A 56,993-nucleotide genomic window follows, 5' to 3' on the forward strand; every position below is an offset into this window, starting at 1 on the left:
GAGGCCGCTCCTCGCGCAGAAGACCCGCTAGCACTTCAGGCTGCGATAGACGTTTTGCAACACCAAAATAACTGCTTATCCTGCCGCAGCGAATTACGCCGTTTAATTTGGCCGTTGCTCAGCACGCCTCCTGCCAGCGTAACGCGCCGCCCCGCGCCAAGCGCGCAAGGTCTGCGCTATTTAGACGCCCTGCAGCGGGAGAAAACGCCATGAACCAGCCGCAGCTCCTCACGCTTGGCATTCTCATACTGGCCACAGTCTTCGGCTTGCTGCGCTGCATCTTGCGTCAACGCCGTGCGCCAATGTCGAAGCTTCGATTCGCGTTTTTACTGATCGCGCAGCCTGCACTGGCTGCGTTGCTCTATCTTGGGCTATACCCACCGCCCACGGCCGTTACTGCAGACACACTAACCGTCTTCACCGCAGAAGCGCCTGTTTCAACACCTGCGAAAGGATTACGCATTGCGCTTCCAGAAGCACCGCCAGCCGTACAAGCACAGCGCTTTCCAGACCTTGCCAGCGCACTGCGCCGCTTCCCAAACATAAGCCGGCTGCACATCGTTGGCCAAGGGCTTGAACTCCGCGACCTAGAAGCCGCCAAACACCGTCCTCTAACATTTAGCCCAAGCGCAAAACCGACCGGGCTGATCCAGCTTTCAGCTCCGCGCCAAGTGGCTATTGGCAATCCCTTTCAAGTATCTGGACGCGTACAAGGTATTGCACAGGGGCGTGTTGAACTACTCACGCCCGCCCAGCAACGTGCTGCGGAAACACGGTTGACCGGAAACGGTGCATTCACACTTAGCGGCGGCGTTAAAACGGCTGGGCTGGCCGTATTCCAGCTGCGCCTATTCGATGCTCATAACACGCTGCGCGAAACCTTTCCCATTACACTTGAAGTTCAAGCACCGCCGCCGCTTCGCATCCTCGTGCTGGCGGGTGCGCCCACGCCAGAGCTTAAATATCTGCGCCGCTGGGCACTGGATGCCGGGGCCACACTGCACACCCGTATCAGCGCCGGTGACGGCTTAATACTCGGTGATGCGCCCCTCACACTCAACATCGAAACGCTCAACCGGTTTGACGCAGCCCTGCTCGACCAACGCAGCCTTGGCACGCTTTCCAGCAATGAGCTACGCAACCTGAAACAAAGCGTAGAAACCGGTTTAGGGCTGCTTATTCGCACCGAATCCCCTCTTACAGCAGGCGAGCGCACGCGCCTACGCGCGTTGGGGCTAGCGCAGCCAAGCGGCACTTGGCAGGCGGTTGGACGCGGGCGTATCACCACCGTGCAGGCCAGCGATACCTACAAGCAGGTGCTGGCTGGAAAATCTTCCCAGCATGCACAGTTTTGGAGCCACGCTTTTACCGCCATCGCCCGCCCAGGCACGCAGCCCGAAGCGCCCAGTATTCCGGCGTTTATTTGGCCAAACGTCGCAGCCCAACTGTGCGGCCTAGCAACAAATGCAGGCGTCATTGCCCCAAACAACACGCAAGTTCCGCTTGCAATTGACCCCGCCACTGGCAGCCGCCGCTGCGCCGCGTTCTGGCCCACCCAGCCCGGTTGGCATCAACTAAAATCAGGCCGCACAAGCACCGGCTTTGCTGTTTTGAATAACGAGACAGGCGTAGCACTGCGCGCCCAACAGCGGCTTGACGCCACCCAAGCACTTGTCAGCGCGTCTTTCCCTGTTCAAGCAAAGCGGCTCACCCAGCAAAACGGCTCCCCATGGCCTTGGCTAGCGCTGTGGCTGACGCTTGCCAGTGCTGTGTGGTGGCTAGAAAGACGCTCTTAGCGCTTTTTACGCACGTACAGCACTAGCGCATGGTCGTGAATCTCATAACCATGCTCTGCGGCAATTTTGTGCTGCAGCACTTCAATTTCATCGCTATGAAACTCAATTACCTTGCCGGTTTCCACGTCCACCATATGGTCGTGGTGTTCACCGCGATCTAGCTCGTAAATGGCCGTACCGCCTTCAAAATTATGCTTTAGCACCAGCCCGGCCGACTCAAACTGGGTGAGCACGCGGTAAATGGTGGCCAGCCCAATTTCTTCGCCTTCAGCCAAAAGTTGGCGATAAATGTCTTCTGCGCTCATATGGCGCGGGCGCGCGTGTTCTAACAGCTCCAAGATACGCAGCCGAGGATGGGTGACTTTCAAACCGGCTTTGCGTAAATCCTGCGACATCGGGAGTGCTCCTAGTAACCGACATGAGAGTGTATCATCGACGTTTCCGTCACTGCTTCACTACTTGCCCATGCGAAAACTGCTTCCCCTCGTTCTTGCAACCCTTTTGGTGAGCGGCTGCGGCCTGCTGTACAAACAGCCGGTCTTTCAAGGCAACCTCCTTGAAAAAACGTCGGTAGATCAACTGCAGCCCGGCATGGACCGGCAGCAAGTGATGATGCTCTTGGGCACCCCGTCCATTCGCGATCCCTTCCATCAAAACCGCTGGGACTACGTGGCCAGCCAGCGCATTGGCCGCCGCAGCAAAACCGATATTAAAACCCTCACCGTCTTTTTTGAAAACGGCCAGCTAAAAACGTGGGAAGGCGAATACTTCCCAGAACAAGACTCCGAACTCGCCAAAAATGCCATTCGCTACTTTGGCCCGAACCTCGCCAAAGATAAAAAGAAGCGCCGCTAAGCCCTTAGCCGCGGCGGAAGCCTTCTGCCCGCTTTCTGCGCGCCTGCTTTGGGTCTAACCGAAGTGGGCGCAGCAGCTCAATACGATCCCCTTCGTGCAGCACCGTCTGCGGCGTTGCGCTGATCGAATACACTGAAAGCGCCACAAATTCCGCATCCAGCGCCCAGCCCGCCGCCTGCATGGCTGCATCCACCGTTGCGAAGGCCGGAACCTCTACAAACACCTGCTCGCAGCGATGCGGCCAAGCCCGCACCAGCTCAACCCGCATGGCTGGCCTCCTGCTCCGCTTCGCGCACAAAATCATTCACCATACGGTCGGCAAGGCTTTGCATGCCCAAGGCCAGCGCCGGAGAAAGCAACCTGCTTTGCGGCTCAAAATCCAACTGCAGCACCACTTTGCACGCAGTTTCAGCCAGCGCGTGGAACTCCCAACGCCCCACTAACCGCTGAAACGGCCCGTCGTGCAGCACCATATCAATTTGATGCGGCGGGCTAAGCGTATTTTCGGTGGTAAACCATGTATGGAAACCAGAAATTCCAAGGTCGAGGCGCGCCAGAACGCGCAGTTCGTCCGATTCCAGTACCTGCGCCTGTCTGCACCAATTGAAACGGCGCGGATACGCCGCCACATCATTTACCAATGCAAACATGCAGGAAGCCGAATGTTCAACCAAAGCACTGCGCGTAATTACGGGCATGAAACCATCCAAACAGGGCAAACTCACCGAAACGCGATCAGATCGGCGAAAATAGCCCCATGAGCAAAAAGAAAGACAAGGATAAAGCAAACAGCGGCACGATCGCGCTCAACAAGCGCGCGCGTCACGACTATAGCTTTGAAGAAAAATTTGAAGCCGGGCTTGCACTGCAAGGTTGGGAGCTTAAATCCATCCGTGCCGGGCGCGCCAATATTGGCGACGCCTATGCCGTGCCGCTGCAGGGTGAAATGTTCCTGATCGGCTCGCAGATCACCCCGCTGATCCAAGCCTCCACCCACGTTGTCGCCAACGACCGCCGCACCCGCAAGTTGTTGCTGCACCGGCGCGAGATCGACACCCTTATTGGCCGCATCCAGCGCGACGGCTACACCGTTATCCCCACCGCGCTGTACTGGAAAGGCAACAAGGTGAAACTGGAACTGGCGCTGGCACGCGGCAAAAAGCTGCATGACAAGCGCGAAGCCGATAAACAGCGCGACTGGAACCGCGAAAAACAGCGCGTAATGCGCCGCCACAACAAAGACGCATAATCAGCCTATGGAATACAAAACCCTCCCTGTTGCGCTGGTGCAAGAGCGCCACCACGGCAGCGCCGAAGCTAATTTGGCGGTAATCGAAACCCGCGTGGCCGAAGCCGCCAAGGCAGGGGCCAAACTTGTGCTGCTGCAAGAACTGCACAACGGCGCCTATTTTTGCCAGCACGAATCGGTGGGCGAATTTGACCAAGCCGAACCCATCCCCGGCCCCAGCACCGAGCGTTTGAGCCAGCTCGCCAAACAGCATGGCGTGGTGCTGGTTAGCTCGCTGTTCGAAAAACGCGCCACTGGCCTGTATCACAACACAGCCGTAGTCTTCGATGCCGACGGCAGCACTGCGGGCAAATACCGCAAGATGCACATCCCAGACGATCCTGGTTTTTACGAAAAATTCTATTTCACCCCAGGCGATCTTGGCTTTACCCCCATCGACACCAGCGTTGGCCGCCTTGGCGTACTGGTGTGCTGGGACCAGTGGTATCCCGAAGCCGCGCGCCTCATGGCGCTGGCCGGTGCCGACCTATTGCTCTACCCCACCGCCATCGGCTGGGACCCAGACGATGCGCAAGACGAAAAAAACCGCCAACGCGATGCCTGGGTGCTTAGCCACCGTGGCCACGCCGTAGCCAACGGCCTGCCGGTGCTTTCCTGTAACCGCGTTGGCCACGAAGCCTCGCCACTGGGCGCTTCCGGCATCGACTTCTGGGGCAACTCTATTGTGCTTGGCCCACAGGGTGAAATCATCGCCGAAGCAAACACAAAAGAAACACTCTTGCTTGCTGATGTGGACATGCAGCGCAGCGAACACGTGCGCCGTATCTGGCCGTTCCTGCGCGATCGTCGCATCGACGCCTACGCCGATATCACCAAACGCTACCGCGACTAATTTGAATGACCCTTGAAGAAACCTCCATCGCCGAGCAACCCACCATCGAAGTGCAACGCGACGGCGTTCACTACACCTTACTGGGCACCGCACACGTCTCCAAAGCCAGCGTGGACGCTGTTCTGCAGGCGATTGATAGCGGCAATTTTGATGCCGTTGCGGTAGAGCTAGACGAACAGCGCCACAAAGCCCTCACCCAGCCGGATTCACTGGCTCAGTTGGACTTGGTAAAGGTCATTCGAGAAAAGAAAATTGCCCCGTTTGCCGCCAGCCTCGCACTGGCCGCCTATCAGCGCCGCCTTGCCGAACAAATGGGGGTTGAGCCGGGCGCCGAACTTAAAACCGCCGCACTAGAAGCCAGCGCGCGCGGCCTGTCTATGCAGCTAATCGACCGCGACGTGGGCATCACCTTTCGCCGCATCATGCAGGGCCTAGGCTGGTGGGACCGCATGCAACTTATCAGCAGCGTTGGCGCGGGCCTGTTTACCAGCGAAGAGGTATCTGAAGAAGATATTGAACGCCTGAAAGAAGGCGACATGCTGGAATCAAGCTTTGGTGAATTTGCCCAGCAAACGCCAACCCTTTATGCCACCTTGATCGACGAACGCGACCAATACATGGCCGCCAAACTGCGCCAGCGCAGCGACGGCGCCAAACGCGTGCTGGCCGTAGTAGGCGCTGGCCACCTCAAAGGCATGGCGAAATACCTTGCCGAAGACACCCGCGTACCTGAAACCCTTACCGCCGAACTTGCCGCAGTAAAAAAGAAGCGCAACATCCCGTGGATCACCCTCACCCTAATGCTACTGATTTTTGGCGGCATCACTTGGGGCTACCTACACGGCGGCGTCAACCTAGGCCGCGACCTGCTTTTGCAGTGGGTCATCTGGACCACCGGCTGCACCGCACTGGGCGCGCTTATCGCCGGGGCCAACCCATTTGCGCTCATCGCCGGAACCATTGCCGCCCCCTTCAAACCCTTCCGCCCCGGCCTACCTTCCGGCATGTTCAGCGCCTTGGTTGATGTGCGCCTGCGCAAACCCGCCTACCCCGATTTCCTCGCCCTGCGCGACGACGCACAAACCCTGCGCGGCTGGTACAAAAACCGCGTCACCCGCGTCGTCCTTGTATTCATGCTCACCAACCTTGGCACCATCGCTGGCGAATGGATGGCAGGCGCACGGATTTTAGGGAAGCTGGTCTAACGTTTGACGGAAGAGCCCAGATACGAATTGTTAGGTGCTGCCTTAGCGACTCTCAAAGTGGTGCCAGATGCGCAGAATAACCAATGCGCTGTCATGCACTGTATAGCGGACAACATACCTACCAAAGGTGAAGTCACGCACTGTATCCGGTTGTGGCGCTTCAGCGACACTCCGCCCCATCGCAGGAAACTGGCAAAGGTGATCAATACGCGACACTAGATCCGCGGCGATGCGTGCTGCAGCGAATGGGTCGTGAGTTGCGATGAAAGCGCGAAGGCGTACAAGGTCAGCGACAGCCTCTTGAGAATAGATGAGCCTCACTCACCCACCTTGGGAGGCAGCAGCTCATTGGGGCTACCCCAAGATTCCAGCCACGCATGGACGGCTTGGCTAGAGACAACCTTGCCTTGGGCGACGGATTCCATGGCAGCCAGCGTCTCGCTCCAGCGCAACTGCTCCTGCTCCTGACGCGCGACGAATTCTCGAATGGCTTGGTTGACCAGCCAATTCTTGCTGCGATGGAGCTTGTCTGCCATGGCCTCAAGGCCACTTTCAACTTCGGGCTGCAAGCGAACAGTCGTTACGCTCATAGACGCACCTCCGGAACGATCTGAATGCACTGTATTACATTGCATTCAAGTACACAAGAAAGGAACGAAGGAGATGACCGGCTCATTATGGCCGCTCTAGAAGAAGTTGCGCGTGCGCAAAATCAGCAGAAGGGTGTGGCACATCACCGCCAGTCTTCGGCGGCTTAGCTCTGCCATATAGGAACCTCACTTACGCAGCCGTCGGCGTCAACTGCATGCCCAGCGCGTGCATGACCTTCAGAACGGTAGCAAAGCTGGGATTGCCTTCTGCCGACAACGCACGGTAAAGCGATTCCCGCGACAGCCCTGTTTCACGTGCCAATTGCATCATGCCGCGTGCGCGCACTACCTCGCCAATGGCTTGAGCGATGTAGCTCACATCATCACCGCCGTCCTCGAACACAGCCTCCAGAAACAGGCGGCAATCTTCGTCGGTTTGTAGGTGCGCTTGCACATCGAATTGTGTGGTCTTAGTGGTCATGAATCCCTCTACCCCACCCTCCTCAATACCCAAAACTCGCGGTAGTTCAGGCCGTCATCGCATAGGCTGCCGGTACGCAGCACCTTGAAGCCTGCACTCACAATCGTATTTGCTTTTTCCAGAAAACCAACTTCGGTGCTTTCGGTGTTTCGTGTGCCTTGGCTTTCCAACAGCACAATACCGCCGGGTTTGCAGAAGCTGTACAGCTTTTTGCCGAAGGCATCTAACGGCATGCCAATCCAGTGATGCACGGCGCAGGCAATCACCAAATCAAACGCTTTTGTAAGCTTGAATTGGTCGAAGGTGAGATGGTTCAAGTCGATATGCGAATGCCCTAGGTGCGCCGCCACCTTTCTACCTACATCAATACAGCTCTTAGAAATATCAAACCCGTAGCCATATTCTAGCTTGTCTGCCAACCCCATCAGCAAGAAGCCGTGGTTACAGCCAATGTCCAGCGCACGCGCTTTGCTGGGCAAAAACTCTTCCAAGTTGTAAATACCCAATCGGTGCATGGCGGGCCGGGTACCGGGAAGCATCAATGGCTCAAATGACTGGTACGGCAAGCCATAATCACCAAACGAATACTGAAGCGCATCTTTGCTGTATCCAGCCCATGCTTTTTGAATGTCCTGGTGCAGCCCAACAATGGCCTGCAACGCAGCATCGCCTGCCTTCGGCAGCGCCTGCAAAAACCGCTGATAGGCACGCACCGCATAAGGGGAATAAGGGCGCGTATTACACGCCTGCCACAGGCTATGGCAAGCCGCATCCACCTGCCCCACCTGCAACTGCGTTTGCGCTTGCGCCAGCAGTAGTTCGGCCTTGAGTGGGCCAACTTTTTCTGCAATCGAGCTTAACGCTTGCGTATGCCCTGCCAATGCAGCGTCGACTTGCCCAGCATGTGCATACAGGCGTGCCTGCGTAGAAAGCTCAAGCGCCTGTTCGCGCCCATCTTCGCTCCACGGTGCCTCTTCGCGTTGCTGCAGGGCTCGTTGCACTTGCACCTTATCTGGCGCAGGTTGTGCGGCCAGCACTTGCCAGCCCCGCTTGCGTACGTGCAAGCTCTCTGGAAGGCGTTTTTGTACTGCCTGTTGCACAATTTCAGCTTCCCACCACAGGCCACCACGCAGCAATACATCCACCGCTGTCATGCGAATGGAAAAATCACCCGGCGCAAGCTTTGTGGCCATTTGTAGTGGCGCAATCGCCTGCTCCAAATTGCCATGCCAAAAACAAAATTCAGCGAATAGCCGCTGGCTTTGCGCGTCTAGCGGAAACCGCTGCCCCAACGTCTGCAGCTCCACACCTAAGGCCAAATGCGAAGCACCGTCTGCAAGTTTGGCACGGAAATCAGCCAATTCCTGCATGGCCGGACCATCTCCACGGTAGTCAAAATACCCGCGCGCCTTGAAGAAATTATCGGCCAGATCGCCCCCAATGGCCTGGAGTAACGCATAGGCTTGATCGTGCAAACCGTATAGGCCATCTAACACAAAAGCTAACTTCAATCGTTGTGAATCAGTGAGTTTCGCCGTGCGCTCAAGATTAGGTAGCAGCAGCACGTTCGCCTGTTCCAGCACAGAGCCCTCAGGTTCACGGGCAAACGGGCGCAGTTCGGGTGCGCGTGTGTCAATGGCAGAGTGGAACACCGGCTTAGCCAGCTGATGCATACGGAACCCGTTTTGCGCAGCCCAATAGCTCAGTTCCGCAAAGCTGGTCTGGCGCTCATAGAGTTGCTCAAATAAAACTCCTACTTGAATCAGCAGCGTATCGGCTAAAACACGTTTGCCATTTTCAAGAATGGCCAAACTGTCGTTACGCGGCCCCAGCAGCAGGCAATCCAAGTGAGTCATACCGTCAATTTGGTCTAATGCGACGGTACGCACTGGAAACTCGGCCAGCACCTCCAAATCATCGGCTTGCTGGGCGGTGAGCTGTGCTGCGGGCAAAGGCTTCAGCGTGCTGGTGCAGTCTGTGCTCATACAGCCATACAACACCGTAGGCTGGCCATCCCCCAGTAGCATGTCTTTCACATATTGCAGGCGCGGGTTTTGCAACTCGCTGGGCGAAGGGTTGGCATCGCCGGTGACATCGAATGACAGAAAATTGAAGGTATTAAGCCCCATCAACTTATCTGCATTACCCATACGCAGCAGCAGGCTGGTGTTATCCAACACATTAAGCGGTGTATCCAATACCCATTCGAACTTGGCGGTTTTACTGGGCTGTAAGTCCAGCGTATCACCGTCATAAAGATGGCCTGGCAGCGGCTCTGGCAGCACATTTGGAACATCCAAACGTGGAAACTCAGCCACTGCCTGCTTATAGCCCTGCATCATCGGGGCAAATTTATCGCGAAAGCGCTCACCTAGCCCCATAAAGCGGTTGGTGATGGGCATGGGCGCATCCCAAGACACAATAGGGCCAAGGTCGCCTAATAACGCTGCATTTTCCCCCACCACAGATTCGTAACTCTGCGCGCGCTTCAGCCCCAGCTTGCCTAATAGGTTTTCCATCACCTGCTGTGGGTTAGTGACCAGCTCCCCGTACTCTACAAGGTAGATAGGGTTCGGTAGCACCTGCGTCCAGTGCTCCATTACTTTTTCAGTCACCGCGATCTGCCGCCCTAAGGAGGGCTGGTCATAGCTATAGCGGTTATCTTCGGGTTTAGCATACATTTGAAAATAGCCAGTAACGGCCAAGTCAAGCACATTGCGAACACAAAAAATCACCGGTACTTTGGGGGCCAAAAGACCAATATGCCCGAGATACCACAAGTCACCGGGAATGGTGGTGACCCGTAGCTTGCCGTCATCACCGCGCTGCTCTATATAGCGCTGCGATGCCTGCGCAATGCTTTCGGGGGTTTGTTCGGCCAGCCAAGTGGCCAAGTTGCCGCCATAAGATGCGGTAAGCGAATCGTTGAACTTGGCGAGTAAATCCCCTTCACCCGCCAACTCCACGCCTTCCACACCGCGAAATAGCGACTCCACTAAACTCTTCCCGGAACGCGAAAGCCCCGCCACAATCACCTGCGGCACCTTGCTGCTGGCAAACGGCGAGAGCTGTTGAAACAGTGACGCCGTGTAGTGATTGCGAACGAACGTCAAATTGCCGTCAAACGTCGCAGCATTACTAGGTGGCAAGCTTTCATGCACCAGCTTATTGGCCTGCTCAAACAGATCGAACGCGCGTGCATCTTCGCCCAGATCCAAATATGCTTTGCCTAACGCAGCCAGCGCCTGCGAACGCATGCTTGCAGACAGTGTCGCATCTTCCAAGTACCGGCCAAGGATGTCGAAGATAGGGCTATCGGCCGTAATGGTTTGCAGAGAAGCTAAGGTTTGATACAGCGCGGCGTTCTCAGGGTCTTGCTGCAATGCGCGCATGAGGTACTGCTTGGCCAGCGCAGGCTGTCCAGCCAACATCAATGCGTTACATTTCAGGCTCAGCAAGGTCAAATTGTTAGGCTGCTTTTTTTCAGCCTCATCGAGATGTGCCAGCGCCTGTAGTACGCGGGCTTTCAGCGGGTTGCGCAATAAACTTTGCGCCAGCGCCATAAGCAACTCGGGCGTGCGCATGCCTTGGTCATAGAGCTGCTGATACACCGCCTGCGCCGCTTCCCAGCGCTCAAGCTTGACCAACGTATCACCGTAATGAGTCAGCACGGCAATGTCATTAGGGTGCAAAGTGCGAAGCTCAGCCAGCAAAGACTCCGCTGCTGCATATTGCTCTTGTTGGTAGAGCAGCTTCGCCTGCGCCAACTGCTGCTGGTAAACCTTGCCCGCATTGTCGGCAGGTTTAACGAAGGGGAGTGCAGCTTTTCGATGCTTGGCCATGAAATTCCCTGTTGTGGCGTAACGGGTGCGCGCTCACAAACCTTAGTTTGCCGATGGCTTACAAGTCAACGTGCTTGCGTTCCAGCGTGCGCTACGGCTCCCGTTCATATGCGTCAAGCCTGAAACACCCCCTTCAGAGAACTTTAGCCAAACCACAAAAATTTTTTCAAATCTGCGAACAAAGTCTCAAATCACAACATTTCCCTCAAGAAATCATGCACTCATCCGTTACCGGGAGCAACGGAGCACACGGTCACATTGCCGGGCGCTCCTGGCAACCACAACCGCAGCGAAGGAAGGAATCCGGAGCTGCAAAAACGGGAGAAATGCACCATGGCTATTATCAATACCAACGTTATGTCGTTGAACGCACAGCGCAATCTGGCTGTGAACAGCGCCAGCCTTGGCACCACCATTCAGCGCCTGTCCTCGGGTTTGCGCATCAACAGCGCCAAAGACGATGCCGCAGGCCTTGCCATCGCCGAGCGTTTCACCACGCAGATCCGTGGCCTAGACCAAGCTGCACGCAATGCCAACGACGGTATTTCATTGGCGCAAACGGCAGAAGGCGCGCTGGGCGAAGTGAGCAACAACCTGCAGCGCATCCGCGAGTTGGCGGTGCAGTCGCGCAACGCCACCAATAATGATAGCGACCGCGAAGCCCTGCAAAAAGAAGTCACCCAGCTGAAAGGCGAAATTGACCGCGTGGCCAAGCAGTCGGCATTCAACGGCACCATGCTGCTAGACGGTAGCTTCTCTGCGCAGGCCTTCCAGGTGGGGGCCAACCAAGGCCAAACCATTGATCTCACAGCTATTATCAATGCCAAAATTGATTCACTAGGCACTTGGGATAGCGTAACCGTACCTGCCGACACTGGCATTTCTGGCACGCTAACCGAAGTCGCCAGTGCCGCCTCTGCAGGTACGTTTGTATTGAAGGTGGGCACCGTTACTGTTGCCAATCTTGCCGTGGCAGCAGGCGACGCACTCACCGCCTCTGCGGTGGATGCGGCCATTGCAGGTAACGCTACCGCACTTACCACCGCAGGCTATACCAAAACGGGTACAGCCGCCGATGGCACCTTACGCTTCAGCCGCACTGACGGAACCAACTTTACGGTAAGTGCTGCTGCAGCGGGCGGCGTATCGGCCGCCATTTTCTCCAAACAAGCCACCTTTACCGCCCCCACCGCCAATGGTGAAGCCGCCACTACCGGTAAAGTAGGCTTTGAATTCTTGAGTATTGCCACCACCGCAGGAGCCGACAATGCCATTTTGGCCATGGACGCCGCGTTAAAAGACGTAAACGCGACCCGCGCAGACCTAGGCGCTATTCAAAACCGCTTTGAATCGGTGATCCGCAACCTCACCACCACCTCGGAAAACTTGAGCGCCTCACGCAGCCGTATCCGCGACGCCGATTTTGCCAAAGAAACCGCCGAACTCACCCGCACGCAAATCTTGACCCAAGCCGGTACCGCTATGTTGGCCCAAGCCAACCAAGCCCCGCAGAACATTTTGAGCCTACTGCGTCAGTAATGCCCTAAAGAAACCTAAACAACGGCCGTTAAGAGCCTACAGGACGATGTAAAAACCAGTTTTAGCGGAATTTTTCTGACAGGAGTCACAGTTTCACACATTCGGTCTCAAGCTGCTTCAACTACAGCCGTTACCGGAAATAAGCAAAGAACACCCCCGTTCTTGCGTACCCCCAGCAACTCAACACCACCAGGAGCCTTACCATGGCCATTATCAACACCAACGTCATGTCGCTGAACTCGCAGCGTAACCTGGCGGTTAACAGTGCGAGTCTCGGCACCACCATTCAGCGTCTATCGTCGGGCCTGCGCATCAACAGCGCCAAAGACGACGCCGCGGGCCTTGCCATTTCTGAGCGGTTTACCACGCAGATCCGTGGCCTAGACCAAGCCGCGCGCAATGCGAATGACGGTATCTCGCTGTCGCAAACCGCTGAAGGTGCGCTGGGTGAAATTGGCAACAACCTGCAGCGTATCCGTGAGCTGGCCGTGCAAGCACGTAACGCCACCAACAGCAGCGACGACCGCGCCGCCCTGCAAAAGGAAGTGGCACAGCTTAAGTCTGAAATTGCCCGCGTAGCCAAAGATACCTCATTCAACGACACCAAACTGCTGGACGGCAGCTTTACTGCGCAGTCGTTCCAGGTGGGTGCCAACCAGGGCCAAACCATTGATATTTCCAGCATTGCCAATGCCAGCATCACGCAATTGGGTAGCTGGACATCGGCAAGCACCACCACCTACACGCAGACAACTGCAGCCAACACAGTGGGCGCTACCACCGCAACACAAGGCGCCTCCATGGTGATCAACGGCGTCACGGTTTCCATTTCCGCCAGCGCTCGTTCTGCAGCGGCTGCCCAGACGGCGTTTGTTGCTGCGTTCAACACAGCCAAAGGTCTTTCGGCTAACGCTGCTGCGCTAGGTAATGTCACAATGTCGGCTACCGGTGCAATCACATCTACCGACAAACAGCTGACCGTCGGCACCATGACCAACGTCACCGGTATGACACCTGGCACCACCACGGGTACAGCGACTGTTGTAGCAGGTTCTGCACAAACAGGTTTCAATAATCTGAGTATTGCCACGGTCTCGGGTGCCGATAACGCCATCTTGGCCATGGACGCCGCACTGAAAGATGTGAACGCCAGCCGCGCGGATCTTGGTGCCATTCAGAACCGCTTCGAGTCGGTGATCCGCAACCTCACCACCACCTCGGAAAACCTAAGCGCATCGCGTAGCCGCATCCGCGACACCGACTTCGCTAAGGAAACCGCCGAGCTAACGCGGACGCAGATCCTCACCCAGGCCGGTACTGCTATGTTGGCCCAGGCCAACCAAGCCCCGCAAAGTGTGCTGAGCCTGCTGCGTTAATTTGAAGAGACACGTCAAGGATGACACCGCTGGCTCCGGCACTCTCCCGCCGGGGCCAGCCCCTTTCACCACTGGCTGCTGACTGTCTTATAGTTCATCTAAAGGAATCACCCATTATGTTACGGCGACACCCAGCAATCAGGCGGAGACCCCCTTTATTAGAGTGATGAGCCATGTCCACGATCGCGCCCATCCCTAGCCCGCTAAGCGGTGCTACCCCCGCCTCGACGCACAGCGCCGGGGCTTTGTCGCGTGCGTCTGCTACGGCAAGCGCCACGCAAACCCCCACCAGCCAAGCTCAGGCCAAAACCCAAGCCCCTTCGCTACAGGCGGCCAACGCGCAAGAGCGCGCACAAGACGCGTTGGCGCAGGCCCAGCAAAAGGTAGAGCCGGGCGAGCTGCAAAAGCAGATCGACACGGTAATGGCGCAGGCGCAGGTGCAAACTTCGCTGCAGTTCCGCGTAGACGACGACGTGGGCGAAGTGGTGGTGTCGGTGGTAGATTCCGACTCCGGCGAAACCATCATGCAAATTCCCAACGAGGCAGCGCTGTCCATTGCCAAACGCTTGGCAGAGTTTGGGAGCGGGCTGGTAAACCAAGAGGCGTAACGCTTTAAACGGCTAAGGCAGCCGCGCCTATTCAAGTTTTTTCTCTGGCTGCCGTTACACTAAGCGATGCAGCATGGCTTCAGGAATCTGACAGCGGAGAATTTAACATGGCGAGTCTTTCCAGCACCGGCATTGGCTCAGGCCTTGATGTCAGCACAATCGTAGCCAAGTTGGTGGCCGCCGAGCGCGCCCCAACTGAAAACCGCATTACACGGCTAGAAACCACCACCAAGGCACAAATTTCGGCCTTTGGCAGTATTAAAGCAGCGCTTTCTGGCCTTGAAAGTGCGCTAAAAAAGCTGGACGGAGCAGGCAGCCTCCCCGGCCGCAAGGCCACAGTGGGCACCGACGCAGGCTTTGCCGCCAGTGTCGATACCAAAGCCGCACTGGGCATCTACTCCGTCACCGTAGATGCACTTGCCACGGCACATAAGTTGCAGTCGGCCGCAGCGGCCAAAGACACCCAAATTGGCAATGGCACCCTCACCATTCAAGTAGGCACGGGCGATAGTTTCGATATCACCATCGAGCCGGGCAAAGGCACGCTGAACGATATTCGCAGCGCCATCAACGCGCAAGGCGCGGGTAAAGGCGTGTCGGCCACCATCGTGCGCGGCGACGCGGGCGACGTGCTGGTGCTCTCCTCTACCAAAACTGGCAGCGAAGGTGCCATGACCATCACCTCAAGCGGTGGCGATGGCGGCCTTTCGGTGCTGAACACATCGGGTGGCACACTCACCGTGGCCGCCGCCGCGCAAGACGCGCAAGTCACCGTGGACGGCATTTCCCGCACGGTGTCTAGCAACCACATCACCGACATGATCGACGGCGTAACCTTGGACCTCACCAAAGCCAAGCCGGGTGAGTCGTTTAGCTTAGAAGTGACCTCTGACCCCAGCACCCTCAAAGCCTCAATGTTAAGTGTGGTCAGCGCTTACAACACTGCGCTAAGTGCCATTCGTACGCAAAGCGCTGCGGGTGGTGAAGGCGCTGTAGCGGGCGCACTCAGCGGCGACTCCATGACCCGCGGCATTCAGCAATCGCTGCGTAATGCTATTGGCGGAAGCTATTCAGACCTCGCCGAGATGGGCTTTAAGACCGCCGTCGATGGCTCGTTAAGCCTTGATGGGGCCAAGTTTGATGCAGCCATGGCGGCCGACCCGGGTAAGATCAAAGCGGTATTTGGTGAAGAAGGCAGCTTGGGTAAAGGCATGCGCGATATGCTGCATAATTACTTGGGCGACCAAGGCACCCTAACCGACCGCACCAAGGGCTTGAACGACCGTCTGAAATCAGCCACCCAACAGCGCACCGATCTTGACGCCCGTATGAGCCGCGTTGAAGCGGCGTATCTGCGCCAGTTCACCGCGCTGGATACTATGATGGCCAAGATGCAAAGCACCTCCAACTACCTCGCCCAGCAATTGGGGCAGATTTCCAACTCTAAATAACGGCTCGCCATGAACGCACACGCCTACGCCCAGCAGTACCGCCAAACCGCCGTGAGCAGTGCTGTGCTAGACGCCAGCCCACATAAGCTGGTGGCTCTGATGTTGGCCGGTATTCGCGAACGTTTGAAACTGGCCTCGGCCTGCATTGCCCGCGAAGATTTTGCCCGCAAAGGCAAAGCCATTGGCGAAACCAACCTGCTGCTGGGGGAGTTAAACGGCTCACTTGACCACAGCGCCGGCGGCGACATCGCCGACGGTCTTTCGGCCCTATACGACTACGCCCAGCAGCGCCTCACCGAAGCCAACCTCAATAACGACGCCACCATTTTGGACGAAGTAGATAGCCTAGTTGCCGACATTGAAAGCGCCTGGCTGGCTATTGACCCGGATAAGCGCTAAAAGGCAGGTATGGCCGACTACACCCCCGGAACACCCCCGCCACTACCCGCTGAGGCGGTGCGCAAGGCGCTTGGGGAAGGCAATTTGGATGCAGCGGAAGCCTATTTAGATGCCCACGACCGCGCTGTGCGCCAGCTATTGCCCCCCGATGAAGCGGCCACGCTGGATGCGCGGCAGCGCCAGGCATGGCTGAACTTGATTGAAGAACAGCAGGCACTTTACGCCGAACTGGGCCAGCTACGTGACCACACTGCCGACCAATTACAGCAGCTGCAGCGCCACCAACGTGGTGCCAGCGCGTATTTGCAGGCCATGGAATGAACGCCGATAGCGCCAATACTGCGCTGTTTGGCAATGCGCTGACATGCGAAGACAGCCAGCGTGCCAGTTTTTACACAGAAACCCTAACGCCCGCACAAGCGCAGCGTGTTTGCGCCCGCACCGAAACCAGCCTGCGCGCCATTGCCACCATTGAAGACAGCACGTCTGAAGACGATGAAGGTAAGCAGTCTTTAGCACTACGCCGCATTGAAGCCCGGCTGGAACTGCTCACAGCGATGGTGGCCAAACTTGCCCACCCCACCGCCGAGCCGGAGCCTACTCCGTTGCAACTACGCTGGTCAGCGCTTGGAGCGCGGTTTATTGCTGAAACGGCGGCAGAGGAAGGGCAAGCCGGGATCTTCCGCACCCGCATTGTGCCGTGGCTGCCTGAGCCGCTGGAAATCCCGGCATCGGTGCTGGCCTGCCAACCCGTTAGTGGCGGGTATCAGCTGTGGCTGCGCTTTACGCCCCTTACCGAGGGGCTAACCTCTGCGCTAGAGCGCCACTTATTTCGCCTGCACCGCCGCGCCATCGCGGAGCGGCGGCAGCAGGTTTGACGGCCGCTTACGGGCGGCGCGCCAGTGCTTCGGTGTCTTTTGCTTTTGGCATCAGGTCTTGCTTGTCCACCGTCAGCGGCCCAATGGTGAGCAGCGCGCCGGAGATGAAGATCGACGACAGGGTGCCGATTACGATACCAATCATCTGCGATTCGGCCATACCGCGCAGCGAATCGCCGCCGTACATATACAGCGCCAGTGCCGTGAGGAAGGCCACAAAGGAGGTAATTACGGTACGCGATAGGGTTTGGTTCACCGAGCTATTGAGAATTTCGGTGGGCGTTGCGCGCATGCTGCGGAAGTTTTCACGCACGCGGTCGAACACCACGATGGTGTCGTTGATGGAGAAGCCCATCACCGAGAGGATACCGGCCAGCACGTTGAGGTCGAACTCGTGCCCGGACACCGCAAACCAGCCTGCGCACACCACGACGTCGTGCAAGGTACCGATAATCGCAGCAATTGCGAACTTCTTCTCAAAGCGCATCGAGATATAGAGCAAAAAGCCCAGCATCACGAAGATCACCGCGTATAGGCCGTTCAGGGCAAGGTCTTTACCTACCTGCGCGCTGATCACCGAACTGCTGCGCTTGGTTGCCGGATTGTTCTCAAGCGATGCGGCCTTGGCTACGGCGTCGCCAATGCTGCTGGCTTTGCTAGCGCCACCTTCCTGCGTGCCTTCGGCCTGCAGGCGCACCAAGAGATCGTTGCCGCTGCCGAAGTTCTGCACCTGTGCGCCGTTGAAACCGGCGGCATCAAGCTGGTCGCGCACTTTATCCACGTCGGGCGCTTTGTCGTAACGCAGCTCAACGCCAATACCGCCGGTAAAGTCCAGCGCAAAGTTGAATCCGCGTGTGGCCATGGCCCCTACAGCCACCACCACCAGCAACAGGGCGATGGAAAGTGAGACCCAGCGCATCCGCATAAAGTCGATGCGGCTGTCATACGGGAACACATTAAAAGGTTTCATTGAGCGTGCTCCTTAAATCGCAACCGACTTGATCTTGCGCTTGCCGCCGTAGATCAAGGTGGCGATACCGCGCGAAACCGACACGGCGGTATAGGCCGAGGTGATGATGCCAAGCATGGTGGTCATGCCGAAGCCCTTCAGCGGGCCGCTGCCGAAGGCAAACATGGCAAGACCGGCGAGGAAGGCGGTGACGTTGGCGTCCAAAATGGTGCCGGAAGCGCGCTCATAACCTTCTGCGATGGCTTTCTGTGGAGGCAGACCAATACGCAGTTCTTCACGAATACGCTCGTTGATCAGCACGTTGGCGTCCACCGACATACCCACGGTGAGTGCGATACCAGCAAGCCCTGGCAAACTCATGGTGGCCCCGATTACCGACATCAGCGCAAACACCATCAACAGGTTGATCAGCAGCGCAAGGCAGGTGATCAGGCCGAATACGCGGTAATAGACAAGGAAGAAGATCAGCGCAAAACCGAACGAGAAGACGACTGCCTTCAAACCACGGTCAATATTTTCTTTACCAAGGCTTGGGCCGATGGTGCGTTCGTCCACGAAATCCATCGGTGCGGCCAGCGAACCAGCACGCAGCAACAGCGCAAGGTCGGCGGCTTCCTTCATGCTCTCAAGGCCGGTGGTTTGGAACTCTTTACCCAGCGTGCCTTGGATGGTGGCAACGGAAATCACCTGCTCGTTGATGCGGGTGGTGTGTACTTCCTTACCATCAACGATTTTGACCTCAGGAATGCGCTCGATATACACCACGGCCATTGGCTTACCCACGTGGGCGCTGGAGTAGTCGAACATGCGCTGCCCGCCGATGGCGTTCAAACGCACACGCACCGCCGGGGTACCAGACTGCGAATCAAAGAATGACGAGGCCGTTTGCAGCTGATCGCCCGAGGTGATCACGCGCTTATTCAGCAGCACCGGCAGCGGCTTACCGTCGGGGCCAATTTCTTTACGGTTATAGATGCGCGCTTCCGGCGGTACATTGCCGGTATCGCGCGCTTCAATCGCGTTGCCGTCCACTACACCGCGATATTCTAGTGTGGCAGTGGCACCCAAGATGCGCTTGGCCTGCGCGGTATCTTGCACACCCGGCAGCTGCACCGCCACGCGGTCGGCACCTTGGCGCTGGATGATCGGTTCAGCCACACCCAGTTCGTTGATACGGTTGCTGAGGGTGCCGATGTTTTGCTGTACGGCATCGCTCAAAATTTTATCGAGCTCGGCTTCGGGAATACGCACGCTGAGCGTTTGCCCTTCCGTATCCAGCTGATAGGTGGGCATGTCGCGCACGATCAAGCGCTGCGCCGCAGCCATGTCTTGCCCGGCACCAAGTTTGGCAACCACGGCGCCGCCTGCGGTGGGTTCCACCGAGATATAGCGAATGCGGTTATCCCGCAGCAGGCCACGGATATCTTCCGCTGTGGCTTCAAAACGCTTGTTCAGCGCTGCTTGCTTATCCACCTGCATCAAGAAATACACGCCGCCGCGCAGGTCAAGGCCAAGGAACATCGGCTTTGCGCCAATGCGCTGCATCCATGCGGGAACGGTAGAGGCTTGGTTCAGCGCCACCACGTAGCCGCTGCCCAGCTCATCACGCACCAGCTCGGCCGCGCGCGACTGGTCGTCATCGCTATGCGTGCGCACCAGCAAGTTGCCGTCTTTGTCGATCTCCGTGCCAATCACCGGCAGTGAGGCTTTTTTCAGCATGGCATCAACGCGTGAGCGCAGCGCCTCATCGACCTTGGAGCCGCGATTTGCGGTGATCTGCACAGCCGGGTCCTGCGGGAACGCATTCGGCACTGCGTACAGCACGCTAAGCGCTAGCGTGAGCACAATCAGCAGATATTTTAGGCGGGAATATTCAAGCATTGCAGTCCCCCGCACGCGCCGTTAGGGGCGCGTGCTTCTTGCAGTAAAGAAATCAGATCGACTTCAGCGTGCCCTTCGGCAGAACGCTGGAGATGGCACCTTTTTGTACGCGCAGCTGCACGCCACTGGCCACTTCGACGGTGATAAAGCCATCGCTCAGACCTACGACGGTGCCAGCAATACCGCCACTGGTGATCACTTCGTCACCCTTGCCGAGCTTTTCCAGCATGGCGCGGTGTTCTTTCTGACGCTTCATCTGCGGGCGGATCATCAGGAAATACATGACCGCAATCAGGATGATCGGGAACAGCAGGGTGGACATCATGCCGCCCGGCTGTGCCGGTGCAGTGGCTTGGGCATGGGCGACGGGAATCAAAAAATCAATCGGGTTCATTCGGAATCCGTAAGCAAGTAAAAACAAAAGGGTTGGCGAAAGGCCAGCCGAGGATTATGCCACGGCCAAGCCCCTTCCCGCACCGACAAGGCAAATCAGCGGCGCGAAGCGTAAAAAGACTCGCGGAATGCGGCAAAAGTTCCCATCTCGATCGCCTGCCGCATTTGCGCCATCAAACGCTGGTAGTAGCGCAGGTTGTGCAAGGTGCCCAGCATGGGCGCCAGCATTTCGTTGCAACGATCCAAATGACGCAGGTAGCCACGGCTGAAACCTCCGGCGCAGGCCACACAATCGCAGCCATCTTCAATGGGACGCAGGTCGTGTTCGTACTGCGCGTTGCGCACGCGTATAACGCCTGTGGAAGTGAAATAGTGACCGTTGCGGGCATTGCGGGTGGGCATCACGCAGTCGAACATATCCACCCCACGCGCCACCGCTTCCACCAAGTCTTCGGGCCGCCCCACGCCCATCAGATAGCGCGGGTGATCTTCTGGCAACTGCGGTGCGGTGTGGTCCAGCATGGCGTTGCGCTCGTCTTCGGTTTCGCCCACCGCCAAGCCGCCAATGGCGTAGCCGTCAAAACCAATTTGCTTCAAGCCTTCTGCCGATTGGGTGCGCAGGTCGTGGTGCACGCCGCCCTGCACAATACCAAACAGCGCCGCGTCGTTGCCTTCATGGGCTTTCTTGGAGCGTTCGGCCCAGCGCAGCGAGAGCTGCATGGATTTATCAATAATGCGTTTATCGGCAGGCTTACCGTCGATATTCACCGGCGGGCATTCATCGAAAATCATCACAATATCGCTGCCCAGCACTTTTTGGATGTGCATGGATTCTTCTGGCCCCAGAAACACCTTGCGACCATCGGTGGGCGCAGCGAAGGTCACGCCCGCTTCGGTAATTTTGCGGCGGTGGGCCAGCGAGAACACTTGGAAGCCGCCGGAGTCGGTGAGAATTGGCCCATCCCAGCGGCCAAACCCATGCAGACCGCCGTGGGCTTCGATCACTTCCAGCCCCGGGCGCAGAAACAGGTGGAAGGTATTGCCAAGAATAATCTGCGCGCCAAGGTCTTTGATCTGCTGCGGCAGCACGCCCTTCACCGAGCCATAGGTACCCACCGGCATAAACGTGGGGGTTTCGATGCTGCCACGCGGGAAGGTAATGCGGCCACGGCGCGCTGCACCGTCGGTCTTCAATAGGTCAAAGTGCATCCGGCTCATTGGGAACTCTCGGGAAAAAGCAGCATGGCGTCGCCATAACTAAAGAAACGATAACGCTCGCGTACTGCGTGCTTATAAGCCGCAAACATGCGCTCTTTCCCAGCAAACGCCGATACCAGCATGAGCAGTGTGGATTCGGGCAGGTGGAAGTTGGTCATCAGCGCGTCGATGCTGCGAATTGTGTAGCCGGGGAAGATAAAGATCGACGTATCGCCTGCGAATGGCTGCAGCTCACCATCCACCAGAGCGCTTTCTAGGGCGCGCACCACGGTGGTACCCACGGCGATTACGCGGCCACCGTTCGCACGGGTGTGGCGCACCTTGGCCACCAATTCGGCGCCGACATTGATCCATTCGCTGTGCATGTGATGGTTATGAACATCGTCCACCCGCACCGGCTGAAACGTACCTGCGCCAACGTGCAAGGTGACGTGGCCAAACTCCACGCCATGTGAGCGCAGGGCTTCCAGTAGCGCCTCATCAAAATGCAAGCCCGCGGTAGGCGCCGCCACTGCGCCTACTTCCCGCGCAAAGACGGTTTGGTAGCGCTCGGCGTCGGCGGCATCGGGGCGGCGTTCGATATATGGCGGCAACGGCAATTGCCCGGCGTGTTGCAACCAGTCTTCCAGCGCACCATCCACGTGAAAGTGCAGGCGCCAAAAACCACCTTCCTCGCGTGCCAGCACTTCGGCCTCGCCACCTGCATCCAGCGCAATGCGGCTGCCGAGCTGCGGCGCTTTACTCACGCCAATCTGCGCGCGCGCTTCGTTATTTGGCAGTAGGCGCTCGATCAAAATCTCCACACGCCCGCCGGTTTGTTTTGCACCGAACAGGCGCGCCGGGATCACGCGGGTGTCGTTGAAGATCAGCAAATCGCCCGCGCGTAGCAGCGAAGGAAGGTCACGCACGTGCAGGTCTTGCAGGGGAGTATCGCCAGCGGGGACATGCAGCAAACGGCTGGCCGAACGCTGGGCCAGCGGCGCCTGCGCAATCAGTTCATGCGGCAGGTCGTAGTGGAAATCAGAGGTTTTCAAAGGTGTCATCAACGCGAAAGCAACCGCGTATTGTACGGCGTGTTTAGCGTTCGAACTTAGTGGATAGGATGATCGAGGTATTGGTGCGCTCCACCCCGTCGATAATGCCGATGCGATCGGTAAGCACGTCCATCTCGCCCACTGTAGCCGTGACCGCCTGCGCGATGAGATCGTGACCGCCGCTAATGGAATACAGCACACGCACCTCGTGCATGCCTTGCAGGGCTTTGACCACGGCATTCATTTGCTTGGGGCGCAGGGTAATCATGATGTGGGCGCGAATGCGGCTGCGCTCTAGTTCATCATCCACGCGCACCGTATAACCGCGAATCACCCCCTGTTCTTCAAGCCGGGCAATCCGGTTTTGCACGGTGGTGCGCGATAGCCCCAAACGGCGGGCGATATCGGCGGTGGCGGCGCGGGCATCCTCACGCAGGAGGGACAGGAGTTGTTCGTCGGCAGGAGATATTCGCATATCGACAAATAATAGCGTCATTTCGCCCAAACCGCTCGTCGTTCAAGTCGAATCCACCCTACCGAATGACGGTGAACCCGTCATAATAGGAGGTATTGACGGGAGACTTACACCATGAGCTTGATCGACACCCTCGCCCCCCTACGCGCCCACGGCAAGGCCCGCACCACTGGCCTTGATGACGCCACCGTTCTGAAATTCGCCGCGCAAGACCCAGCGCTGGGCGAAGCCATTGCTGCCGCTGCAGACGAATATGCGCGCATTCGCGCCGAGTTCCCAGAGCTGCTGGACTTGGACGAAAAAGAACAAGACGCGAAGGTGCAGGCAGGTTTCGTCAACTTCTACGCGGCCGATGCGGCCAACCCATATGTGGCGCTGACCGCGCGCGGGCCGTGGATCATCACGCTAAAAGGCGCTGTGCTGTATGACACTGGCGGCTACGGCATGCTGGGCCTTGGCCATGCGCCGAAGGCGGTCATTGAAGCCATGGCCAAGCCGCAGGCGATGGCCAACATCATGACCCCGAACGTTTCGCAGCTGCGTTTCACCAACGCTATGCGCAAGGAAATTGGCCAGACCCGCGGCGGCTGCCCGTACACCGCGTTTATGTGCTTGAACTCTGGTTCTGAATCGGTATCGCTGGCTTCGCGCATTGTGGACACCAACGCCAAGACCATGACCGACCCCGGCGCACGCCACGCGGGTAAAGAGATCAAGCGGATTGTGGTGAAGGGCGCCTTCCACGGCCGCACCGAAGCACCCGCGCTGTATTCGGACTCCAGCCGCAAAACGTATAGCCAATATCTCGCCAGTTTCCGTAACGAACATTCGGTGATCACCATCTCGCCGTATGACAAGGACGAACTGCGCAAGGTATTTGCTGACGCCGACGCCAATGGCTGGTTTATTCAAGCCATGTATTTAGAGCCGGTGATGGGCGAAGGCGACCCCGGCCGCAGCGTGCCGGTGGACTTTTACAACCTCGCTCGTGAGCTCACCCACGCGCATGGCAGCCTGTTGCTGGTGGACAGCATTCAAGCCGGCCTGCGTGCTACCGGGTACCTGTCCATTGTGGACTACCCCGGCTTTGAAAGCGCCGAAGCGCCGGACATGGAAACCTATTCCAAGGCGCTCAATGCCGGGCAGTACCCGCTTTCGGTGTTGGCCGTCACCGCACACGCCGCCGAGATTTACAAGCGCGGCCTGTACGGCAACACCATGACCGCCAACCCGCGTGCGCTGGATGTGGCCTGCACCGTACTGGGCTCGCTCACCCCTGAGCTGCGCGCCAACATTCAAGAACGCGGCCGCGATGCGCTGGCACTACTGGAAGCACTGAAAACCGAGCTAGGTGGCCCGATCACCAAGGTACAAGGCACTGGCCTGCTGTTCTCCTGCGAGCTGACCAAGCAGTTCAAGGGCTACGGCGCAGGTTCCACTGAGGAATGGATGCGCGAACACGGCATTGGTGTGATTCACGGCGGTGAAAACTCGCTGCGTTTCACCCCGCAGTTCGATGTGACCAAGGCCGAGTTAGAGCTTGTGGTGAGCGTAGTAAAGCGCGCGATTTTGGAAGGCCCGAAGGTCGCTTAATTCGGCCATTCAAATTGCTTTATCGCGGGGCGGCCAGTGGTCGCCCCGTTTGTTTTCGCGCTAAGCTTATGCGTATGAAAACGGTTGAAGTAAAGCACCCACTGGTGCGCCATAAACTGGGCAAGCTGCGCGATATTCAGTCTGACCCGGTGTTGTTTCGCCTGATCGCGGGCGAGATTGCCGGCCTGTTGGCCTATGAGGCCACCCGCGACCTACCCACCGAGCCGATGACGGTGCAAACCTGGGCAGGCCCGCTAGAGGTTGACCGCGTAGCCGGTGAAAACCTCACCATCGTGCCGATCTTGCGCGCCGGGCTTGGTTTTCTTCCCGGTGTGCAGTCGCTGCTCCCAGCCGCACCGGTAAGTGTGATTGGCCTGCGCCGCGATGAAGTGACGCATCAACCAGAAGGTTATTACCAGCGCCTCGCCGACCGCATGGACGAGCGCACCGCGCTGCTCATCGACCCAATGCTTGCCACCGGCGGTAGCGCAGCGGCGGCCGTTCAACTATTAAAGGACGCGGGCTGCAAGAAGATCAAATGCATCTTTCTTGTGGCCGCACCAGAAGGGTTGGCCGTATTGGAAGCGGCGCACCCCGAAGTTGAGGTGTATGTAGCCGCCATTGACGAACGCTTAGACGAAAACGCCTACATCCACCCCGGCCTTGGTGATGCCGGTGATCGTTTGTTTGGAACGCCGGTGGATTGACGCCTAGCCTGAGTATATTTCCGATACTCAGGCTTCCAGCGCGTAAGCATCAAGCTGTTCCCACTTTTGCCCTGCGCTGAAGCGCCCCTTTTCATCTTGGGCCACCGAGGCCATTGCATAGCGCGCATCGTGGGTGAAGAACAGGCGCACGTCACGTGCTTGCATATCGCGTAGAAACGCTGTTTTCTCATCGATCAACAGCTCGGCGCAGCGGTCGTAGCCCATAGTGATCGGCACGTGTACCCAAGGGCTTCCTGGAATCAGATCGGCGCAAAACACCACACCACCGTGGGCCTGCCCATCCACGATATTTGGCCCTAAGACTTCTGCCAGCATCAGTCCCGGCGTATGGCCGTTGCTGTGATGAAAACGCACAGTGTTACCCAGCGCTGCGCAATGATCACCGCTTACCAGCTCAAGCCGCCCGGTTGCTTCCAATAGTGCAGGTATTTCTGGAATAAAACTGGCGCGATCGCGTGGGTGCGGATGCGTGGCGCGCACCCAGTGTTCTTTACCCACTACAAACGTGGCATTGGGAAACAAGAGTTGCGGCGCGCGGCCTTCGGCCCATGGTGCAAGCAGGCCGCCGACGTGGTCGAAATGCAGATGTGATAGCACGACCACGTCCACATCTTCATGGCGGAACCCAGCCTGCCCGAGCGACTCCAGCAAGACGTGGTGTTCTTCCACCACACCGTAGCGCTCACGCAGATTGAGTGGGAAAAACGTGCCAATACCGCTATCAAACAGCACAGTTTTGCCGTTAAGCGGCGAGGCCAACAGCGCGCGACAGGCAAGGTCGATGCGGTTTTGTGCATCGACTGTTACCCAGCGCTCCCACATAGCGCGCGGCGCGTTGCCGAACATCGCGCCGCCGTCGAGTTTTTGCGAATTACCTGCAATAGACCAGAGTTTCATGGGGATAAGTGTACTGCGCCAGCGTTACGGCTGCGCCAACACCTCTGCCTTGCCTTCCGGGTAACGCGGGTCACTGCCACCCATCAGTTGGTTGCTGCGGCGATCCCATTCCACTGTTTGCAGGTTGCCCCAAACATGGCTGGAACCGCGCCCACCTTCGGCGGTATCCGGCGGCAGCTCTAACGCATGCCCCATGGCACGCAGCGCTTTGGCAGCTTCAGCAGAAATTGCTTTGGGTTCTGCACCGATCACATCGGGCAGCCACTGGTGGTGGTAACGCGGCAGTGCAGCAACCTGCTGCGCGTTGAGGCCGTCGTCATAGCCAAGAATGCCCAGTAGCACCATTGTAATGATGCGGCTCCCCCCCGGCGTGCCGATCACCACAACCTTATCTTTCGACTCCATAAACGTAGGCGTCATCGAGCTGAGCATGCGCTTGCCGGGCTTGGGCGCATTGGCTTCATAGCCCATCACACCAAAGGCGTTGGGCGTACCCGGCTTCAATGCAAAGTCGTCCATTTCATTATTCAAAAGCACGCCTGTGCCCGGCGGGATGAGACCGGAGCCGTACAGCAGGTTGACGGTTTGGGTCGCCGAAACGCGGTTACCGTCGGCATCGATGATGGAAAAATGTGTGGTTTCTTCATCTTCCAGCGGCGTAGGCGCGCCCGATAGCAGGTTGCTGGGGGTGGCTTTGCTTGGGTTGATGGAGGCACGCAAACCGGCCGCGTAGTCGGGGCTGGTGAGCAATTTTTGTGGCACTTGCACGAAATCGGGGTCGCCCAGATAGAAGGTGCGGTCGCGGAAGGCGCGGCGCATGGACTCCACGACCAAATGCACGCGCTCGGCCTCCGGTATAGCTTTCAAGTCATACGGGGCAAGAATTTGCAGCATCTGCGCCAGCGCAATACCGCCCGACGACACCGGCGGTGCTGTAGTAATGTCCCAAGCGTGGTAGCGGAAACGGATGGGGTCGCGCTCTTTTATGCGGTAGCTGGCCAGCTCGTTCAAATTCCACTGTCCACCCTGCGCATTCACGCCTGCCACAAGGCGCTTGGCGGTAACGCCGCGATAAAAACCATCAAAACCGTTCTCTGCCAAACGCTCCAAGGTGGTCGCCAAATCCTTCTGGCGGAACAGATCGCCCTCCGCAATGGGTTTACCATTGGGTGAAAACACCGCGCGCGTGCCGGGGTATTGATCCATTACCGCACGCTTGACTCGGTAGCCATTGGCCATGCGGCCGTAGATGGGAAAACCGTTCTTAGCAATGCGAATAGCCGGTGCCAGAGACTGCTTCAGCGGCAACTTGCCGTAGGTTTCGGCAACGTGCACCAGCATGGCGGGCAAGCCGGGGATACCGGCCGACCACGGGCCGTTTTGAGAACGGTTGATGTCAAGATTGCCGTTTTTATCCAAAAACTTGTCTGGCGTTGCCGCTGCAGGCGAGGTTTCGCGTGCATCGACAAAAATATCGCGCCCACTCTTTGCGTCGTGCAGCAGCCATAACCCGCCGCCACCTAGGCCCGAACTGATCGGCTCCACCACTGAAAGTGCTGCCGACACCGCAACCGCCGCGTCAAACGCATTACCGCCTTCGCGAATAACTTCCGCACCTGCATCGGTGGCCAGTGCATGCGCCGAAGCAATAGCCGCCCCCGGTGGATGCTCTGCGGATTTGGTAGTTTGGGCGAAGGCCGCTACAGGCAGCAACAACGCAAAAGACAAAGCGGTTAACGATTTCATCGACACACCTAATTTTTCAAAAACAAAAAAGCCGGAGGACCACTGGCCCCCCGGCCGTATTACTCAGCAGCGTGCGCACCCAGTTGAGATGGGAGGCACCTCACCGTTACTTAGCTTCTTCAAAGATGTAGTTCACGCCAGCGGGCTCAACCACAGTGCGTACGCGCTCACCCAAAATCGGGGTACCGATGTACACCAGCTTCACCCCTTTCATGGTGCCCGGCTCAACGTTTTTGAACGCGGTTTCGATCATTTCCACTTCTTTCTCGGCCGCTGGCGACACGAACACCAGCATATTGCCTTCGATGATACCGCGGCTTAGATCCAGCTCCAGCTTCTCCAGCTGACGCTTGTATTGGCCGTCGAAATCTTCGGTATCTGCTGCTGGCAGGAAGTACACGAACGGGCTATTGGAGATGCCCGCCATATGCGGTGTGAGTTTGTACTGCAGGTACGGCAGCCAGTCTTTTTGCGCGCTGCCGGTGGGTAGCGGAACCGCCGCAACGGCTTCAACTTTCGGGGCTTCTTCTTTCTTGCAAGCGGTAAACGGCAGAGCGAGACAGGTGACGATAAGCAGGCGAGATAAGGTATTCATTTCTTTTCCCCTAGGCGGAAACGGTGGCAAAGGATACAACGCGGGTTGCGGGCAGGTTCACGTTGACCCACCTCGTTTTCTCGCTTCGAGCGCCGCCGCTACTGCTGCTGGCACGAAGCCGGACACATCACCACCAAGGCGTGAAATTTCACGCACCAGTGACGATGAAATAAAACCATACTGTTCCGCAGGTGTTAAGAACAGTGTTTCAACTTCTGGAATCAGGTGGCGGTTCATGCTGGCCATCTGAAACTCGTATTCAAAATCGGATACAGCACGCAGGCCACGCAGCAGCACGCCCGCGCCCATATCGCGCACAAAATGGGCCAGCAGCGAGTCAAACCCCACGACTTCTACATTAGCGTGTTTGGCCAACGCCTGCTCCGCCAGCGCCACGCGCAGCTCAAGCGGCAGCGCCGGGCCTTTAGACGGACTAGCGGCAACGCCCACCACCAAACGCTCAAACAGCGGCGCCGCACGGCTCACAAGATCAACATGGCCGTTCGTAATTGGATCAAAGGTGCCGGGATAAACCGCGGTACGCGTTGCCACGCTCATGTCGTTGACTGGTTGCCAGAATGTGATGGGTGTCTAAGTGTAACGCGGCGATAGAGGGCATAGCGCACATCACGGGTATGGTTTTCGCGATGCAGTTCCCATTCTGCGGGTACGTGCGGCACATTTTCGGCTGGGCTTTCCAAATAAAGCCATGCATTGTCCGCCATTTTTCCCGGCAGCACCGCCAGCACCTGCTCCCATAAACCGGCCGCAAACGGTGGATCTACGAAGGCAATGTCGTATTCAGCACCTGCCGAAGCTTGACGCAAAAACGCCAGCGCATCGCCAGATTGCACGGCCACTGTTTCTTCTGCCCCTAGCCGCACGGCGGCCGCAGATAGCGCCGCCGCCAGCCTAGCATCGGCTTCCACCAGCTGCACATGCGCTACGCCGCGCGAGGCCGCCTCTAACCCAAGTGCGCCGCTACCGGCGAACAAATCCAGCACGCGCGCACCCGGCAGTTCCCACTGCAGCCAGTTGAACAGCGTTTCGCGCACGCGGTCGGAGGTGGGGCGCAAGCCTGGGCGGTCTGGTACTGGCAGACGCGTGCCGCGCCAACGCCCGCCGATAATACGAACGCTGCCTTGCTGCGCTTGGCTTGTTTTTCCACGCTTCGCGTTCATCAAGAAAACTTTGGGGCTAGTGCTAACATGGGCGCTATTTTCCGACATATCTCGGCAACATGCTCAACTGGTTTCGCCGCAAAAAACCCGACGCACACACTTCTACGCCGGAATCGGCACATGTAGAAGAGCACACCGCTGTTGAAACGGTTGATACCGCTCCCGAGCCTGCTGCCGCTGCGCCTTCCGAAACCAATGAACCGGCCGAGCACGCGCTGCCGGCCCCTGCAGCAGAAGGCAAGCCCGGCTGGCGCGAACGCCTACGCAACAGTGCCTTTGCGCGCACGTTTAGCGGGCTGTTTTCGCGCAACCCCAAGCTCGACGACGACCTGTTAGATGAAATTGAAACGGCGCTACTTACTGCCGATGTTGGCGTAACGGCCAGTACGCAGCTGGTGGAATCGCTGCGCAAGCGCATGAAAGCGCGTGAATTTGCCGACGCCAATGCGCTGCTGCAGGCGCTCCGTAGCGACCTGATCGCCCTGCTCGCACCCGTGGCCAAGCCGCTGCACATTGATGCCTCAAAAAAGCCCTTCGTGCTGCTTACTGTTGGCGTCAACGGCGTGGGCAAAACCACGACCATCGGCAAGCTAGCACATCGTTTCAAAGGTGAAGGCCGCAGCTTGATGCTGGCCGCAGGCGATACCTTCCGCGCCGCCGCGGTTGCCCAGCTGCAGGCGTGGGGTGAGCGCAACGGCGTGGCTGTGGTGGCGCAAGGGCAAAACGCTGACGCTGCTTCCGTTGCTTATGACGCGTTGCAAGCGGCCAAATCACGCGGCACCGACGTTCTAATTACCGATACCGCTGGCCGCCTGCATACCCAAGGCGGGCTGATGGATGAGCTGGCCAAAGTGGCGCGTGTGCTGCGCAAAATTGATGCCGAAGCGCCGCATGAAGTGTTGATGGTGATCGACGGCACCACCGGCCAAAATGCCATCAATCAAGTACGCAAGTTCAATGAAAAAATTCCGGTCACGGGCCTTGTTGTGACCAAGCTCGACGGCACGGCCAAGGGCGGCGTGGTGTTTGCACTGGCGCGCGAATTTGGCATTCCCATTCGCTTTGCGGGTATTGGTGAACGCCAAGAAGACCTGCGCGTCTTTGATGCCGAGGCTTTTGTGGATGCACTGCTTCCGGAGGCTTTGGGGTGAAACGGCGGCGGCTGCTCGGTTTTACCGGCACCTTCCTTGCCATCGTTTTGCTGGGACTTGGCCTGCTGCAAACGCAATTTTTTGCACGTTTTTTGCTATCGCAAGCTGGGCGGACACTTGGTCTTGAGCTTTCGGCAAGCGCTATCCATTACCAACTGCGCGGCACACCGGCGCTGGAAGTGTCCGGCCTTTCTGCCAAGCAAATAGGCCAAGACACCCCGCTTCTAAAAAGCCAGCGCATCGAAGTTACGCTGCCGTGGCAAACGCTGCGCAATCTTGGCGCGCCGTTAGTGCTAGAGCGCATCGCGCTAGACGCCCCTGTTTTGGACATCCCTGCGCTACAGCGCTGGTTGGCTTCGCGTCCATCCGCTGAAACAACGCAGCTCCCCACACTTCGCAGCGGCCTAAGCGTTCACCAAGGGCAGGTACGTAACAACGATTGGGACATTGAAAACATTACCCTTACGCTGCCGCATTTCGTACCCACGCAGCCCATGCAGCTACGCGTAAGCGGACGTTATATCGACGCACCGCTGCAAGCCAATGCAAATCTTCATATTGATCTAGACAGCCCAGAGGCTCTGCTTAACAAGCGCAGTGCGGATCTTCGCAGCCGTGGAACACTAGACATTCATGGCGACGGATGGAACCTGTCCACCCAAATTTCGCTGGCAGGGCCGCTGCGCATTGGCAAAGACTCGGTCTTGCTCAAACCCGCAAAAATCGGCATCGCAGGCCGCTATGCTGTGGGCACAACACAGACTTCTTTCAAACTAAGCCTTGATGGCCCCATGCTGTTTGATGACGCCAACTGGCGTTTCGTTCCTGTTGCAGTCACCTTACAAGGCGACAACCTCGTACCTAGCTTTACCGCACGCGGCCAGATAGCCGCTGGCCGTGAACTGCGGCTACGTCTTGATGGCACGATGGCGCATTGGCCTAGCGGCTGGCCCGCCCTCCCCGTGCCGCTATCGGCCAATGCTGCGCCTTACACTTTTACCTTGCGCTATACCGGCACACCCGACCTTGCCAATACAACGCAGCTCACCCTGCAGCAAGACAAGACGCATTTTGAAGCGACTTTTCAGCTTCCTGATGTTTTACGCTGGATCGACGGCAACAACAGCACCCCGCTACCTCCGCTAACAGGCAAGCTCACCACACCGCGCATCGAAATGAGCGGCGTTATTTTGGAAGGCGTTGAAGTTGAACTTGATTCTAACCATGAGTGACGCACGCCTTACTTCATTCGCGCCACAGTTGCTTGAATGGTTCGATGCGCACGGCCGCCACGATCTTCCTTGGCAGCACCCACGCACACCGTATCGAGTCTGGCTGAGCGAGATCATGCTGCAGCAGACGCAAGTGTCTGTCGTTATCGACTATTTTCAGCGCTTCATCAATGCACTCCCAAGCCTACCTGCGCTGGCCGCAGCCCCTTTAGACGACGTACTTAGCCTGTGGTCGGGGCTTGGCTATTACAGCCGCGCGCGCAATCTGCATGCTGCTGCCCAGCGATGTATGCAACAACACGGCGGTGATTTGCCGCGTGACCTTGAAGCACTGATGCAGCTACCAGGTATTGGCCGCAGCACTGCGGGCGCGATTGTGTCGCAGGCTTGGGGCGATGCCGCGCCCATTTTGGATGGCAACGTTAAACGCGTACTCTGCCGCCTGTTTGGCATCTCTGGCTGGCCGGGCACACCCGCCATTGAAAAGCAGCTTTGGGCTCTTGCCGAACAACTGCTCCCCGCTGCCCGCCTAGCCGACTACACACAGGCGCAAATGGATTTTGGCGCAACTCTGTGCACGCGCAGCAACCCAAGCTGCCAGCGTTGCCCACTACAAACGATTTGCTCCGCCTTCCAGACCCAGCGCACGCACGAGCTGCCTACACCCAAGCCGAAAAAAGCGCTGCCGCAGCGTAGTGTGATTCAGCTTATTCTCAAAGACAGCAAAGACCGCGTGTTTCTACAGCGCCGCCCCGCTACCGGCATTTGGGCGCAGCTGTGGTCGCTGCCTGAATTTGATACGGAAGATGAAGCGCAGCACTGGCTGTTGCAGCATCACGGCAAGACGCTGCAAGACGCACAAACACTACCGATTCTTGTGCATCGCTTTTCTCATTATCGGCTCAACATTCAGCCGCGCACCATTCACGTCAAGCGCCTGCCTGCGCGGATCAGCGATAATGACAGCCAGCGCTGGGTAGCCCCCGGCGAACTATCCGCACACGGGCTACCGGCCCCCGTAAGAAAGCTGCTTCAGGAGTAACAGATGGCGCGCAAAGTGCATTGCGTCGTAGACGATATCGACACCGACGGGTTGGATTTTCCGCCTTGGCCCAGTGCCGATGGTCTGCGTGTCTATCACGAGGTAGGTAAGCCCGCTTGGCAGCGCTGGATGGCGCATCAAACTATTTTGATCAATGAATACCGCATCACCCCGATGAACCCGGAGCAATGCGCATTTCTTGAACGCGAGATGGTCAAATTTTTATTTGAAGGCCAAAAGACCATGCCACCGGGCTATCACCCGGCCGAGCCTGAGCAAGACTAAGACTTCTGCGCTTTCGCCTGTTCACGCAGCGCGTTTTCACTCGCTCGAATCGCCTTGATATTCACCGGGCGGATTTCATTGATGCGGCAAGACATCGGTGCGCCTTTCACATGCACTTCGTCAAACTTCGCCAGCATTCCGCCTATTTTCGGCTCAAGCCCAATAAACGGCGAGCCCGTGCCCCAGTCGAGGCAATTTCCGCTCAAGGTGAGCAGCCACTGCCGGTTAGGCGCCATATCTACCACGATATGCTCACTATCCACGCGGTCCCAGCCGCGCGGCGAGGTGTACATGATGGTATTCACCGGCGCGCCCGCATTGGCTTGATACAGCGCCAAGCGGTCTGAATCGCTTATTTGTGCGGTGGCGCAGCCCGCCAGCACAGCGGCGGCAATGACGGAAAGTACGAGCGTTTTCATAATGGCTCCCTCCAACAAGATCGAGAAGTTATCAGCTAAGACTCAACTTAGCCCACCTCGTTCCAGCAAAACCAACCACACCCCGCTGCGATTTATCTATCTGACAGCTTGTTGTTACGAAATATTCAAAATTGCTTGCCACAGCGCCCACCCTTCCCCTAAAATTTGCCTTCCCTTATGGGGCCATAGCTCAGCTGGGAGAGCGCGTCGTTCGCAATGACGAGGTCGGGAGTTCGATCCTCCCTGGCTCCACCACTATTCAGCGCCCAACCGTTCTCGGTTGGGCGTTTCGTTTGCGGAATCCGCACGCCACGCGGGGTGAGCACATCCGCTTTTAGTGGACTCCAAAAGTGGGGCTAAGCAAGGCGTCTCGCGTCCTTGAGCAAGAGAATCAACTGCCCTTCGTTTTCCGGTGTTGATTCAAAGCCGAAACGCCGGTAGAACGCATCTGCCTCGGCATCGAAGGGGTGGGTCAGCATCGCGCGGATGCCTGCATTCTCGGCAACGGCGATGGCACGCCGAATGGCATCCTGTAACAGACTGAAGCCAAGTCCACGCTTCTGGTAGTCAAGGTCAACGGCCAACCTTGCAAGGATGATCAACGGGATCGGGTACTGGCCCATCCCGCGGCGAACCCGCTCGGGGGCCTCAAGGGTGTCGATTTGGCCGACCGTCAAGCTGTAGTAGCCTGCAACACGCTCACCATCGCAAGACACAAAAGTCCTTGCTGAGCCGCTGCTTTGTGCTTGCCGCGCGTGGCGCAGCAGCCAGTCCGTGAGTGCCGGTTTTCCACAGTCGAACCCTTCAAGCCGATGACGAGCACCTAGGGATAACGGTGCTGACAGACTCACTTCTTGTCCCAGACCGGACGGCGTGAAAACAGATCGGCCAAGCCGGGATTGTCAGATTCTGGCCGATCCAACATTTCAAGCAGCGCTTGGTATTGACTGCCAGACACCATAAACAGCCGCTGGTCCAGCAAGGTCTGCTCGGCGGCACGGTACGCCGCGTCGAGGATGAAATCGGTCAAGGACTTGTGTGCCACTTCGGCGGCACGGCGAAGCACCGCCTCTTGCTGTGTAGTCGCACGCAGCCCAAGCCGGGCGGAGCGCGCAGGTACAGAAGCGGTAGGCATGGCAGACCTCCTGATGATGTACGTCAGACACAATGTTAGTACAAAAGACGCAAATCATCCATATCCAGAACGTCAGCCGTACTAGCGGAATTTCCCTAAAGTTATTGACAACTGGTTACCGATAATGGAAACTGGTTGTCATATTAACAAACGGTTGCCCCAGATGACATTCAATCTCCATGCTGCCGCAATTACCCATACCGCACTGACGGTTTTTCGCCTAAATGGGGCGCTTTTACAGTGGGAGGATCGGCTGGTTGAACCCTTGGGGCTGACTAGTGCGCGCTGGCAAATGCTAGGGGCGATCACCTTGGCGGATGCACCACTCACCGCCCCACAAGTAGGTGAAGCAATGGGCGTCACGCGCCAAGGGGCGCAAAAACAACTGAACTTATTGCTTGAGCAAGGGATGCTCCAATCGCGTCCCAACCCGGCGCACAAGCGCTCTCCACTCTACAGCCTAACGCCGAAAGGACAGGCGCTTTATGCACAAGCAGATGCGCTGTGGAACGCCCAAGCAGAGCAGTTGGCGGCATTGATCCCCGCCGCTCAACTAGAGACAACGACACAAACCCTAGTGAGCCTCCTGCACCACCTGCAAACCACGCCCTTTTCATTGGAGGCCGAATCATGAAAGCAAAGCTGCATGGTTTTTTTGGAGCTGTAGCACTGCTGTGCATTACGACGTTCTGGGTGTCGACAGCCGTTTCCGAAGCGTTTCTCGGTCTGGATAGCGTCACGGCGATAAAGAACGCGATCCTCGCTGGCATGTGGCTGCTCATCCCAGCGATGGCCGCCACCGGGGCAGTGGTTTTTCACTCGCCAGCACGCGCCGTGGTCGCCTCATTGAAGTGAAGGCACAGCGGATGAAGATCGTGGCGGCGAACGGTCTATTGGTATTGTTGCCAAGCGCCTTCGTGCTGGCCTCTTGGGCCAACGCGGGTCGTTTTGATGGCGCGTTCTACGCGTTGCAGGGGCTGGAATTGCTCGCTGGCGCTGCCAACATCACCCTACTGGGGCTCAATATGCGCGATGGCTTGCGGCTGGCGGGGCGCTTACGGCTTCGAGCAACGGGTGACAAGTAACAGTAGCCACATAATTGGAACAATGCGTAAGTTTTTAAGTATTTATATCCATTATTACAAACAATAGAATGACTCTACTGCCTTCAGCACCGGTCCTCGCCGGTCGGCATTCGGAGTTTTCACCATGTCTGACACCTCATACAAAACCCTTCTGAACACCATTAGCGCGCCCGGTCGCCACTGGGTAGGAAATGGCTTCCCCGTCCATGGCATGTTCAATTACAACGGCCCGAAGGTGGCCGAACGCAGCCCGTTTTTGCTGCTCGATTACGCCGCGCCCACGGAGTTTTCCCCAACCACGGAGCGCCGAGGCGTGGGACAGCACCCGCATCGTGGATTTGAAACGGTCACCATTGTGTATGCAGGTGAGGTTGAACACCGCGACTCCACTGGCGCGGGCGGTGTGATTCGTGAAGGCGACGTGCAGTGGATGACTGCAGGTGGCGGCATCATCCATGAGGAATTTCATTCAGAAGACTACGCGGCACGCGGCGGCCCGTTCGAGATGGTGCAGCTGTGGGTCAACCTGCCCGCCAAAGACAAAATGACACCCGCGCATTATCAGGGCATTACCGCTGCGCAGATTCCCACGGTTACCCTGCCCGATTCGGCAGGCAAACTGCGGGTGATCGCGGGCGCGCACCTTGGCGTGCAAGGCCCCGCGCGCACGTTTACTCCCATGAACGTGCTCGATGTTCGCCTCGCTGCTGGCCACACGGTAGAGCTGCCGCAGCCTGAAGGCTGGACAACGCTGCTAGTTATGCTGGGCGGCAATATCGTAGTGAACGATGCCACGCCACTGGCCGCGGCCGAAATCGCCACGCTTTCAACCTCGGGTAAAGGCGTTCGTATTACCGCGAAAGATGAAGCCAAATTCTTGCTACTCTCCGGAGAGCCCATCAACGAGCCAGTAGTGGGGCACGGGCCATTTGTGATGAACAGCCAAGCAGAAATCATCCAAACCATTGCCGACTTCAATAGCGGAAAATTTGCCCAGCACTAACGTGCTTGAACAAGCGCCCCCCAGACCAAGCTCAAGAATAGTGATCAAACCGCGTTATAGTCCTTGATAGGCTGCTGTAAAGTAGCGCCCGATTTTCACAACAACGGCACGTCAAGGGGTAGCCATGCGCAAAAAAGACACTGGGCTTGGCCTGAAATCTATCGTTGCACGCACAGCGCTGATCTTAGGAGTCGTGGCAGCGCTGTGCTTTGCTATCGCCACTTGGCTCATTCAACAAAAAGCCGCCGCGCTACAAGAGGCTGCAGCCATTAGTGAGTTGGAAGAACTCGCCAAAGCCGAAGCGGCCAAAGTGGGCGGCAGTGCCGGTGAGACACTTGCACAAGTGCGCGGTCTTGCCGATGCCACCACCAATATCATGGCGCACCAGGGAAGCCGAGAAGAGGCTTCTAGCTTAGCACGCAACTTCACGGTTTCAGACGCCAGCGCGCTTGGTTACTGGCTAGAGTTTGCTCCCAATGGCTTTGATGGAAAAGACGCAGAGTTTGCTCGCAGTTGGCCGAATGGCGAGCCAGACGAAGCAGGCCTTACCGCGTTCTCAGACACGCTAACAGCCTCACAAAAAGCCGGTACCGATTCTGGCCGTGTTTCGATTTATTGGCATAGCGATGGCCCCGGAAAGGTCAGCCTTCAGAACTCGATAGGCAGCGCCAGCGACCTTAAAACCGACGGTCCAGATGCCATGCCCTACTACGTTGCGGTTCAACAACGTGATGGCGAAATGATGTTTGAGCCCTACTCCGACGATGTCTCGGGCAAGCAGGTGTTGATGACCAGCCTGATGGTGCCCATCAAGGTGAACGGTGAATTCAAAGGCGTTGCTGGTGCCGACATTACGCTGGACGCGATTCAAGCCAGCCTTGCCAAGGTGCGCCCTTATGGCAACGGCATTGCTCGCCTGCTCTCGCCCACGGGCATGGTCTTAGCCGCCCCAGAAAAAGAGTTACTGGGTAAACCTTGGAACCAAGACATCAAAAACGTTACCGCCGCGCTTGCGAAAGGAGAAACGGTATATGTGCGCGACCAAGGCACGCTGATTAAGGGTGAAGTGCTGCGCGTCTATGCACCCGTCAAAATTGGCCGCTCTGCAGATACGTTTATCTTGATGGTAACCGCACCGTTGGATGCCGTAATGGCGGGGGTCGTGGAAATACGCAACCGCGTGATTATGGTGGGAGTGCTGACTGTTCTTGCTCTTGTTGCCGTGGTGATTGTGCTGCTTCGTACGATGATTGGCAGCCCGCTCAAAGGTATCGTTCAAGGCGTTGATGCCGTGGCCGCAGGCCAACTGGATTATCCCATTGCCGCAGGCGGCGAAGATGAAGTGGGGCTCGTCTCCAAAGCCTTGCGCACAATGCAAACCGACCTCAAAGCACGTTTGGAAAGCGAGCATAAAATTGCTGCCGAAAATTTGCGCGTGCGAACGGCCCTTGATTACATTTCCACTGGTGTTTATCTCACCAACCCCCAGCTCGATATCGTATTTGCCAACCAAGCACTCAAGGACAGCCTAGAGCGCTATGGCAGTGACTTCAAGGCCACGCTTCCACACTTCGACGGCAATAAGCCATTGGTGGGGCAACCCATTACCGTGCTGGAGCCCAACCAAAAAATGGATACCGCTTTAATACAGCGGCTGGAGCAGAACGGATCAGCGCAGCGTCAAATGCAATTTGGCAACGCACAGTTTGCGCAAAACATAGCCACCATTCGTGACGATCAAGGCCAGCCGGTGGGCCATGTCGTGGAATGGCGCGACCGCACTGGTGAAGTTAAAACCGAGCAGGAAGTGGCCAAGGTTTTGGCCTCGGCCGCCAACGGCGATTTGAACCAGAGGATCGACAAAAACGGCAAGGAAGGCTTCTTCCTCACCCTAGCCGATCAGCTCAACACCCTTCTGCAAACCAATGCGGCCACCATGGCCGATGTGCAGCGCGTTCTTACAGCTATGGCCGATGGCGATTTAACCCAGCGCATCACCGCCAATTACTCAGGCGTGTTTGGCAATATGCGCGATGCCACCAACACCACGGCCGAACGCCTGACAGAAACCCTACAGCGCGTGCAAACTGCCGTTGATGCCATTCGCACCGCAGCGCGTGAAATTGCTGCAGGCAATAGCGACCTGTCTGCACGTTCAGAACAGCAAGCCGCCTCACTGGAAGAAACGGCTGCGTCGATGGAAGAGCTCACATCGACGGTGAAGAACAACGCCGAATCGTCGAATCAAGCACGCCAAGTCACCACCGGCGCCGCCGATGTGGCCGCGCGCGGTGGCAAAGTGGTGGAGCAAGTTGTCGAACAAATGACCGGCATCACCAGCGCATCGAAGCAAATTGAAAACATCATTGGTGTGATCGACAGCATTGCTTTTCAAACCAATATTCTTGCACTCAATGCCGCAGTCGAAGCGGCGCGCGCAGGTGAACAAGGCCGCGGGTTTGCCGTTGTTGCAGGTGAAGTACGCGCACTCGCGCAGCGCAGCGCTGGTGCGGCCAAGGAAATTAAAGACCTCATCAGCGATTCTGTTGAACGCGTGGATCAAGGTGCTGCCTTGGTTAACGATGCGGGCAATACGATGCGGGAAATCGTGGCCGCTATTTCAAGAGTCAACGATTTGATGGCCGAAATCTCTGCAGCCTCGCAAGAACAAAGTGCGGGCATTGAGCAGGTGAACCAAACCATCACCCATATGGACGGCGTTACTCAGCAAAACGCCGCGATGGTGGAAGAAGCCTCGGCCGCAGCGCACTCGTTACAAGAGCAAGCCGACGACCTCGCCGACGCTGTAGCTGTGTTTAAGATGCAATAAGCAGCTTGCCTTTAGTGCTGAAACAGCGCTCCAATTCGGAGCGCTGTTTGGTATGGCTCTGGATCGTTCCGGTTGCTCAGTAAAATCACTGTTAGCCGCTGCTTGGGCCAACGCACGATCACATTGCGAAAGCCAATCGTTTCCCCAGAATGCCAAAGCGTATCGCCTGTGATGCGCCAGCCGAAGCCATAACCAGCTTCATAACCTTCACCCGCTACCTGTACATGCGCTGAGAACGCCAGTTTGCGCGAGGCATCCGACAATAGGCGGCTGTCATATAGGGCGGCGTCCCACAGCGCAAGATCATGCAGATTGGAATAAATACCGCCATCTCCCAGTACGGCGCTTGTCGAACTTTGGTCGGTGCGCTGCCACGATTCGCCCGCCCAGCTATACCCATAGGCGCGATGCGGCACGTCAGCACCACCTTCTACATAAGCCAGCGTATTGTTCATGCCTAATGGCTTAAAAATACGTTGCTTTAGAAACTCAGGATATGGCTGTTTTGCGGCGCGCTCTACGATCAATGCGAGCAGTGCATAGGCGCTATTGCTGTAGCGGTACTGCGTTCCCGGCGCAAAGTACAGGCGATGTTCTTTCTCCAGCAATGCAAGCACGCCGGCATCGCGAATTTGTCCTGTGCAAGGCACTGGCATCAAGTCTTCGTAATCAAGCAAACCCGATGTATGCGTCAGCAAATGCTCAAGCGTGACTCCAGCCACCTCGTTTGGCAAAGAAGGCAACCAGCGCCGCACGGGGTCTTTAATTGAAAGCGTTCCATCTTGCGCCAACAGCAAAATCGCGGCGGCAGTAAATTGCTTGCTTACCGACGCCAACCGATAATTGGTGTGCGCATCGGCCAATACGTCTTGCTCTAAAAGTGAACGTCCGTAGCCGCGCATCACCAGTGGCTTACCGTCTTTCAACACCAACAGCGATGCACCCGGCGCTTCACCTTCATAGGCCTGCATCAACCGCTCAACTGCAGTGTTTGGCATTGCATCCTCAGGGTAATTCACGGGCACGTCGTACATTATTTCTGGCGTGGGCTCATTTTTTAATGTGTAGTGCCACCACTCATCCACGTAATTGCGAAAGCCCTGTTGCTCCATCGCAGCACGCAGCATATGGCGGTTCGTGCGCTGCGCGAGTGAGACTTCATCGGTATCGGTGTGTGCCTTCGTTCCAAAAAAATCGAACGCCGTGCCCATATCTAAAGGTGTGCAGCTACTCCCTACGTCATCACATTGCAGTAGGGTGAGATCTACCGTGCCACCTCGGCTATGCCCAGAAACCGGCGCGATATAGCCACCACTGAGCTGCTTCTTTTCTAAATCTGGATAGAACTCGGTCTTCATTTTGGTATCGGCAGGGTCATCCATCCAACGCACAAAATACGCCACCGCGCGCGCCGGGCGGTAGCAGTCATAAATACGCAGCCTCCGGTGCTGTTTACGCAGCTCGGTGTCCACACGCGCTAGGGCTTCGGCTACCTCGTTTTGCAACCAGCAGCGCGGCGCGGCATAGCCTTCCACCGGCCTTCCCATAAAATTATGCTGCCCGAAATAGCGGATCTCTTGATCCATATCTGGCACTAAACTACGAATATCCACCAGACCAGCATCGTGCATGGTTGTTGCGGGTGAGAGCTGCTGTGCTGGTGCGGCGGATGCGCCACCTGCAACCCATAACGCGAGGGCCGCGCCAAGTAGATGCGTTTTCAATATAGGCTTCATGGCTTCGGCTTTTACCCGCTTCTCTAGCCAAACGCCAGTGCAAGCAGGCACTCTGTCTGGCAATTATTCCCCCACACTCGGCGCCGCCACGCGGCACAATACATCCGATGGACGCCATTACAACCACAACCGCCGAATACATCGTGCTTGAGCACTGGAACGTGCGCGGCCAAGCCAGCGAGCTACCTTCTTACTCCGACCGCAATTTTCGCATTCGCACAGAAAACGGTGACTTTGTTTTGAAAATCGCCCACCCATCATGGGCACGGGAAGAAATTGACCTAGAAAACCAAGCCATGCTGCATCTTGCACAACAAGAACCGCAACTTGGTTGCCCGCAGGTGCGGTTGACGGCAAGTGGCGAGCACCTGCTTTCGCTCCATCTGGAAGGCCAGCAGCGCCTAGTACGCCTGCTGAGTTTTGTTCCCGGCACCACTTATGCCGACACCATTGCTACGCTTAATCAATATCAACGCGAAGCGCTTCACGACCATCTTGGCCAAGCCGTTGGCACACTGACGCGTGGTCTGAGCCGCTTCCAACACCCTGCTGCTGCGCGTATGCACGAATGGAACCTGCTGCACTTACCCGCGCTGCTAGAAGAAATTCCCAATATTGAAGACAGCCCGATCCGCACAATCGTGGCCCAGCATGCGCAGGCATTTTGTAATGCTCTTGCGCAGCGGATGGAAGAGCTTCCAATTCAACCGCTGCATAACGATGCGAACGATCTCAATGTCCTCATTGATCAACAACTCAATGTCGCCGCCATTATTGATTTCGGTGACTTGTGCACCAGCTTTCGCTTAGCCGATCTTGCCATCACCTGCACCTATGCCATGCAGTTTGAAGAAGACCCAATTACCTGCGCGCGGCGCATTGCAGCAGGCTACTTAAAACAGCTTCCACTGCTGCGTTGCGAGCTTGAAGCACTTCAGGAATTTATTCTTGCGCGCTTATGCCAAAGCATCTTGATGGCCACACGAAACCAACGACAACAGCCGGACAACGCCTTCGTGATGGTTTCACAGCAGGGTGTACGCAAACTTCTCACCCTGCTTAGCCGCGCGCCTAGGCACGCCATTGTCGCTCCACTTCTCGGACCAACAGCATGATCGACACTACCCAACTTCATATCCCACAGCGCAGTAGTGACGAACTGCTACGCCTACGTCGCACGCACCTTAACCCGACCCTCAGTGTCGCCTATTCCCAACCACTCAAAATTGTGCGCGGTGAAGGCACATGGCTTTACGACGACTCTGGGCAAGCCTATTTAGATATGGTGAACAACGTTTGCCACGTTGGCCATTGCCACCCGCGCGTGGTGCGTGCAGGTAGCGAGCAGATGGCGATTTTGAATACCAATACCCGCTATCTACACGACAATCTTGTGGAATATGCGCTGCACCTAACGGCCACCCTGCCCGCCCCGCTCTCCGTCGTATTTCTTACCAATTCCGGTACCGAAGCGAACGACCTTGCGCTGCGCCTTGCGCGTGCGCACACCGGCAACCGTGGCGTGGTTGTGCTCGATCACGCCTACCATGGCCACTCGCCTTCGATGATTGAGCTAAGCCCGTACAAGTTCAACGGTAAAGGTGGTGCCGGACAAAGCGCGCATGTTGCAGTCGCCCCCATGCCCGACACATATCGAGGCGAGATTCGTGACGCCTCCGATGCCGGGCAACGCTACGGCCAGCGGGTAGGCACGGCCATCCAAACACTGCAATCTAATGGCCACAAGCCTGCAGTGTTCTACGCCGAATCTCTGCTGGGTTGTGGCGGACAAATCATCCTTCCCCAAGGTTATCTTGCAGAAGCCTATGCGCAGGTGCGCGCCGCCGGAGGGCTATGCCTCGCGGATGAAGTGCAGGTAGGGTTTGGCCGCGTGGGTGACGCCATGTGGGCATTTGAAGCGCAGGGTGTTGTCCCTGACATCGTGACCCTAGGCAAACCTATTGGTAACGGCCACCCGATGGGCGCGGTGGTAACAACACCTGAAATTGCCGCCAGTTTCGTCACCGGCATGGAGTATTTCAACACGTTTGCAGGCAACCCCGTTTCATGCGCCATGGGGCTCGCTGTGCTCGAGGTGATTGAAGAAGAACGGCTTCGCGAGAACGCATTACAGGTTGGAAATTTTATTATGGAAGGCCTGCGTGATTTACAAAACCGCTACAGCGGTATTGGCGAGGTTCGTGGACGTGGCCTATTTATCGGTGCAGAGTTCGTGGCCGATACCAACCAACGCCTGCCTGATGCAGCACGCGCCAAAGCGGTTGTAGAAGCAATGAAGGCCAAACACGTACTTCTTTCTACCGATGGCCCCGATGACAACGTACTGAAGATCAAGCCACCGATTGTGTTTAGCCGCGCCAACGCTGAAGAGTTTCTAAGCAAGCTTGATGCCGTATTAAAAACTCTATAAGCAACCTATAGCGCGACTGCCGGGTGCATATCGTCCAACAGTGAAAAGTGCAGGCTGTCCCAAGCCCCGCTATCGGCCAGCGCCGTCAATTCATGACGCCCTGGCTCATTAAACTCCCGCGTAAAAACACGCGCGCTTTCAGTTTCACCAATCCAGCGCCCATCGAGCAGCCATTGCACGCGCGTGCTTGCACCTAACGCACGTAGCGATAGCACCACTCCACCTGTTTGGTTGGGCGGGCGCACCAACGTCACGCCATCATTAAGCCCCGCAATTTGGATGGTCTCAGTCGCCGCGCGGCTATCGGCCTTACAGTCTTCTGCAAGCGCAGGAAGCACAGCATTATTCCGCCACGTGCTAGGTAACCACGGCATGGTTAACGCTGGCCAGCGTGCAATGCTCCGCTGTTGCGGCACATGCGGTAGGCGACATTCTGCAGACAAGCGCCGCCCGCTGCGGGCGTCAACGGAAAACACCTCAATGCCTGCGCTCCACAACCGCGCCTGTCGTTCTGCAAAAGTGGGCGGCAAATTGTCATCCAAAACCCAAGCGGGCATTCGCTTCACACAAAGTTCCGGAGGCTGCGCATTGGCAGCAGTACCAAGCGGCCAACAAATATCCACCTGCGTCACGCTCTTCGGCCTTGCAATACGCGCAGGATCATTCGGCTGGTGCGGCAGGCTATCAATAATTTCAAACATCAACGGTAGCGCCGTCACGGCGCCGTACTGACCCGGTAACGGTGTTCCATCCGGACGCCCTACCCACACGCCCACGCTATAGCGCGGTGTTGCGCCCACTGCCCAAGCGTCACGAAAGCCGTAACTTGTTCCTGTTTTCCAAGCCACCTGCGCACGCTGTTGATTGGAGAACATACCTTCGCGCTCACCGGGCCGAGGGGCTTCAGCGAGCATCTCGCGCACGATCCAAGCCGCACCTGGTGAAAGTAGTCGGCGTTCGGTTTTCGGAGACGCGGGTGTATAGCGAACGCGCCCAGCAGTGCCGCCACGTTGTAGCGCTGCAAACGCTCCTACGACATCTTCAAGGCGCGCCCCCGTGCCACCAAGAATGAGCGATAAATTCGGCGCTGCACCTTGCGGAAATTTCAGCGCAAGACCGGCATGCTCTAACCGTGTTGCAAAACGTACAGGGCCAACACGCTCAAGCAAATCAACCGCCGGAACATTCACCGAGAGGCGCAGTGCTTCGGCCGCACCAATAGGGCCATTAAACGCACTATCAAAATTACTCGGCCGGTAGCCATCAAACGACTGTGGCGCATCCACTAGCAAACTCTCTGAATGAATCAAGCCGTCGTCTAACGCCATGCCGTACAAAAATGGTTTAAGGGTAGAACCTGGGGAGCGATTCGCCTGCACCATATCCACATGTCCAAGCCGCTCTTTATCCGCAAACACCACTGAACCGATATAGGCGCGCGCTTCCATATCTGCGTTATCCACCACCAGTACCGCCGCAGAAGTACGCGATGGCAAGTTCGAGAAATAACTGGCCACGCGCTCCTCCAAGGCACGCTGTAACCCGATGTCGAGTGTGGACACAATTCGCTGCTGATGAGGCTGCGCGCTATGCAGGCGCCGCGCTAACAGGGGCGCAATAAGCGGTTGCTGAAGATGGCGTGTCACAACGGTTTCAATACGCGCATCCTCCACCTGTGCCGATGTCCAAACCTTGCGCGTCTTCATTCGCTGTAGAAGTTTGTTCCGCGCGGCCTGCGCAGCTTCCGGGTGTCGGTCTGGACGTAGGCGGCTGGGGGACTGCGGCAATACGGCAAGCAGAGCCGCTTCTGCATGCGAGAGTTTGGCGGCAGGCTTGCCTAAATAAGCCCAACTGGCGGCCTCGACGCCTTCAATGGTTCCACCAAAAGGAGCGCGCTGCAGATAGAGCGTGAGTATCTCGCGCTTTGAGAGATGCGCTTCAAGCTGCAGTGCGCGCAGTACCTGTCGTAGCTTACCCGGTGCGCTGCGCGTGCGTCGCCCTTGCAGGTGAGGGTCGATCATTCGCGCCACTTGCATCGTGAGCGTCGAACCACCCGAAACGATATGTCGATGACCCACAAGCTGCAAACTGGCGCGCAGCATGGCTACCGGGTTAACTCCTGGGTGCCACCAGTACCAACGATCCTCATACCCCAAAAGTGCCTGCAGATATAAAGGCGAGACCTGTTCCATTGTTGTTGGATAGCGCCACACACCACGCGCATCGGCAAACGCGCGTAGCGGCGTGCCGTCACGCGCAACAACGACAGTCGCAACATCTTTGCGCTTGGGGAGCGGCAACGGGAAGGCCCAATCAAGTATCAGCAACAATGCGAGCATTGCTGCCAGCCCCAAGCGTAGCCCCACAAAGCACCGTCTCCTAAAAGCAGGAGACAGGTACTGCGTCACGGCTGCACCACAGTTATTCGTTCTGGAACGGCTTTACCCACCCCGCGGAGCGTCGGTTGATACATATCCTCGAGCAAAGGCGGAGGCACCGTATAGCTACCGGGCGTCACCGCACGCACCAAATAAAACACATTGGCCGTTGAGCCCGCATCCAAACTCACTGCAGCTACGTAGCGATCATCACGAAACTCTTCATGGCGCACTTTTGCGGCGCTATTACGGTCGCTAATCTCGATGCCCTCCACACTTACATCAGCCCACTGTTTCGCATCAGACAGATTGAAATTTTCAATCTCAAGCCCTGCTGGGAGCAAGTCTGTGAGCAGGGCATCGGGCATATCACGGTCTGCGCGCATCGAAACGCGCACGATAAGCGCCTCACCTTCTTTCAAAGGCTGCGGCGTCCAAGGCTTGCCGTCCGTGGTGTACAGGGTGCGCTCTACTTTAACCACCCTAAAGTCCTCTACGGGTGCTTTACGCGGAACCCCGGCCACATCCAAACTTGCATAGAACGGCCCCTGACCACTTGGTACAAAGCGCATCCCTTTCTCCAGCGCCGCGTAGTCAAGCTCTTTCGAAAAACTCTTGGCTGCCGCAATCACGCTGGCGGCTCCGTTTTGTGTCAACGTTCCACTGATCAATTTCTTTTGATCCACAAGCAGTGCTTTACCCAAACGTGCCAACGCAATTTGCTCTTGCGTACTTAACCAGAACCACGGCGATGCGCGGCGACGTGCGTCCAGCTCAAGCCCAAGCTCAACCACCTTTGCATCAAAACTAGGCTTGGAATAACCACGCTCGTGCGTCATCGCCACCATCAGCGCAGAATCACGCAGCGGCGTGCTGTAATCACCTAACCAGCCCTGCCTATCGCCCTTGAAAGCAAAGCCTTCTGCAATCGCATGTTCACCGCGCTTTTTATCACCTTGCATGGCCAATGCAAGGCCGAGGCGCACCAGCGGAAGCCCGCTAAGCGTTTGCTTACGATCATTGTCATACAGTGCGCGCAGCGTTCCTAATGGCGCACGATTGACGCGTGCCAACACATAACCGGCATAGGCCTGGTATGAGAACTTCAGGTATTGGCGATGATTGCGTCCGTAGAACTCATTGCTTCCAGACAGCAAATCATCATTTAACCGCTGCAAGGCTTTTTGCAGCACTGTATCGGGAACGGCAAAACCAGCATCACGTGCATCGAGCAGGTATTCAACGATATAGGGTGTGAGCAACGGATCTATATCGCTATCGCTCCCCCATACCGAGAAATGCCCATTCCCTACTTGCATTGCAGACAGCCGCCCCAATGCGCCTTCCATTCGCGTGCGGCGCTTGGCTGCATTCAAGCCTTCTACACCAAACCGCTGCGCCGTTTCCGCATCCAATGTCAGTGCCGCATAGCCTTTGCTGGTGGTTTGTTCAGCGCAGCCATAGGGATAGTCCAGCGCGCCCTTCAGCGCGGCTCCAAATGGAATGGGCGGCAGCGGGCTCACCAACATCCGTGCCCGCACCGACCCTGTGATCAAACCGTCGGCAAAATCAGCATTCATACTGACGGCCGCACCATCTCCCGCCACCTGCGTCTGCGAGCGCAATACCGAAGGCCACGCCGGGCGCACCGGTAGGTCGTACTTGCGATCTACACGATACATTGCGCTATCGACGCGTACCCGTACTTGCGCAACACCAAAGCCCTCTAACGCCGTTAGCGGGAAGCTCTGCGTGGACTTAGCTCCCGCCGTAAGCGTCAGCGTTCGTGTGGCATCTGCAATAACGGCAGGCCCAATGCCATCCAGCTTCACTTTGAACTCGCCGTTCTTGCCGGTGAAATTGGTGACATCCAGCGTTACCGTCCCTTTATCGCCTGGCGCCATCACACGCGGCATGCTGATCTCCGCCACCACCGGCGCACGCACTATGGTTTCAGTATCCGCCTGCCCATAGCGCGTATCCGAATACACCAGTGCTGAAACGCGCAGCGTACCGTTGAAGTCGGGCACATTGAGCGCCAGCGCCGCATTCCCTTTGGCGTCTAGCTGCACGGGGCCAGAGAACACATCCACGGTTTGCACACGCGCAGTCGGGCGCCGCGCCTGCGGCAGCGCAGCCAACGCCATATCACCACCAAAACGCAGCTTCGCCGTACTGCCCTCATAGCTTTCGATGATGCGTCCGTAGATGTCATAGGCATCAATGCCCAGCCTGCGCTGCGCAAAGAAATAGGAGGCCGCATTGGGTACTGGGAAGCGGGTGATATTCAAAATCCCGACATCCACCGCCGATACAGTTGCCCAAGCGCGCTGCCCCGCCAACTGCGGCGCACTTAGGCTTATCTGCAGCGGTTTTTCTGGCAGCACCTGTTTGGCCACCTTCAAACTTACAGGAGCCACTCGATCACGCCGATCCATCGGCACAAACACTTCGCCCACCGCGCGTGCAGGTGTAATTTTGCTGGCCGCGCTGCCGCCGCGAAACACAAGCGCTGTGACATAAATATCGTGGCGCTCCCAGTCTTGGGTCACCGGGATTTCCACCACGCTTCCTGCTTTCACGTCCACCGACTTCACAAAGAGCAAGCGGTCGCTTTCCACCATCACCAGCCCCTCTCCCGCATGCGGCGGGGTGAGCGTGAGCTTGAGTTTATCCCCTGCGCGATACGCGGTTTTATCCAGCGCCAGCTTGACCTTATCCGGCCGGGCATCAAGACCGCGATTTTCGTCATTCCAGCTCCACCCTGCACGGAACGGATAACGCATGGTGAGCTTGGTTGAAGGGTCTGTAACCTCGATACGGTAATCGCCCCACTCTACCGGCACATTGAAACGCGTTGCCACCGTGCCGACGTCATACGTTTGCGCCTGCACATCTTCGTAGCGTCGCGTAAAGTCATAGCTCCAACCACTACTATCGTCGTGGACCCAGCGGTAATCCCGAATTTCACGCACGAGCTTGACGCGCAGCCCTTTCGCAGGCTTCGGCTTGCCATCGCTGCCATAGCGCAGCAGTTCAAACCCTGCACTGGAGTTGGCATTTGCTCCATCGGCATCATTGAATAACGGGCGCACACCCACCAAGGCATCGGCAGGCCAGAGCGTCTGCATCAAGCTGCGGTTGATCGTGCGACCACCTGTCTCATACAGGCTACCGGCAACGATGACTTTTATCGGCGTATCGTTTTTTACTTCCTCCGGCAGCGCAATATCTTGCCGAAGCTCACCACGCGCATTGAGTTTGACATCCAGCACGTCACTGGCTTGCTTCGGTAAGCTGATCGTCGGGTCACCGAAGAACCAACCCTTTAGGTTTTCCAACGGATGCTGATCAACGACCACGGCCAACTTAGCCGTAAACCGATTTCCGTCAGCAGGCGCGCCATACAAATAAGCTCCTTTCGCCACAAGCCGCAACGGCTTTCCTGGGCGCAGCAGCGCATCGGCAGCCGCTAAATCCAGTTTCATGCGCTCGGGTAAAAACTCTTCAATGCGCAGCACCATCCCCTGTACCGACTCTTTACTGGCCGGGTCGGTGCGGAACTCTACCTGCCAACGCCCCGTGGGCGCCTCTGTCGGGATCGTTTTTTCGAATTGGAAATACCCTTGCGCCTTGGGCTCAATTTTTGTTTCGACAAATGTTTTACCGTCCGGCTGTTTTAGCCGAACAAAGAGCGATTGGCTTTTTCCGTCTTTCGCAACAATCGGCTTACCATCCATATCGCGCAGTAGTGCTGAGACACGCACCGTTTCACCCGGCCGGTACAAATCCCGGCCCGACCACGCAAACACGTCAAACCAAGTCTGCTTTCGGCCTTCAACGGCAAACTCAGAAAGGTCCAGTGCAGGCTGATTGAACGGCAACAGGCTCATGTCTTTACCGCGCAGCGCCATGAGCACATGCGCCGCGTCTAAGGTGTAATTGAGCAAGGCATTGCCGTTACCGTCTGTTTTACTTTTGAAGATCACCTGACCGCGGGCATCCAGCACTTTGAGCTCCACCCCACCCAAACCCTCGCCATTGGCAAGAGATGCCGTGTGTACAAATAGCTTGTCTTTATACGCGCGCGCGTGCAGGCCAATATCGCTTACCATGAACCATGCAACATCAAACTCACTTTTGAAGCTGCCGGTTTTTTTCATCACCGCAAAATACAGGCCAGGCTTTTGCAGTTCTGTAATGTCTTGCAATGGCAAATAGGTCAGCACGCGCTCATTGCGCGCGCCACCCAACACGAAACGGTTGACGTATACAGGTTCGGCTAATTTCGAGAGGGGCGAACGGCTATCTTCCTCGTCTTCGTCATACCACGAAGGGTCGAGCTCCCAGCTACTGCGCCGCCCGTTGCGCTGGTATTCGGCAAAAAACTTAGGCAATGCCGAGTCGCGCACGCGCAAAAATTCAACGTCCACTTCATCGACATTCACCGATACCACCGGCAAGCCGCGTGACTCCTTCGCAGGAATGACGCTTCCCTGCGAGGCAAACCCAACAGTTGGCTCCAGTTCGCCGGTAAAGACTTTGAGCTCAACGTCCTTACCCAATGTACTGCCATCTGCGGCAGTCAGCGTAGAGGAAATTTTCAGCGTGTAGGTTTGATTGGCTTCCACATAGGGAAAGCGCAGCACTGTGCCTTTTTCATTCAGTGCCCAGCCGCTTTGCCCGTCGCCCTTGGCATCAATGGTGAGCAGCTTATCGAACTCTTGCGTGCCCACCAGAGGGCGTGAAAACTCCACCGCTACCGCGAGCCCGTCCGGGCGCTGATCGGGGTAGGCGCGCAGCACCACAAACCCCTTAACCGCTTCGCGCTGCGCCTGAATAGCCTCGCCGCCGGCAACAGGAATATCGCCGCCTACGTTACGCTGACACCCCACAAGCGTGGCAAGCGAAAACGCTACCACCAGCCACGCGACCATCCAAAAAGAATTTACCCCTTTCATACGCGCCATCTAGGATCCATCCCACAATGAAGTTCCCCAAGTATGACGCAGAAAACGGGAAAAACAGGACGCCTAGGTCTCCACCACGCCCATTTCATCCAGAGCACGATGCATTAGCTCGCGCACCGCGCCGCTGAGCGTCTCATTATCCAGCGCGTGGCGAATGGTTGCTTCTACCAGTCCAATATGGGTGCCGCAGTCAAAACGTGTCCCACGGAAGCGGAAAGCATCGACACGCTCTTGCTGCAGCAGCGCCGCAATGGCGTCGGTCAGTTGAATTTCACCGCCGCTGCCTTTTTGCGTCTGCTCCAGCAAATCAAAAATAGCGGGTGTTAACACATAGCGCCCAACGACCGCCAAATTACTGGGTGCGTCCGCAGGCTTTGGCTTTTCAACGATCTGCTGAATCCGGCCGGCTTGGCCCTCAAATGCATCGGTTGCCACAATGCCGTAACTGCCGGTCTGCGCATGTGGAACGTCTTGAACAGCCACCGCGCTTCCGCCCGTTTTCTGCACATGATCGGCCATCTGCTTGAGCGCGCCATCGCCACGGCTCCAAATCAGGTCATCGGGAAGCAGTACCGCAAAAGGCTCATCGCCGACAACCGGCTTCGCGCACAGCACCGCATGCCCCAACCCCAATGCCTCGGCTTGGGTCACAAACACCGCACGCACGCCTTCCGGCAATACGTTCCGAATCAGCTCAAGTTGTTCGGACTTACCCGCCTTCTCAAGCTTTTGCTCCAGCTCGTAGGCCTTGTCAAAATAATCAGCCACCGCGTGTTTGTAGCGGTTTGTCACAAAGATCAGCGTATCGCAACCGGCCGCAACGGCTTCATCTACCGCGTACTGGATCAGCGGCCGATCTACAACCGGAAGCATTTCTTTCGGCACAGTTTTGGTGGCAGGAAGAAACCGCGTACCTAAACCGGCGACGGGGAATACGGCTTTGCGAATGCGTTGATGAGTTGCTGTCATTTCCATCTGACTCGTGATTATTGCTTCTAAGGTTAAGCTGCCTTAAAGCTTCGTGCCGGAAAGATCATTATAGTTGACGTATTGCGTGGTTCGCTACGAACGCTTTCCGGATGAAATTCAGGAACCGCCCGCTGCAATGCTGCGTCTAGGATAGCAAGGTCATAATGATTCACCGCGTCACGTAGCACGGTGAGTTGCCGCTCCAGCTGGGGAGTTGAGATTTCACGCGGCTGGGCTTGGAAGATTTCTTGAAACTCCGTTCGCCCATAGTGCTCATCCTTATAAAACAATGTTTCGTGCAGGCGCTCACCCGGACGCAGACCGACGTATTCAATCTGAATATCCTTGCCTACTTCTTTACCAGCCAAGCGAATCATCTGCTCCGCCAGTACACGAATTGGAACCGGCTCGCCCATATCAAGCGTGTAAATGGCTTGCTGGGTACCAATGCTGGCCGCCTGCAAAATCAATAAGCAGGCTTCTGGAATCGTCATGAAATAGCGCGTGACCTCCGGGTCGGTGACCGTTACCGGGCCGCCATTTTGGATCTGCTCACGAAACAGTGGCACCACACTTCCCGCAGAATCGAGCACATTGCCAAAGCGCACCGTAACCATCCGCGTTGAGTGCGTATTTGCCAGCATCTGGCACACCATTTCACCAAGCCGCTTGGTAGCACCCAGCACATTGACCGGATCAACCGCCTTGTCGGTGGACACCAATACGAACGTTTCAACATTAGCAACCCGGCTAGCGCGCGCAACGGTTTCTGTGGCTAGCACGTTGTTGCGCACGGCTTCACGCAACTGCCCCTCTAGTAAAGGCACCTGCTTATACGCTGCCGCATGAAACACGGCATTCGGCTTTGCTTGCTTGAGCGCGTAGGTAATAACGGCAGGGTCCCCACAATCACCCAGCACATGCACAAGCTCTAAGCTTGGAAAATCCCGCCGTAATTCGCCACGAATACGTAGCAGCGCTAGCTCATTGATCTCAAGCAACGTAATTTTTCGAGCACCGTGCCTTGCACACTGACGGCAAAGCTCCGAGCCAATCGAACCACCAGCCCCCGTTACCAATACGGAGGCACCATCTAGCCAGCGTTGAATCTTATTCCAATCTGCTTTCCGTGGTGATCGTCCAAGGAGATCTTCAATCGACACTTCTTTTAATTGCGCTGGCGTCGTTGCCCTACCCTGCAAATAATCTGCAAGTTTCGGTACCGTGCGAAACGGCACCCCGGTCTTCTCGCACATCCGCACCACACTCTGCATTTGTGCGGAATTTAAAGAAGGCATTGCAATGACGAGGAGCTTTACCCCCGTCTCACTGGCAACGCGACCCACGTCACTTAGGCAGCCAAGTACGGGAAGACCTAGTATTGACGCGCCTTTCAGTGCCTTTGAATCATCAAGAAAACCGACCGGATCATAATGCCCCATGCGGAGCAGGTCGCGCACTAAAGCCTCACCTGCGCGCCCAGCTCCCAGCACCAACACGCGCTCCGCACCTTTTGCAAGATGCCGCTGTGCCTGCTCTTTCCATGCGCTGTAGAGCATCCTTGGAATTGCAAGCAAAAAGGTCAGTGCAGCAGGATAAAGCAGCAACGCTGTGCGCGAAACGAACTGCAGACGGGAGTAGAAAAATAGCCCAACAACGATCGCGAGCAGACCAAGCACACTCGCCTTGATGATATTGACAAGATCAGGCGTACTTGCGAACCGCCAAAGGCCGCGATACAGCCCAACCTTCCAAAATACCAAACCCTGTGCAATGAGCACCATAGCAACAGTGTCAGAAAAAAATGGCAGTTCTGGTGGAAACGGTTTAAAGGCATAGCGCAAAAAATGCATGCCCTGCCAGCATAACCACACCATTGCTAGATCATGCAAAACAACTGCGATCCGCGGCAATCGATACCACAATGTTCCTGCGTTCATTACACCATCCTTGCAGCAGGTTGTTTTATTGACTATGCAGTTTAACCCAAATCTTCAACGTGACCGCCGCAAATAAAATAGTCACGAGCCAGCTCCAACCAGCCGCCATACTTACAGCAAGCTGCATAGACAGCCCGGCCATTATCGTCCACATGGCATAGCTAATGCTAACTCGAACATGACCATAGCGCCGCGCCAGCTTCTGGTAGAGGTGCTGGGTATGCGGCTCCCACCAGCGTTCACCGCGCCGCATGCGCCAAAGCAAGGTAATCCCGCTGTCTGCCAGCATGGCGCTTACCGGAAGAAATAGCACCGGCCACATGCTAGGTGTGTGCTGTTGCATCGAAAACACAAGCAGCATGGCCATTAGAAACCCCAGCCCACCGCTCCCCACATCCCCGAGAAAGATCCGCGCACGTGGGAAATTGAACGGCAAAAACCCGAGTGCAGCCGCAGCAACAGCAAGCGCCACTAGCTGGGCAACACCGCTTAGCAGGCAAGCCAGCGCAAGCGCGGCCAGTGTCGCCTGGCTAGCCGCCATCCCGTTGATTCCGTCCATAAAATTCCAGACGTTGACCAACACGGGCACTGCAATAAACGCAGCCCCTACCAGCCACAGGTCTCCATTTGTCACTGCCACCGAAGCAGCGAAAATGCCGCCCGCACAAACCTGCACGATCAAACGAGACAGCGCAGAAAGCGGGTGATGGTCATCCCACCAACCGATACCCGCAACGAGCAGCAAACCCAAAGCAGCACCACCCCAGAGCACAGGCGCTTGTTGGGCCAGCATCAACAGCAGCATAAGCGTTACGACAACAAGCCCGATGCCCCCCCCACGCGGCGTAGGCTGGGTGTGACTACGCCGTTCTCCTGGCTGATCCAGCATTTTGCGGCGCAGCGCATAGCCGCGCGCCGTCCACGTCCCCAATGCAGACAGCAACAAACACGCGATAAATAGCAACCACTTCGAAGTGGAATCAGACCACGGCATAGTTGAGAAGAGGCTTCACCGTGCCCCAATCTTTACAACTTGGGCACTGCCAGTGGTGGCTCTTTGCGCCAAAGCCACAGCGTGTACAGCGATAGCTGGGGTTACGTACCAGCAGCTGTTCGGTAATGTGTTTCAAATCCTGCAGCGTCGCTTCGGCATTGGCATGATCGGCCAGAGTCAGGTCGATCAGCGCCGCCTCACCGCGCACGGATGGGCGATCTTTCAACTCCTGCGCAAGATATTGCCGTGCGGCCGCCACACCGTCTTCGGTTTCGGTCATTCGGGTAAGCGCCAGCACCGGCGCGATACCGCGGTAGTGCTCGCACATCCCGCTTAGGAACGCACGCGCACCAGTACGCTCGTCCACCTTATCGTAATTCTCCAGCAGGCTTGGCAAAATCACCGGCAAGAAGTCTGGATCATGCTGCGCCGCACGCTCATACGCACGAATCGCTGCCAGCGGGTTCCCCGCTTCTGTTTCTAAGCGACCTTCGGCAATTCCTGCGCGCACCGATGTGGGATCGGCAGCATAGGCTCGTACTACCGCTTCACGCGCGGCTTCTGCATCACCGTTGCTGCGGTGGCGCTCGGCCAATTCACATTCAAACTGCGCGATCAACTTCCCCATCGGCTCGCCAGTCACTTCCTCGTAGCGCGACGCATTGGCAATCGCCTTTGCCCAGTCACGCTCCGACTGATAGATGCCGATGAGGTGCTTCAGCGCCTGCGGTGCGCGTTGATCGAGCTTTGCAAGATCGGTGAACACTGTTTCTGCGCGATCTAAAAGACCGGCGCGCATATAGTCTTCACCCAGCGCTGAGAGCGCCTGAATTTTCTGTGCGTCAGACAAGCCTGGTCGCTGTGCCATCGCTTGGTGCAAGCGAATCGCACGATCTACCTCGCCGCGCTTGCGGAATAAATGCCCCAGCGCCAGCTGGGTCTCAAAGGTTTCCATGTCGAGCTCGGCCACATGGAGAAACAGCTCGATCGCTTTATCGGGCTGCTCATTAAGCAAATAGTTCAAACCACGAAAATACGTCGTGGAAAGTTTATTGACCTGGCTTCCACTGTGCCGCTCGCCACCGCGACGCCCCAGCACCCAGCCAAATAGCCCGGCCAGCGGAACGAAGATGACAAACCACATCCACTGATCGAGAAAATTCACGTTTACGCCCTCGCGTCAGTCGTTATCAGCCTGCGGCACCACATCGGTCACACGCTCCCGAAGCTCTTTGCCCGGCTTGAAATGCGGAACGTGCTTCGCTGGAAGCGCAACCGCTTCCCCTGTTTTTGGGTTTCGCCCCATGCGCGGCGGGCGATAGTGCAGAGAAAAACTACCAAAACCACGCACTTCAATCCGCTCGCCTTCCGACAGTGCGCCGCTCATCATTTGCAATAACGCTTTCACCGACAGATCCACATCGTCGGCTTTTAAATGCGATTGGCTACGCGTCAGTAGTTCGATGAGTTCGGATTTTGTCATGTTGAATGGCAGCTCTTCACAAAACTGCGGCGGCCCGA

At 57.0% G+C, this 56,993-nt stretch carries 53 protein-coding genes, 1 tRNA gene and 3 pseudogenes; 27 read left to right on the forward strand and 30 right to left on the reverse strand.

The window, feature by feature from the left end; all coding sequences use genetic code 11:
* A pseudogene (locus KUL77_RS08105) lies at window positions 1-213 on the forward strand (hypothetical protein); the annotation flags it as partial.
* The gene (locus tag KUL77_RS08110) at window positions 210-1,796 is read left to right on the forward strand and encodes a hypothetical protein (RefSeq protein ID WP_297145535.1); all 1,587 of its coding nucleotides are present in this window, start codon (window positions 210-212) and stop codon (window positions 1,794-1,796) included. The pseudogene KUL77_RS08105 and the gene KUL77_RS08110, both read left to right, overlap by 4 nt.
* Here KUL77_RS08110 and fur read toward each other — a convergent pair.
* Complete coding sequence (gene fur, locus KUL77_RS08115) at window positions 1,793-2,191, reverse strand: ferric iron uptake transcriptional regulator (protein WP_297145538.1); 399 nt, start codon at window positions 2,189-2,191, stop codon at window positions 1,793-1,795. The genes KUL77_RS08110 and fur overlap by 4 nt on opposite strands.
* Window positions 2,192-2,261: 70 nt before the next feature.
* On the opposite strand from fur, the gene bamE reads away from it, so the two are divergent.
* Window positions 2,262-2,651: an outer membrane protein assembly factor BamE gene (bamE, locus tag KUL77_RS08120; protein WP_297145541.1), complete on the forward strand. Its 390-nt coding sequence runs from the start codon at window positions 2,262-2,264 to the stop codon at window positions 2,649-2,651.
* A gap of 4 nt (window positions 2,652-2,655) precedes the next feature.
* Here the strand turns inward: bamE and KUL77_RS08125 are convergent, their stop codons facing one another.
* Together KUL77_RS08125 and KUL77_RS08130 are read right to left on the reverse strand one after the other, a co-directional pair.
* Window positions 2,656-2,919, reverse strand: a complete 264-nt coding sequence (locus KUL77_RS08125) for an RnfH family protein (RefSeq protein WP_297145543.1) — start codon at window positions 2,917-2,919, stop codon at window positions 2,656-2,658.
* Window positions 2,909-3,349 (reverse strand): SRPBCC family protein, encoded by a 441-nt coding sequence (locus tag KUL77_RS08130; RefSeq protein WP_297145545.1) that lies wholly within the window; start codon window positions 3,347-3,349, stop codon window positions 2,909-2,911. The genes KUL77_RS08125 and KUL77_RS08130 overlap by 11 nt, the downstream gene beginning before the upstream one ends.
* Window positions 3,350-3,408: 59 nt before the next feature.
* Here KUL77_RS08130 and smpB point away from each other — a divergent pair, with 59 nt between their 5' ends.
* From smpB to KUL77_RS08145, 3 genes are read left to right on the forward strand one after another with little or no spacing between them, the layout of a single operon-like run.
* Window positions 3,409-3,900 carry an SsrA-binding protein SmpB gene (smpB, locus tag KUL77_RS08135; RefSeq protein WP_297145548.1) on the forward strand — a complete coding sequence of 164 codons (492 nt, stop codon included), beginning with the start codon at window positions 3,409-3,411 and terminating at the stop codon, window positions 3,898-3,900.
* Between the two features lie 7 nt (window positions 3,901-3,907).
* Window positions 3,908-4,792: a carbon-nitrogen hydrolase gene (locus tag KUL77_RS08140; RefSeq protein WP_297145551.1), complete on the forward strand. Its 885-nt coding sequence runs from the start codon at window positions 3,908-3,910 to the stop codon at window positions 4,790-4,792.
* A 5-nt stretch (window positions 4,793-4,797) separates the two neighbouring features.
* Window positions 4,798-5,997 (forward strand): TraB/GumN family protein, encoded by a 1,200-nt coding sequence (locus tag KUL77_RS08145; protein WP_297145554.1) that lies wholly within the window; start codon window positions 4,798-4,800, stop codon window positions 5,995-5,997.
* A gap of 42 nt (window positions 5,998-6,039) precedes the next feature.
* Here KUL77_RS08145 and KUL77_RS08150 read toward each other — a convergent pair whose 3' ends face one another.
* From KUL77_RS08150 to KUL77_RS08165, 4 genes are all read right to left on the reverse strand, one after another.
* Window positions 6,040-6,318, reverse strand: coding sequence for a type II toxin-antitoxin system RelE/ParE family toxin (locus tag KUL77_RS08150; protein ID WP_297145556.1), 279 nt, complete (start codon window positions 6,316-6,318; stop codon window positions 6,040-6,042).
* Entirely contained in the window at window positions 6,315-6,587 is a 273-nt protein-coding gene (locus KUL77_RS08155) for a ribbon-helix-helix protein, CopG family (RefSeq protein WP_297145559.1), read from the reverse strand. Before KUL77_RS08155 ends, KUL77_RS08150 begins: the two co-directional genes overlap by 4 nt.
* Before the next feature lie 190 nt (window positions 6,588-6,777).
* Entirely contained in the window at window positions 6,778-7,068 is a 291-nt protein-coding gene (locus KUL77_RS08160; RefSeq protein ID WP_297145562.1) for an addiction module antidote protein, read from the reverse strand.
* 8 nt (window positions 7,069-7,076) lie between these two features.
* Entirely contained in the window at window positions 7,077-10,910 is a 3,834-nt protein-coding gene (locus KUL77_RS08165; protein WP_297145565.1) for a sulfotransferase, read from the reverse strand.
* A gap of 333 nt (window positions 10,911-11,243) precedes the next feature.
* On the opposite strand from KUL77_RS08165, the gene KUL77_RS08170 reads away from it, so the two are divergent.
* From KUL77_RS08170 to KUL77_RS08200, 7 genes are all read left to right on the forward strand, one after another.
* Window positions 11,244-12,449 carry a flagellin gene (locus KUL77_RS08170; protein WP_297145568.1) on the forward strand — a complete coding sequence of 402 codons (1,206 nt, stop codon included), beginning with the start codon at window positions 11,244-11,246 and terminating at the stop codon, window positions 12,447-12,449.
* A 203-nt stretch (window positions 12,450-12,652) separates the two neighbouring features.
* Complete coding sequence (locus KUL77_RS08175; protein WP_297145571.1) at window positions 12,653-13,825, forward strand: flagellin; 1,173 nt, start codon at window positions 12,653-12,655, stop codon at window positions 13,823-13,825.
* 173 nt (window positions 13,826-13,998) lie between these two features.
* Complete coding sequence (locus tag KUL77_RS08180; RefSeq protein ID WP_297145574.1) at window positions 13,999-14,433, forward strand: flagellar protein FlaG; 435 nt, start codon at window positions 13,999-14,001, stop codon at window positions 14,431-14,433.
* Between the two features lie 107 nt (window positions 14,434-14,540).
* Window positions 14,541-15,884, forward strand: a complete 1,344-nt coding sequence (gene fliD, locus KUL77_RS08185) for a flagellar filament capping protein FliD (RefSeq protein ID WP_297145576.1) — start codon at window positions 14,541-14,543, stop codon at window positions 15,882-15,884.
* Between the two features lie 9 nt (window positions 15,885-15,893).
* Complete coding sequence (fliS, locus tag KUL77_RS08190) at window positions 15,894-16,283, forward strand: flagellar export chaperone FliS (RefSeq protein ID WP_297145579.1); 390 nt, start codon at window positions 15,894-15,896, stop codon at window positions 16,281-16,283.
* 9 nt (window positions 16,284-16,292) lie between these two features.
* Window positions 16,293-16,604, forward strand: coding sequence for a hypothetical protein (locus KUL77_RS08195; protein ID WP_297145582.1), 312 nt, complete (start codon window positions 16,293-16,295; stop codon window positions 16,602-16,604).
* Window positions 16,601-17,161, forward strand: coding sequence for a PilZ domain-containing protein (locus KUL77_RS08200; protein ID WP_297145584.1), 561 nt, complete (start codon window positions 16,601-16,603; stop codon window positions 17,159-17,161). Before KUL77_RS08195 ends, KUL77_RS08200 begins: the two co-directional genes overlap by 4 nt.
* A gap of 7 nt (window positions 17,162-17,168) precedes the next feature.
* On the opposite strand, the gene secF is transcribed toward KUL77_RS08200, so the two are convergent.
* The 6 genes from secF to KUL77_RS08230 form a co-directional block, all read right to left on the reverse strand.
* Window positions 17,169-18,131, reverse strand: a complete 963-nt coding sequence (secF, locus tag KUL77_RS08205; protein ID WP_297145586.1) for a protein translocase subunit SecF — start codon at window positions 18,129-18,131, stop codon at window positions 17,169-17,171.
* Between the two features lie 12 nt (window positions 18,132-18,143).
* Window positions 18,144-20,012, reverse strand: coding sequence for a protein translocase subunit SecD (gene secD / locus KUL77_RS08210; RefSeq protein ID WP_297145589.1), 1,869 nt, complete (start codon window positions 20,010-20,012; stop codon window positions 18,144-18,146).
* Between the two features lie 52 nt (window positions 20,013-20,064).
* Entirely contained in the window at window positions 20,065-20,406 is a 342-nt protein-coding gene (gene yajC / locus KUL77_RS08215) for a preprotein translocase subunit YajC (RefSeq protein WP_297145592.1), read from the reverse strand.
* A gap of 95 nt (window positions 20,407-20,501) precedes the next feature.
* A complete protein-coding gene (gene tgt, locus KUL77_RS08220; protein WP_297145594.1) occupies window positions 20,502-21,623 on the reverse strand; it encodes a tRNA guanosine(34) transglycosylase Tgt in 1,122 nt (373 codons plus the stop codon).
* Window positions 21,620-22,666: a tRNA preQ1(34) S-adenosylmethionine ribosyltransferase-isomerase QueA gene (queA, locus tag KUL77_RS08225; protein ID WP_297145597.1), complete on the reverse strand. Its 1,047-nt coding sequence runs from the start codon at window positions 22,664-22,666 to the stop codon at window positions 21,620-21,622. Before queA ends, tgt begins: the two co-directional genes overlap by 4 nt.
* A 34-nt stretch (window positions 22,667-22,700) precedes the next feature.
* Window positions 22,701-23,132 (reverse strand): Lrp/AsnC family transcriptional regulator, encoded by a 432-nt coding sequence (locus tag KUL77_RS08230; protein WP_297145799.1) that lies wholly within the window; start codon window positions 23,130-23,132, stop codon window positions 22,701-22,703.
* A 114-nt stretch (window positions 23,133-23,246) separates the two neighbouring features.
* Between KUL77_RS08230 and KUL77_RS08235 the strand changes: the two genes are divergently transcribed.
* Together KUL77_RS08235 and upp are read left to right on the forward strand one after the other, a co-directional pair.
* A complete protein-coding gene (locus KUL77_RS08235) occupies window positions 23,247-24,725 on the forward strand; it encodes an aminotransferase class III-fold pyridoxal phosphate-dependent enzyme (RefSeq protein WP_297145599.1) in 1,479 nt (492 codons plus the stop codon).
* A gap of 74 nt (window positions 24,726-24,799) precedes the next feature.
* A complete protein-coding gene (gene upp, locus KUL77_RS08240) occupies window positions 24,800-25,432 on the forward strand; it encodes a uracil phosphoribosyltransferase (protein ID WP_297145802.1) in 633 nt (210 codons plus the stop codon).
* A 27-nt stretch (window positions 25,433-25,459) separates the two neighbouring features.
* On the opposite strand, the gene KUL77_RS08245 is transcribed toward upp, so the two are convergent.
* The 5 genes and pseudogenes from KUL77_RS08245 to rsmD form a co-directional block, all read right to left on the reverse strand.
* Complete coding sequence (locus KUL77_RS08245; protein WP_297145602.1) at window positions 25,460-26,350, reverse strand: MBL fold metallo-hydrolase; 891 nt, start codon at window positions 26,348-26,350, stop codon at window positions 25,460-25,462.
* A 24-nt stretch (window positions 26,351-26,374) separates the two neighbouring features.
* Window positions 26,375-28,018, reverse strand: a pseudogene (gene ggt / locus KUL77_RS08250) (gamma-glutamyltransferase); the annotation flags it as partial.
* A gap of 184 nt (window positions 28,019-28,202) precedes the next feature.
* On the reverse strand, window positions 28,203-28,691 hold the full coding sequence (locus tag KUL77_RS08255; RefSeq protein ID WP_297145605.1) for a hypothetical protein: 489 nt from the start codon (window positions 28,689-28,691) through the stop codon (window positions 28,203-28,205).
* Window positions 28,692-28,748: 57 nt separating this feature from the next.
* Window positions 28,749-29,249 carry a pantetheine-phosphate adenylyltransferase gene (coaD, locus tag KUL77_RS08260; RefSeq protein ID WP_297145606.1) on the reverse strand — a complete coding sequence of 167 codons (501 nt, stop codon included), beginning with the start codon at window positions 29,247-29,249 and terminating at the stop codon, window positions 28,749-28,751.
* The gene (gene rsmD / locus KUL77_RS08265) at window positions 29,246-29,872 is read right to left on the reverse strand and encodes a 16S rRNA (guanine(966)-N(2))-methyltransferase RsmD (RefSeq protein WP_297145609.1); all 627 of its coding nucleotides are present in this window, start codon (window positions 29,870-29,872) and stop codon (window positions 29,246-29,248) included. Before rsmD ends, coaD begins: the two co-directional genes overlap by 4 nt.
* 59 nt (window positions 29,873-29,931) lie before the next feature.
* Between rsmD and ftsY the strand changes: the two genes are divergently transcribed.
* From ftsY to KUL77_RS08285, 4 genes are read left to right on the forward strand one after another with little or no spacing between them, the layout of a single operon-like run.
* Entirely contained in the window at window positions 29,932-31,023 is a 1,092-nt protein-coding gene (ftsY, locus tag KUL77_RS08270; protein ID WP_297145612.1) for a signal recognition particle-docking protein FtsY, read from the forward strand.
* A complete protein-coding gene (locus KUL77_RS08275; RefSeq protein ID WP_297145615.1) occupies window positions 31,020-32,255 on the forward strand; it encodes a hypothetical protein in 1,236 nt (411 codons plus the stop codon). Before ftsY ends, KUL77_RS08275 begins: the two co-directional genes overlap by 4 nt.
* Entirely contained in the window at window positions 32,248-33,297 is a 1,050-nt protein-coding gene (gene mutY / locus KUL77_RS08280; RefSeq protein ID WP_297145618.1) for an A/G-specific adenine glycosylase, read from the forward strand. The genes KUL77_RS08275 and mutY overlap by 8 nt, the downstream gene beginning before the upstream one ends.
* 3 nt (window positions 33,298-33,300) lie before the next feature.
* Complete coding sequence (locus KUL77_RS08285) at window positions 33,301-33,582, forward strand: oxidative damage protection protein (protein ID WP_297145621.1); 282 nt, start codon at window positions 33,301-33,303, stop codon at window positions 33,580-33,582.
* Here the strand turns inward: KUL77_RS08285 and KUL77_RS08290 are convergent.
* A complete protein-coding gene (locus KUL77_RS08290) occupies window positions 33,579-34,001 on the reverse strand; it encodes a DUF6491 family protein (RefSeq protein ID WP_297145624.1) in 423 nt (140 codons plus the stop codon). The two genes, KUL77_RS08285 and KUL77_RS08290, sit on opposite strands and share 4 nt — an antisense overlap.
* A gap of 179 nt (window positions 34,002-34,180) precedes the next feature.
* Here KUL77_RS08290 and KUL77_RS08295 point away from each other — a divergent pair.
* Window positions 34,181-34,256: transfer RNA gene (locus KUL77_RS08295), tRNA-Ala, on the forward strand.
* A 101-nt stretch (window positions 34,257-34,357) separates the two neighbouring features.
* Here KUL77_RS08295 and KUL77_RS08300 read toward each other — a convergent pair.
* Window positions 34,358-34,852: a GNAT family N-acetyltransferase gene (locus KUL77_RS08300; protein WP_297145626.1), complete on the reverse strand. Its 495-nt coding sequence runs from the start codon at window positions 34,850-34,852 to the stop codon at window positions 34,358-34,360.
* Window positions 34,849-35,136: a DUF1778 domain-containing protein gene (locus KUL77_RS08305; protein ID WP_297145628.1), complete on the reverse strand. Its 288-nt coding sequence runs from the start codon at window positions 35,134-35,136 to the stop codon at window positions 34,849-34,851. The genes KUL77_RS08300 and KUL77_RS08305 overlap by 4 nt, the downstream gene beginning before the upstream one ends.
* Window positions 35,137-35,299: 163 nt before the next feature.
* On the opposite strand from KUL77_RS08305, the gene KUL77_RS08310 reads away from it, so the two are divergent.
* The 5 genes from KUL77_RS08310 to KUL77_RS08330 all read left to right on the forward strand — a co-directional run bounded on the left by KUL77_RS08310 (window position 35,300) and on the right by KUL77_RS08330 (window position 40,054).
* Window positions 35,300-35,770, forward strand: a complete 471-nt coding sequence (locus tag KUL77_RS08310) for a MarR family winged helix-turn-helix transcriptional regulator (RefSeq protein WP_297145631.1) — start codon at window positions 35,300-35,302, stop codon at window positions 35,768-35,770.
* Complete coding sequence (locus tag KUL77_RS08315) at window positions 35,767-35,991, forward strand: hypothetical protein (RefSeq protein ID WP_297145634.1); 225 nt, start codon at window positions 35,767-35,769, stop codon at window positions 35,989-35,991. Before KUL77_RS08310 ends, KUL77_RS08315 begins: the two co-directional genes overlap by 4 nt.
* Window positions 35,988-36,221 carry a hypothetical protein gene (locus KUL77_RS08320; RefSeq protein WP_297145637.1) on the forward strand — a complete coding sequence of 78 codons (234 nt, stop codon included), beginning with the start codon at window positions 35,988-35,990 and terminating at the stop codon, window positions 36,219-36,221. The genes KUL77_RS08315 and KUL77_RS08320 overlap by 4 nt, the downstream gene beginning before the upstream one ends.
* 124 nt (window positions 36,222-36,345) lie before the next feature.
* Window positions 36,346-37,224 carry a pirin family protein gene (locus KUL77_RS08325; RefSeq protein ID WP_297145640.1) on the forward strand — a complete coding sequence of 293 codons (879 nt, stop codon included), beginning with the start codon at window positions 36,346-36,348 and terminating at the stop codon, window positions 37,222-37,224.
* A gap of 124 nt (window positions 37,225-37,348) precedes the next feature.
* A complete protein-coding gene (locus tag KUL77_RS08330) occupies window positions 37,349-40,054 on the forward strand; it encodes a methyl-accepting chemotaxis protein (protein WP_297145643.1) in 2,706 nt (901 codons plus the stop codon).
* Window positions 40,055-40,065: 11 nt separating this feature from the next.
* Here KUL77_RS08330 and KUL77_RS08335 read toward each other — a convergent pair whose 3' ends face one another.
* Both KUL77_RS08335 and KUL77_RS08340 read right to left on the reverse strand, forming a co-directional pair.
* Window positions 40,066-41,088: a serine hydrolase domain-containing protein gene (locus KUL77_RS08335; RefSeq protein ID WP_297145804.1), complete on the reverse strand. Its 1,023-nt coding sequence runs from the start codon at window positions 41,086-41,088 to the stop codon at window positions 40,066-40,068.
* Window positions 41,083-41,790, reverse strand: a pseudogene (locus KUL77_RS08340) (M15 family metallopeptidase); the annotation flags it as partial. The gene KUL77_RS08335 and the pseudogene KUL77_RS08340, both read right to left, overlap by 6 nt.
* A 107-nt stretch (window positions 41,791-41,897) precedes the next feature.
* On the opposite strand from KUL77_RS08340, the gene KUL77_RS08345 reads away from it, so the two are divergent.
* Window positions 41,898-42,905 carry a phosphotransferase gene (locus tag KUL77_RS08345; RefSeq protein ID WP_297145646.1) on the forward strand — a complete coding sequence of 336 codons (1,008 nt, stop codon included), beginning with the start codon at window positions 41,898-41,900 and terminating at the stop codon, window positions 42,903-42,905.
* A complete protein-coding gene (locus KUL77_RS08350) occupies window positions 42,902-44,221 on the forward strand; it encodes an aminotransferase class III-fold pyridoxal phosphate-dependent enzyme (protein ID WP_297145648.1) in 1,320 nt (439 codons plus the stop codon). The genes KUL77_RS08345 and KUL77_RS08350 overlap by 4 nt, the downstream gene beginning before the upstream one ends.
* A gap of 5 nt (window positions 44,222-44,226) precedes the next feature.
* Here KUL77_RS08350 and pbpC read toward each other — a convergent pair whose 3' ends face one another.
* From pbpC to KUL77_RS08385, 7 genes are all read right to left on the reverse strand, one after another.
* Entirely contained in the window at window positions 44,227-46,629 is a 2,403-nt protein-coding gene (pbpC, locus tag KUL77_RS08355) for a penicillin-binding protein 1C (protein WP_297145651.1), read from the reverse strand.
* Window positions 46,626-51,536 carry an alpha-2-macroglobulin gene (locus KUL77_RS08360; protein WP_297145654.1) on the reverse strand — a complete coding sequence of 1,637 codons (4,911 nt, stop codon included), beginning with the start codon at window positions 51,534-51,536 and terminating at the stop codon, window positions 46,626-46,628. Before KUL77_RS08360 ends, pbpC begins: the two co-directional genes overlap by 4 nt.
* Window positions 51,537-51,632: 96 nt before the next feature.
* On the reverse strand, window positions 51,633-52,538 hold the full coding sequence (galU, locus tag KUL77_RS08365; protein ID WP_297145656.1) for a UTP--glucose-1-phosphate uridylyltransferase GalU: 906 nt from the start codon (window positions 52,536-52,538) through the stop codon (window positions 51,633-51,635).
* Between the two features lie 32 nt (window positions 52,539-52,570).
* A complete protein-coding gene (locus tag KUL77_RS08370) occupies window positions 52,571-54,478 on the reverse strand; it encodes a nucleoside-diphosphate sugar epimerase/dehydratase (RefSeq protein ID WP_297145660.1) in 1,908 nt (635 codons plus the stop codon).
* A gap of 25 nt (window positions 54,479-54,503) precedes the next feature.
* Window positions 54,504-55,472, reverse strand: a complete 969-nt coding sequence (locus KUL77_RS08375) for a hypothetical protein (RefSeq protein ID WP_297145663.1) — start codon at window positions 55,470-55,472, stop codon at window positions 54,504-54,506.
* On the reverse strand, window positions 55,459-56,637 hold the full coding sequence (lapB, locus tag KUL77_RS08380; RefSeq protein ID WP_297145666.1) for a lipopolysaccharide assembly protein LapB: 1,179 nt from the start codon (window positions 56,635-56,637) through the stop codon (window positions 55,459-55,461). Before lapB ends, KUL77_RS08375 begins: the two co-directional genes overlap by 14 nt.
* A 15-nt stretch (window positions 56,638-56,652) precedes the next feature.
* Window positions 56,653-56,955 (reverse strand): integration host factor subunit beta, encoded by a 303-nt coding sequence (locus KUL77_RS08385; protein ID WP_297145669.1) that lies wholly within the window; start codon window positions 56,953-56,955, stop codon window positions 56,653-56,655.
* Between the last annotated feature and the right edge of the window lie 38 nt (window positions 56,956-56,993).

The sequence above is a fragment of the Thermomonas sp. genome (assembly GCF_019104945.1).
Classification (GTDB): domain Bacteria; phylum Pseudomonadota; class Gammaproteobacteria; order Xanthomonadales; family Xanthomonadaceae; genus Thermomonas.

Excerpts from the sequence above, each read along its gene's own strand:
- KUL77_RS08345 (WP_297145646.1), top strand. The coding sequence starts at position 41,898 with ATGGACGCCATTACAACCACAACCGCCGAATACATCGTGCTTGAGCAC.
- KUL77_RS08335 (WP_297145804.1), bottom strand. The coding sequence starts at position 41,088 with ATGTACGACGTGCCCGTGAATTACCCTGAGGATGCAATGCCAAACACT.
- ftsY (WP_297145612.1), top strand. The coding sequence starts at position 29,932 with ATGCTCAACTGGTTTCGCCGCAAAAAACCCGACGCACACACTTCTACG.
- bamE (WP_297145541.1), top strand. The coding sequence starts at position 2,262 with ATGCGAAAACTGCTTCCCCTCGTTCTTGCAACCCTTTTGGTGAGCGGC.
- KUL77_RS08130 (WP_297145545.1), bottom strand. The coding sequence starts at position 3,349 with ATGCCCGTAATTACGCGCAGTGCTTTGGTTGAACATTCGGCTTCCTGC.
- fliD (WP_297145576.1), top strand. The coding sequence starts at position 14,541 with ATGGCGAGTCTTTCCAGCACCGGCATTGGCTCAGGCCTTGATGTCAGC.
- KUL77_RS08245 (WP_297145602.1), bottom strand. The coding sequence starts at position 26,350 with ATGAAACTCTGGTCTATTGCAGGTAATTCGCAAAAACTCGACGGCGGC.
- fur (WP_297145538.1), bottom strand. The coding sequence starts at position 2,191 with ATGTCGCAGGATTTACGCAAAGCCGGTTTGAAAGTCACCCATCCTCGG.
- secF (WP_297145586.1), bottom strand. The coding sequence starts at position 18,131 with ATGAAACCTTTTAATGTGTTCCCGTATGACAGCCGCATCGACTTTATG.
- KUL77_RS08125 (WP_297145543.1), bottom strand. The coding sequence starts at position 2,919 with ATGCGGGTTGAGCTGGTGCGGGCTTGGCCGCATCGCTGCGAGCAGGTG.
- fliS (WP_297145579.1), top strand. The coding sequence starts at position 15,894 with ATGAACGCACACGCCTACGCCCAGCAGTACCGCCAAACCGCCGTGAGC.
- KUL77_RS08230 (WP_297145799.1), bottom strand. The coding sequence starts at position 23,132 with ATGCGAATATCTCCTGCCGACGAACAACTCCTGTCCCTCCTGCGTGAG.
- rsmD (WP_297145609.1), bottom strand. The coding sequence starts at position 29,872 with ATGAACGCGAAGCGTGGAAAAACAAGCCAAGCGCAGCAAGGCAGCGTT.
- tgt (WP_297145594.1), bottom strand. The coding sequence starts at position 21,623 with ATGAGCCGGATGCACTTTGACCTATTGAAGACCGACGGTGCAGCGCGC.
- coaD (WP_297145606.1), bottom strand. The coding sequence starts at position 29,249 with ATGAGCGTGGCAACGCGTACCGCGGTTTATCCCGGCACCTTTGATCCA.
- mutY (WP_297145618.1), top strand. The coding sequence starts at position 32,248 with ATGAGTGACGCACGCCTTACTTCATTCGCGCCACAGTTGCTTGAATGG.
- KUL77_RS08285 (WP_297145621.1), top strand. The coding sequence starts at position 33,301 with ATGGCGCGCAAAGTGCATTGCGTCGTAGACGATATCGACACCGACGGG.
- KUL77_RS08195 (WP_297145582.1), top strand. The coding sequence starts at position 16,293 with ATGGCCGACTACACCCCCGGAACACCCCCGCCACTACCCGCTGAGGCG.
- upp (WP_297145802.1), top strand. The coding sequence starts at position 24,800 with ATGAAAACGGTTGAAGTAAAGCACCCACTGGTGCGCCATAAACTGGGC.
- KUL77_RS08370 (WP_297145660.1), bottom strand. The coding sequence starts at position 54,478 with ATGAACGCAGGAACATTGTGGTATCGATTGCCGCGGATCGCAGTTGTT.
- KUL77_RS08305 (WP_297145628.1), bottom strand. The coding sequence starts at position 35,136 with ATGCCTACCGCTTCTGTACCTGCGCGCTCCGCCCGGCTTGGGCTGCGT.
- KUL77_RS08175 (WP_297145571.1), top strand. The coding sequence starts at position 12,653 with ATGGCCATTATCAACACCAACGTCATGTCGCTGAACTCGCAGCGTAAC.
- secD (WP_297145589.1), bottom strand. The coding sequence starts at position 20,012 with ATGCTTGAATATTCCCGCCTAAAATATCTGCTGATTGTGCTCACGCTA.
- KUL77_RS08375 (WP_297145663.1), bottom strand. The coding sequence starts at position 55,472 with ATGCCGTGGTCTGATTCCACTTCGAAGTGGTTGCTATTTATCGCGTGT.
- KUL77_RS08165 (WP_297145565.1), bottom strand. The coding sequence starts at position 10,910 with ATGGCCAAGCATCGAAAAGCTGCACTCCCCTTCGTTAAACCTGCCGAC.
- KUL77_RS08155 (WP_297145559.1), bottom strand. The coding sequence starts at position 6,587 with ATGAGCGTAACGACTGTTCGCTTGCAGCCCGAAGTTGAAAGTGGCCTT.
- KUL77_RS08235 (WP_297145599.1), top strand. The coding sequence starts at position 23,247 with ATGAGCTTGATCGACACCCTCGCCCCCCTACGCGCCCACGGCAAGGCC.
- KUL77_RS08160 (WP_297145562.1), bottom strand. The coding sequence starts at position 7,068 with ATGACCACTAAGACCACACAATTCGATGTGCAAGCGCACCTACAAACC.
- queA (WP_297145597.1), bottom strand. The coding sequence starts at position 22,666 with ATGACACCTTTGAAAACCTCTGATTTCCACTACGACCTGCCGCATGAA.
- galU (WP_297145656.1), bottom strand. The coding sequence starts at position 52,538 with ATGACAGCAACTCATCAACGCATTCGCAAAGCCGTATTCCCCGTCGCC.
- KUL77_RS08140 (WP_297145551.1), top strand. The coding sequence starts at position 3,908 with ATGGAATACAAAACCCTCCCTGTTGCGCTGGTGCAAGAGCGCCACCAC.
- KUL77_RS08180 (WP_297145574.1), top strand. The coding sequence starts at position 13,999 with ATGTCCACGATCGCGCCCATCCCTAGCCCGCTAAGCGGTGCTACCCCC.
- yajC (WP_297145592.1), bottom strand. The coding sequence starts at position 20,406 with ATGAACCCGATTGATTTTTTGATTCCCGTCGCCCATGCCCAAGCCACT.
- KUL77_RS08325 (WP_297145640.1), top strand. The coding sequence starts at position 36,346 with ATGTCTGACACCTCATACAAAACCCTTCTGAACACCATTAGCGCGCCC.
- KUL77_RS08315 (WP_297145634.1), top strand. The coding sequence starts at position 35,767 with ATGAAAGCAAAGCTGCATGGTTTTTTTGGAGCTGTAGCACTGCTGTGC.
- KUL77_RS08255 (WP_297145605.1), bottom strand. The coding sequence starts at position 28,691 with ATGAATACCTTATCTCGCCTGCTTATCGTCACCTGTCTCGCTCTGCCG.
- KUL77_RS08200 (WP_297145584.1), top strand. The coding sequence starts at position 16,601 with ATGAACGCCGATAGCGCCAATACTGCGCTGTTTGGCAATGCGCTGACA.
- KUL77_RS08110 (WP_297145535.1), top strand. The coding sequence starts at position 210 with ATGAACCAGCCGCAGCTCCTCACGCTTGGCATTCTCATACTGGCCACA.
- KUL77_RS08310 (WP_297145631.1), top strand. The coding sequence starts at position 35,300 with ATGACATTCAATCTCCATGCTGCCGCAATTACCCATACCGCACTGACG.
- KUL77_RS08290 (WP_297145624.1), bottom strand. The coding sequence starts at position 34,001 with ATGAAAACGCTCGTACTTTCCGTCATTGCCGCCGCTGTGCTGGCGGGC.
- smpB (WP_297145548.1), top strand. The coding sequence starts at position 3,409 with ATGAGCAAAAAGAAAGACAAGGATAAAGCAAACAGCGGCACGATCGCG.
- KUL77_RS08170 (WP_297145568.1), top strand. The coding sequence starts at position 11,244 with ATGGCTATTATCAATACCAACGTTATGTCGTTGAACGCACAGCGCAAT.
- KUL77_RS08385 (WP_297145669.1), bottom strand. The coding sequence starts at position 56,955 with ATGACAAAATCCGAACTCATCGAACTACTGACGCGTAGCCAATCGCAT.
- KUL77_RS08145 (WP_297145554.1), top strand. The coding sequence starts at position 4,798 with ATGACCCTTGAAGAAACCTCCATCGCCGAGCAACCCACCATCGAAGTG.
- KUL77_RS08330 (WP_297145643.1), top strand. The coding sequence starts at position 37,349 with ATGCGCAAAAAAGACACTGGGCTTGGCCTGAAATCTATCGTTGCACGC.
- KUL77_RS08350 (WP_297145648.1), top strand. The coding sequence starts at position 42,902 with ATGATCGACACTACCCAACTTCATATCCCACAGCGCAGTAGTGACGAA.
- KUL77_RS08360 (WP_297145654.1), bottom strand. The coding sequence starts at position 51,536 with ATGGTCGCGTGGCTGGTGGTAGCGTTTTCGCTTGCCACGCTTGTGGGG.